The 57,671-nt window shown below is 45.4% G+C and carries 43 protein-coding genes; 27 read left to right on the forward strand and 16 right to left on the reverse strand.

Annotated elements, in window-relative coordinates; translation table 11 throughout:
* Window positions 1-397 precede the first annotated feature (397 nt).
* Both KFE26_RS11020 and KFE26_RS11025 read left to right on the forward strand, forming a co-directional pair.
* Window positions 398-1,282, forward strand: coding sequence for a phospholipase A (locus KFE26_RS11020; RefSeq protein WP_113939007.1), 885 nt, complete (start codon window positions 398-400; stop codon window positions 1,280-1,282).
* A gap of 233 nt (window positions 1,283-1,515) precedes the next feature.
* Window positions 1,516-3,072, forward strand: coding sequence for a S41 family peptidase (locus tag KFE26_RS11025; RefSeq protein WP_212600418.1), 1,557 nt, complete (start codon window positions 1,516-1,518; stop codon window positions 3,070-3,072).
* A gap of 62 nt (window positions 3,073-3,134) precedes the next feature.
* Here KFE26_RS11025 and KFE26_RS11030 read toward each other — a convergent pair whose 3' ends face one another.
* From KFE26_RS11030 to KFE26_RS11050, 5 genes are all read right to left on the reverse strand, one after another.
* On the reverse strand, window positions 3,135-4,871 hold the full coding sequence (locus KFE26_RS11030) for a hypothetical protein (protein WP_212600419.1): 1,737 nt from the start codon (window positions 4,869-4,871) through the stop codon (window positions 3,135-3,137).
* 402 nt (window positions 4,872-5,273) lie between these two features.
* Window positions 5,274-6,059: a monofunctional biosynthetic peptidoglycan transglycosylase gene (mtgA, locus tag KFE26_RS11035; protein WP_212600420.1), complete on the reverse strand. Its 786-nt coding sequence runs from the start codon at window positions 6,057-6,059 to the stop codon at window positions 5,274-5,276.
* A gap of 744 nt (window positions 6,060-6,803) precedes the next feature.
* The gene (locus KFE26_RS11040; protein ID WP_105251580.1) at window positions 6,804-7,586 is read right to left on the reverse strand and encodes a phosphoadenylyl-sulfate reductase; all 783 of its coding nucleotides are present in this window, start codon (window positions 7,584-7,586) and stop codon (window positions 6,804-6,806) included.
* Window positions 7,579-9,276 carry an assimilatory sulfite reductase (NADPH) hemoprotein subunit gene (cysI, locus tag KFE26_RS11045; protein WP_212600421.1) on the reverse strand — a complete coding sequence of 566 codons (1,698 nt, stop codon included), beginning with the start codon at window positions 9,274-9,276 and terminating at the stop codon, window positions 7,579-7,581. The genes KFE26_RS11040 and cysI overlap by 8 nt, the downstream gene beginning before the upstream one ends.
* A gap of 99 nt (window positions 9,277-9,375) precedes the next feature.
* Window positions 9,376-11,175, reverse strand: a complete 1,800-nt coding sequence (locus KFE26_RS11050; protein WP_212600422.1) for an assimilatory sulfite reductase (NADPH) flavoprotein subunit — start codon at window positions 11,173-11,175, stop codon at window positions 9,376-9,378.
* A gap of 419 nt (window positions 11,176-11,594) precedes the next feature.
* Between KFE26_RS11050 and KFE26_RS11055 the strand changes: the two genes are divergently transcribed.
* The 3 genes from KFE26_RS11055 to KFE26_RS11065 all read left to right on the forward strand — a co-directional run bounded on the left by KFE26_RS11055 (window position 11,595) and on the right by KFE26_RS11065 (window position 15,219).
* The gene (locus KFE26_RS11055) at window positions 11,595-13,121 is read left to right on the forward strand and encodes a Re/Si-specific NAD(P)(+) transhydrogenase subunit alpha (RefSeq protein ID WP_105251577.1); all 1,527 of its coding nucleotides are present in this window, start codon (window positions 11,595-11,597) and stop codon (window positions 13,119-13,121) included.
* 11 nt (window positions 13,122-13,132) lie between these two features.
* The gene (pntB, locus tag KFE26_RS11060; RefSeq protein ID WP_105251576.1) at window positions 13,133-14,617 is read left to right on the forward strand and encodes a Re/Si-specific NAD(P)(+) transhydrogenase subunit beta; all 1,485 of its coding nucleotides are present in this window, start codon (window positions 13,133-13,135) and stop codon (window positions 14,615-14,617) included.
* Between the two features lie 221 nt (window positions 14,618-14,838).
* Window positions 14,839-15,219, forward strand: coding sequence for a hypothetical protein (locus KFE26_RS11065; protein WP_212600423.1), 381 nt, complete (start codon window positions 14,839-14,841; stop codon window positions 15,217-15,219).
* A 69-nt stretch (window positions 15,220-15,288) separates the two neighbouring features.
* Here the strand turns inward: KFE26_RS11065 and KFE26_RS11070 are convergent, their stop codons facing one another.
* The 4 genes from KFE26_RS11070 to hldE form a co-directional block, all read right to left on the reverse strand.
* On the reverse strand, window positions 15,289-15,873 hold the full coding sequence (locus KFE26_RS11070) for a hypothetical protein (protein ID WP_105251573.1): 585 nt from the start codon (window positions 15,871-15,873) through the stop codon (window positions 15,289-15,291).
* Window positions 15,874-16,041: 168 nt separating this feature from the next.
* Window positions 16,042-16,521 (reverse strand): TetR family transcriptional regulator, encoded by a 480-nt coding sequence (locus KFE26_RS11075; protein ID WP_006082899.1) that lies wholly within the window; start codon window positions 16,519-16,521, stop codon window positions 16,042-16,044.
* Between the two features lie 151 nt (window positions 16,522-16,672).
* Window positions 16,673-17,500 carry a hypothetical protein gene (locus KFE26_RS11080; protein ID WP_131524278.1) on the reverse strand — a complete coding sequence of 276 codons (828 nt, stop codon included), beginning with the start codon at window positions 17,498-17,500 and terminating at the stop codon, window positions 16,673-16,675.
* Entirely contained in the window at window positions 17,497-18,927 is a 1,431-nt protein-coding gene (gene hldE / locus KFE26_RS11085; protein WP_028761811.1) for a bifunctional D-glycero-beta-D-manno-heptose-7-phosphate kinase/D-glycero-beta-D-manno-heptose 1-phosphate adenylyltransferase HldE, read from the reverse strand. Before hldE ends, KFE26_RS11080 begins: the two co-directional genes overlap by 4 nt.
* A 103-nt stretch (window positions 18,928-19,030) precedes the next feature.
* Between hldE and KFE26_RS11090 the strand changes: the two genes are divergently transcribed.
* The gene (locus tag KFE26_RS11090; RefSeq protein ID WP_212600424.1) at window positions 19,031-19,957 is read left to right on the forward strand and encodes an LpxL/LpxP family Kdo(2)-lipid IV(A) lauroyl/palmitoleoyl acyltransferase; all 927 of its coding nucleotides are present in this window, start codon (window positions 19,031-19,033) and stop codon (window positions 19,955-19,957) included.
* 91 nt (window positions 19,958-20,048) lie between these two features.
* Here KFE26_RS11090 and KFE26_RS11095 read toward each other — a convergent pair whose 3' ends face one another.
* The gene (locus tag KFE26_RS11095; protein ID WP_131524280.1) at window positions 20,049-21,779 is read right to left on the reverse strand and encodes a potassium/proton antiporter; all 1,731 of its coding nucleotides are present in this window, start codon (window positions 21,777-21,779) and stop codon (window positions 20,049-20,051) included.
* A gap of 886 nt (window positions 21,780-22,665) precedes the next feature.
* Here KFE26_RS11095 and KFE26_RS11100 point away from each other — a divergent pair.
* The gene (locus KFE26_RS11100; RefSeq protein ID WP_105251568.1) at window positions 22,666-23,580 is read left to right on the forward strand and encodes a L,D-transpeptidase family protein; all 915 of its coding nucleotides are present in this window, start codon (window positions 22,666-22,668) and stop codon (window positions 23,578-23,580) included.
* A gap of 92 nt (window positions 23,581-23,672) precedes the next feature.
* Here the strand turns inward: KFE26_RS11100 and KFE26_RS11105 are convergent, their stop codons facing one another.
* Window positions 23,673-24,500: a M14 family metallocarboxypeptidase gene (locus tag KFE26_RS11105; RefSeq protein ID WP_105251567.1), complete on the reverse strand. Its 828-nt coding sequence runs from the start codon at window positions 24,498-24,500 to the stop codon at window positions 23,673-23,675.
* Window positions 24,501-24,716: 216 nt separating this feature from the next.
* Here KFE26_RS11105 and KFE26_RS11110 point away from each other — a divergent pair, with 216 nt between their 5' ends.
* Both KFE26_RS11110 and KFE26_RS11115 read left to right on the forward strand, forming a co-directional pair.
* Window positions 24,717-26,135: a pitrilysin family protein gene (locus KFE26_RS11110; protein WP_173242958.1), complete on the forward strand. Its 1,419-nt coding sequence runs from the start codon at window positions 24,717-24,719 to the stop codon at window positions 26,133-26,135.
* A complete protein-coding gene (locus KFE26_RS11115; RefSeq protein ID WP_249195686.1) occupies window positions 26,132-27,697 on the forward strand; it encodes a pitrilysin family protein in 1,566 nt (521 codons plus the stop codon). The genes KFE26_RS11110 and KFE26_RS11115 overlap by 4 nt, the downstream gene beginning before the upstream one ends.
* A 44-nt stretch (window positions 27,698-27,741) precedes the next feature.
* On the opposite strand, the gene KFE26_RS11120 is transcribed toward KFE26_RS11115, so the two are convergent.
* Window positions 27,742-28,539, reverse strand: coding sequence for a polymer-forming cytoskeletal protein (locus tag KFE26_RS11120; RefSeq protein WP_212600476.1), 798 nt, complete (start codon window positions 28,537-28,539; stop codon window positions 27,742-27,744).
* Window positions 28,540-28,820: 281 nt separating this feature from the next.
* On the opposite strand from KFE26_RS11120, the gene zapE reads away from it, so the two are divergent.
* Together zapE and KFE26_RS11130 are read left to right on the forward strand one after the other, a co-directional pair.
* Window positions 28,821-30,101: a cell division protein ZapE gene (zapE, locus tag KFE26_RS11125; protein WP_212600425.1), complete on the forward strand. Its 1,281-nt coding sequence runs from the start codon at window positions 28,821-28,823 to the stop codon at window positions 30,099-30,101.
* Window positions 30,102-30,689: 588 nt separating this feature from the next.
* Window positions 30,690-32,315: a methyl-accepting chemotaxis protein gene (locus tag KFE26_RS11130; protein ID WP_212600426.1), complete on the forward strand. Its 1,626-nt coding sequence runs from the start codon at window positions 30,690-30,692 to the stop codon at window positions 32,313-32,315.
* A gap of 124 nt (window positions 32,316-32,439) precedes the next feature.
* On the opposite strand, the gene KFE26_RS11135 is transcribed toward KFE26_RS11130, so the two are convergent.
* A complete protein-coding gene (locus KFE26_RS11135; RefSeq protein ID WP_173242949.1) occupies window positions 32,440-33,438 on the reverse strand; it encodes a LysR family transcriptional regulator in 999 nt (332 codons plus the stop codon).
* 138 nt (window positions 33,439-33,576) lie between these two features.
* Between KFE26_RS11135 and KFE26_RS11140 the strand changes: the two genes are divergently transcribed.
* Window positions 33,577-34,536: a sodium-dependent bicarbonate transport family permease gene (locus tag KFE26_RS11140; RefSeq protein WP_212600427.1), complete on the forward strand. Its 960-nt coding sequence runs from the start codon at window positions 33,577-33,579 to the stop codon at window positions 34,534-34,536.
* Window positions 34,537-34,613: 77 nt separating this feature from the next.
* Here KFE26_RS11140 and KFE26_RS11145 read toward each other — a convergent pair whose 3' ends face one another.
* Window positions 34,614-35,585 (reverse strand): diguanylate cyclase, encoded by a 972-nt coding sequence (locus KFE26_RS11145; RefSeq protein WP_198571855.1) that lies wholly within the window; start codon window positions 35,583-35,585, stop codon window positions 34,614-34,616.
* 104 nt (window positions 35,586-35,689) lie between these two features.
* Window positions 35,690-38,545, reverse strand: coding sequence for a bifunctional [glutamate--ammonia ligase]-adenylyl-L-tyrosine phosphorylase/[glutamate--ammonia-ligase] adenylyltransferase (glnE, locus tag KFE26_RS11150; protein WP_212600428.1), 2,856 nt, complete (start codon window positions 38,543-38,545; stop codon window positions 35,690-35,692).
* 238 nt (window positions 38,546-38,783) lie between these two features.
* On the opposite strand from glnE, the gene KFE26_RS11155 reads away from it, so the two are divergent.
* From KFE26_RS11155 to KFE26_RS11190, 8 genes are all read left to right on the forward strand, one after another.
* On the forward strand, window positions 38,784-39,755 hold the full coding sequence (locus KFE26_RS11155) for a hypothetical protein (protein WP_105251557.1): 972 nt from the start codon (window positions 38,784-38,786) through the stop codon (window positions 39,753-39,755).
* A gap of 13 nt (window positions 39,756-39,768) precedes the next feature.
* Window positions 39,769-40,668, forward strand: coding sequence for a DUF350 domain-containing protein (locus KFE26_RS11160; RefSeq protein WP_113939026.1), 900 nt, complete (start codon window positions 39,769-39,771; stop codon window positions 40,666-40,668).
* 4 nt (window positions 40,669-40,672) lie between these two features.
* Entirely contained in the window at window positions 40,673-42,397 is a 1,725-nt protein-coding gene (locus KFE26_RS11165; protein WP_212600429.1) for a polyamine aminopropyltransferase, read from the forward strand.
* A 78-nt stretch (window positions 42,398-42,475) separates the two neighbouring features.
* On the forward strand, window positions 42,476-42,889 hold the full coding sequence (locus KFE26_RS11170) for a YjfI family protein (protein WP_105251554.1): 414 nt from the start codon (window positions 42,476-42,478) through the stop codon (window positions 42,887-42,889).
* 11 nt (window positions 42,890-42,900) lie between these two features.
* Window positions 42,901-43,590 (forward strand): PspA/IM30 family protein, encoded by a 690-nt coding sequence (locus tag KFE26_RS11175; RefSeq protein ID WP_028761835.1) that lies wholly within the window; start codon window positions 42,901-42,903, stop codon window positions 43,588-43,590.
* A gap of 164 nt (window positions 43,591-43,754) precedes the next feature.
* On the forward strand, window positions 43,755-44,408 hold the full coding sequence (locus KFE26_RS11180) for a hypothetical protein (RefSeq protein ID WP_212600430.1): 654 nt from the start codon (window positions 43,755-43,757) through the stop codon (window positions 44,406-44,408).
* Window positions 44,409-44,509: 101 nt separating this feature from the next.
* The gene (locus tag KFE26_RS11185; protein WP_028761837.1) at window positions 44,510-44,839 is read left to right on the forward strand and encodes a hypothetical protein; all 330 of its coding nucleotides are present in this window, start codon (window positions 44,510-44,512) and stop codon (window positions 44,837-44,839) included.
* 155 nt (window positions 44,840-44,994) lie between these two features.
* Window positions 44,995-45,819 (forward strand): ion transporter, encoded by an 825-nt coding sequence (locus KFE26_RS11190; protein WP_105253058.1) that lies wholly within the window; start codon window positions 44,995-44,997, stop codon window positions 45,817-45,819.
* An 83-nt stretch (window positions 45,820-45,902) separates the two neighbouring features.
* Here the strand turns inward: KFE26_RS11190 and KFE26_RS11195 are convergent, their stop codons facing one another.
* Complete coding sequence (locus KFE26_RS11195) at window positions 45,903-47,399, reverse strand: inorganic triphosphatase (protein WP_212600431.1); 1,497 nt, start codon at window positions 47,397-47,399, stop codon at window positions 45,903-45,905.
* A 231-nt stretch (window positions 47,400-47,630) separates the two neighbouring features.
* Here KFE26_RS11195 and KFE26_RS11200 point away from each other — a divergent pair, with 231 nt between their 5' ends.
* From KFE26_RS11200 to KFE26_RS11230, 7 genes are all read left to right on the forward strand, one after another.
* On the forward strand, window positions 47,631-48,311 hold the full coding sequence (locus KFE26_RS11200) for a TIGR00153 family protein (RefSeq protein WP_105251552.1): 681 nt from the start codon (window positions 47,631-47,633) through the stop codon (window positions 48,309-48,311).
* 26 nt (window positions 48,312-48,337) lie between these two features.
* Window positions 48,338-49,627, forward strand: coding sequence for an inorganic phosphate transporter (locus tag KFE26_RS11205; RefSeq protein ID WP_212600432.1), 1,290 nt, complete (start codon window positions 48,338-48,340; stop codon window positions 49,625-49,627).
* Window positions 49,628-49,851: 224 nt separating this feature from the next.
* On the forward strand, window positions 49,852-50,403 hold the full coding sequence (locus KFE26_RS11210) for a TIGR04211 family SH3 domain-containing protein (protein ID WP_212600477.1): 552 nt from the start codon (window positions 49,852-49,854) through the stop codon (window positions 50,401-50,403).
* 270 nt (window positions 50,404-50,673) lie between these two features.
* On the forward strand, window positions 50,674-53,868 hold the full coding sequence (putA, locus tag KFE26_RS11215; RefSeq protein ID WP_212600433.1) for a bifunctional proline dehydrogenase/L-glutamate gamma-semialdehyde dehydrogenase PutA: 3,195 nt from the start codon (window positions 50,674-50,676) through the stop codon (window positions 53,866-53,868).
* A 782-nt stretch (window positions 53,869-54,650) separates the two neighbouring features.
* Complete coding sequence (locus KFE26_RS11220) at window positions 54,651-55,118, forward strand: hypothetical protein (RefSeq protein ID WP_212600434.1); 468 nt, start codon at window positions 54,651-54,653, stop codon at window positions 55,116-55,118.
* Window positions 55,111-55,473 (forward strand): DUF1878 family protein, encoded by a 363-nt coding sequence (locus KFE26_RS11225; protein ID WP_212600435.1) that lies wholly within the window; start codon window positions 55,111-55,113, stop codon window positions 55,471-55,473. The genes KFE26_RS11220 and KFE26_RS11225 overlap by 8 nt, the downstream gene beginning before the upstream one ends.
* 116 nt (window positions 55,474-55,589) lie before the next feature.
* Window positions 55,590-57,533 carry an ATP-binding protein gene (locus tag KFE26_RS11230; RefSeq protein ID WP_212600436.1) on the forward strand — a complete coding sequence of 648 codons (1,944 nt, stop codon included), beginning with the start codon at window positions 55,590-55,592 and terminating at the stop codon, window positions 57,531-57,533.
* Window positions 57,534-57,671: the final 138 nt, after the last annotated feature.

Raw genomic sequence — 57,671 nt, forward strand, 5'->3', positions numbered from 1 at the left:
GTGGGCTCGGAGGTGTGTATAAGCGATAGGTTTTTATATCATTTAGATATAAAAGAATAAGTGACCACTCACTTAAAGTGGGGAAAACCTTAGGTTTCAAAATCAAAAATGCCCTAAATCCAAGTTAACCCATTGAAATAAAAATGACTTAATAAGATTAAGCGAATTGCATCAAAATAATTTCTGTCCGCTAAGTGCATGATTTTGGCACTATGTTATTGCCAAAAATTCTACCTAAACATGTCTCTATGGGACTAAAAATGGCTGACTACAAGATTTGTCATTAAGTGACACAGGATTTTTCCATAACCATAAATTCACTTTCTAATGTTAAGCTGGAAATAACTATCTTTGTTGAGTACGACTGACAAATAAATAAACACATCAAGGAGGGCAGATGAAACCACTTTACTCAGGTATTGCATTGGCAGGGCTATTAGCCTGTACGGACATAAATGCCGAAGAATCATTAGTCAAAGGAAGAGTAAAAGATGAACTTGCCACGGCGGATCTACCTTTTGTGATTACGCCACATAAAGTGAATTACCTTTTACCAGTCACCTACAGCCCAGATCCCAACATGGCACCTTTCACCGAAGATGCAATACTCAACCCCTATTCATTAGATGAGTTTGAGGCTAAGTTCCAAATCAGTTTTAAATTTCCTATTTGGTACAATGTGTTTGGTGATAATGGCCATTTATTTTTTGCTTACACCAATCAATCCTATTGGCAGGTTTATAACAAAGACACTTCATCGCCTTTTAGGGAAACCAATCACGAGCCTGAAGTCTTTATGCTGTTTAATAACGATTGGAAAATTGGCAGTGTGACCAATTCCTTTTGGGGATTTGGTGCCGTACATCAATCGAATGGTAAAGCAGGGCCACTTTCCCGCAGTTGGAATCGCCTCTATGCCACTATGATTTTTGATGCAGGCCCACTCGCCTTCTCCACCAAAGTGTGGTGGCGTATTCCTGAAGATGAAAAAACAGATCCATATAAAGCCAGCGGCGACGATAACCCTAATATTGATGACTATATAGGTAAAGCAGAGTTTATTGGCGTTTATGGTATCGATGAACATAGATTCACTTTAACCGTTAAAACCAATCTAGAAGATATCGACAGAGGCTCAGCAGAACTGACTTGGAGTCATCCTATCGTCGGCAACTTACGCTTTTATACTCAATACTTTAATGGTTATGGCGAAAGCCTAATCGATTACAACTATCACAATCAACGTATTGGTATCGGAATTTCACTCAACGATATTCTATAAGAAAGATATACCCACTTGGTCCCGCTGTTTAAGATTGTTTGGGTATATAAAGTGACTAAGTACAAAAATCGACCATAATTTGCTGCTAATCTACCAAACCTGCTGCTAAATTGCTCAGATGGACCTGAGTTTATGGCTCAGCGGGACGATTTACATTGATCCGAATGGCATTTAAGCCGATAGTCGCACACCTTTTTGTGCCCTGAAGCAGCGCCTTAACATCATGGAGGAATATGAGTTTTAGCTACCGCAGCATAGTCATGCTACTCAGTGTCATTATTTTCGCGAGCTTACTTAAGCTCGCGTTTTTCGCTGTGCCAAAAGATAGCGCTGCACCAGTGCTGAATGCACAAGAGGTACGCCAAGATCTCTATGCCTTATTGGATCAAATCGAGCAACACTCAGCGTTTTATGCCTTAACGGCCGACAAAGCCAACCCACAGCTTAAATTTATGGCTAGCCTTATTGTTGAACAGTATCAAGATATTACTCCCAATGATCGCTTTGCTGCTGAAGTCACTAAATTACTCAATACCCTCAAAGATCCAGGCGCTCAAGTGCATAACTTCGATGATCAAAGCGGCGATCTCCCGTTAACGCTAAGGCCAGTCAACGACCAATGGTTAGCCTTGGATAACGATAATAATCCAGTCAACAACGACTTCCCCTTTATCACTCATATCGATGGTTTACCTATGAGCAAATGGGTAGCGACCAGCCAAGCCTACTTACCTGAGCCGGCAAAACAGAGTCAAGAAATGCAGTTACCTTGGCTGAAAAAACTTAACCTACTGCGCGAAGACTTAGGACTCAGCATAAAGCCCTATGTGGTCATTACGCTAATTAATGATGACCTGCAAAGCCAGCAGGTGACTCTCGCCCTGCCAAGCCATAAACCGCAAGTTCAATTAGCAACTATCAGTGAAAAAGACGAGACTCAAGATATTAATGTGCTCGAATTTATTAACCAATTATCTCAATTTGAGCGCACCGAATTTCAAGACATGCCAAATCAATTAGAGACGGTCAACAATACGACGGTCAAACTTAAGATCAGCGATCTCTACGCCTTTGAATTAGATAAAGAACAACAGCAAGAACTGCTCAAAGGCATGACACATCCCTTACTAATCATTGATTTACGTGATGCCAGTGGCTTTAGTCCGAAATTATTGACTATGCTGTCGCGATATCAAGATGCGGATTTAAATAACACTTTAACACCTAACGTGATGGGATTTGCGCACTATCGCCGCTCACCAGAGCTGAGAAATGACTATCTACAGCCGCTCAATTTTATGCCTCTGGATGCGTTAGAGTACAGTCCTCCTAGGCTCAAATCTCTCACCCGTAACTTACCCTCTGTCGATAAAGAGAAATTCAGCCCTTGGTATGTTCGCACTAAGCCTGCGGTGGCTCCTGAAGGGCGAAATCGCTTAGCACTACTCGTGAGTCCCCATTGTCGCCAAGAATGCGAGTGGATTGCCTATCGTACTAAATCTTGGTCTAGGGCAAATTTGATTGGTGAAAAAACCTCAGGCGACTTTGCACGTCAGTATCATTTCAAACTGCCAAACAGTGGATTAAACATAAGATTCAGCAGTTCGTTAACCTATGATGCACAGGGGAGACTCCTGTCCGGTACCGGGACTGAACCGGATATTTTGCTCCCTCAGAACAGTGATATTCAATGGCAAGGGCTCGTTAGTTTAATGCGCTCCGCCAAGCCCAAAGCGCAACTTGTTCTGCCTGCACAGCACACTAAGTTGGCTCAAGCTAAGCTAAATTAAGCCAAAAAAAAGAGCCAGCAATCTGCTGGCTCATTTCAAACAAATATGAGTTTACTAACGCATTACTTCTTTTCAGTCGCTTTAGAATTGGCGACTGAACCTATGACCAAGCCTTGCTTATTCACATCGAAGCTCATTTGAACTCGCATGTTGTAATCTTTAAGCATTTGCATTTCTTCAGGGATCGGCTCACCGCTCATTTCTAACAGTGTAAGCACTGGCGTAAACATCTTGCCGTAATCAGCAGACAAGCTGTACATGCCATTCGCTGACAGTTTCTCGCCTGCTAATTTGTTGGCTAAAGCCAAGCCTTTATCACCGCTATACACCACTAAATGTTGGCCTTTAATCGCCAGCATTGGCTTAACACCTAACTCTGGAGGCAACATCAATATTTGAGATAAATCAGTAGCATCGCCGTTATCGGCTAATTGCACTTCAGCCAGCATAGGGGCGAAAGGTTTGACCATATTGAACAACATGGATGGGTTTTCGGCGCTGAGGCTGACTAAAGCATCTAAGCTTTCTAACTTAGGCTCTTGATCTTGTGTGCTCATTTTAAAATCGAGCAATGAAACGCTCATGCCTTTCACACCGTTAGCCATACCAGTGAACATGCCTAGCATAGCTGGGCTCTGTTGGCTCAACTCAGCCTGCAACTCTGCCAATGGTGCACAGGTCAGTTGCGGCTTTTGCAGATCATCCCAAATAGCCGTTAATGAAGGGGTAATTTCATTGATATCTAAGCCTATTCCCATGGAGAAGATAGTGCTGTCGATATCCGCCAGATGCGATGGAATAAAACCACGCATCTTTTGCATTGCCGCAAGAATAGGTTGATTCTTCGTTTCGACAACAAATGAAGCCGCCATATGGCTTTCTTTTTCAGTCACAGAAAACGCCGTTAAACCAGCAACGGTACGCGGCCAGTTAGCGGCAATCGCAGTCAGTTCGGTACGACATTCTGGTGTTCTGATTTGAGCTAATGGATCTTCACCCTCACTTTCATCAGCAAAAAATTGAGTCAGTTGCTTAGCTAGCATATTGCTATCTGCAGAGGTCAATGCCTTTACAATTTCCACATGGTTAATAAAGCTAATGCTGTCATCTTTAAAACCATGGGTCTTAATAATATCTTCTAATATGCCAGAAGCGGCTAATGACTGCGGCGCCTTCTTAATACCAAATGCCATTTCTAATAACTCAGGCTCGGTAATAGAGGTGCTGAAAGTCATCGTTAATATGCCATCTTTCTGGGCAAATAGCAGTTCTGCTTTCTCTGCTGAGCTTTCATCCGATAGTGCATAAGCGCGATAATCAACATCGCCCACTTTACGCATTTCGTGGGTTACACCACTGTCTTTTTCGGCTTTATCTAATACAGCCCAAAATGCTTCGGCCTGATTAACATCAATCTTTAATACTGGCAAAGCACCTAAAGTATAAATATAAGGTTTAACTTCATCGGGGAAACCGAAGGTTTTTAACAGTAAGGCAGGATCTTTCATCCCATCCATATACTGCTGATAAATGCTAACGAAGAACTTGCCCATAGGGCTATCCTGCACACCGAGTTCATCAAGCGTATTACTTGGATATTGCTGATAATTTCCAGAAATAGACTGTAAATACGCTTTTAACGGGAAGGGTTTTAACTGGCCCGAAAATATCGGCGTATCGGCAGGCACATAGTCGAGCAAAGGATTAGCAGAGGCACTAGAACCCGCGCCATTCTGCATATACCAATAACCACCAGCACCTGCTGCAATAATTGCCGCGGCAATCACAATCTTTTTCATTTAAGAAACTCCATTTAATGACATTCAATTTTATGAAAACAATACCTAAAGAACTCACCTTAGGTATTTAAATATTTATCCGCTCTTACATATCCCTTATGCAGATAATGCAAAATCAGAAAACGCAACGACTCAGCCCTACGCAATACAAACCCAGTTTAAAATGCTTAGGCTAAGCGAAACTAAGGTATAAAATTTTCCCGATAATTTAACATTAAACCGACACAGAAGCGAACAGGATAGGAGTTCGCAGCATTAAAAACGCATTAGAATTAACGTTTATTAAACATAACTCCAATCTTATTTCAATTCGGTAATAAAACATCTCAAAGTCATCGACGATTAAGCAAAGAACTCAATGACAAATTAAGCTCATCTCACTCAAACTAACTCACCAGAGCGTCATCGTGCTTCGTGGACTTTTTTAAGCGTGACATCACCTAGCTGGCGCATTTGCTTACGGATCCAAGCTGAGCGCTGCTGCACATAGGATGACGGTGGAGACACCTTATAGCGCCAAGGATTGGGTAAAATGGCTGCGAGTAATGAAGCCTCGTATTGGGTAAGTTTTGCCGCTGACTTTCCAAAATAATGCTTTGATGCCGCTTCGGCGCCGTAAATACCTGGGCCAAATTCTACAATATTTAAATACACTTCAAGAATACGCGACTTATCCCAAGTCAACTCCATCAATAACGTAAACCAAGCTTCCAATCCCTTACGAAAGAAACTGCGACTCGACCACATAAAAAGGTTTTTCGCCGCCTGCTGACTTAAGGTACTTGCCCCGCGGACTTTGGTGCCTTTTTGATTGTATTTCAGTGCCGAACTTATCGCGGCTAAATCGAATCCAGTATGCTCAACAAAACGTTGATCTTCCGCAGCAATCACAGCCAATTGTAATTCGGGAGAAATTTGCGCTAAATCGCGCCATTGATGCCTGATCTCACCGATAGGTGCTGGTGGAAATAAGGCACGCTCGATACGCCAAGTCCACATTGGAGGATCGACGAATCGTAGTAGGATCACTAATAAAATTGAGCAAATAAATACCCAAACTAATCCCTTAAATAACCAAGACAATAAACGACGAAAACCACGCTTTCGTCTCTGAGGTGCTGGGTCACTCGACTTATTAACACTTGGACGCCTGACATGATCTCGCATCGCATATAAAGGGGCCGTCATTTATACCATCTCATCCACACACTCTCATTTCTTGTTTCTCATCTATCCAGTCAAGCCATCCCATTGCAAGGATTCTTTGGGGCAACCTAGGCTTACAGAAAATATTCTAAAGCTTTACGCGAGTTGCAAGCTGATCATGCTACGAGAGTAAAGGAAACACCAAGGATATCTTACTCGATAATCAAAGATAGGTTGAGAAATAACCATAACAAGAACAAATCACTATTGGAGATTGACTGGGGACCTCGGCAGCTTTGACGACAGCTGACCGAGGTAATGATGGCTGATTAACGAGAGCTAGCAAGTCAATCAAACTGCTTGATACTCGCAGGTGCGAGTCAGGTTTTCAACGCTTTCACTGCATCCAATTAAGCCATATCGATACACAGCAAACCCAGCCCATAAATACCGATATACAACAACTTAACCTCATAAAAGACATGAATCATGTCAATTAACGCAGTAAAACGCTTCAAAACCATCTACGGGAACTTCAAAATATAGCGCAGGCTTAACCAATGTGCATAACTCTGTGAGTAAAAATGTACAACATTTTTAGCATTTAAAAATGAATGCAAACTAACTCTATGAATATCAATCTATCTTAGTTAAATGACGCTTAAATGACATCACTTAGCTTCCTCGACAGTCCAGAGTATTAAATTCAATCCCACTTATCTTAAAATGATAAAAAAACGCCCCAAACTAAGTTGAGGCGTTTAATATTTAAAATCAATAAAATGACTAGATATCGTAGTGCAAACCACACTCACGTTGTAGGCCATTAAAGCGAGTTTCTTCCTCTGTCATGCCTAATTCGAGTGGTTTACTCGAATGGGTATCTCCCACAGAAACATATCCTTGGTCCCAAAGTGGATGGTACGGCAAGTCAAATTGAGTCAGATAGAGGTGCACATCTTTATTCGACCACTCAATAATCGGCAGTAACTTAAAGCGCGTGCCATGAATCGCCAGTATCGGCAACGCCTCACGGGTACTGGCTTGGCTGCGTCTCAGCCCTGCAAACCAAGTGCCTACCTCAAGCTCGGCTAAAGCGCGTTGCATCGGCTCAACTTTGTTTAACCGGTTGTATTGCTCTAGTCCGTTGACCCCTTGCTCCCACAACTGGCCAAAGCGCGCCTCTTGCCATGCCGATGTCATCACTGCTTGGTACACTTTTAAATTCAGTGATAAACGCTCTGTCAGCTCGTCGATAAACTGATAAGTCTCAGAGAATAAATAACCCGTATCCGTGAGAATAACCGGAATATTCGCCTGTGCCTGACTCATCATATGTAGCATTACAGCGGCTTGGATCCCAAAGCTTGAGGACAGCGCATGATTACCGGGCAAATAAGTTAAGCCCCATAGAACTCGCTCTTGTGCGCTTAATCCACCTAAGAACTGATTAATACGTTCAAGCTCTATCGCTTGCTCTGCCTTAGGCGCACTCAATAATGCCTTGAGTTCGGCAGCGCTGACCACAGTCGGCACTTTATCACTGGTTTTTTGCTCAATATCAGCCATGAAAATCCTTAGCGGCATCGATCACCGCCTTCACTACACCCACGCGGACGGTGAAGTTACCAAAGGTTTCGCCTGCATCACGCTCTACGGCGTAGCGGCCAAACAGGGTATCCAATTCGGCGAGAATGTCCGCCTCTTGGATATTTTCTCTGTGCATTTTGTTCAAACGAGTCCCTTCAAAACTTGCACCTAAGTACAAGTTATAACGGCCCGGCGCTTTACCCACAAGGCCAATTTCAGCGGCAAATGGGCGAGCACAACCGTTAGGACAACCCGTCATACGCACGACAATCGCTTGCTCGCTAATGCCGTGTTTTGCCTGTAGCGCATCGATATGATCGATAAACTCAGGGAAATAACGCTCGGCTTCCGCCATCGCTAATGGACATGTCGGCAACGCCACACAGGCAATCGAGTGACCGCGGGTTTGCGTCAACACTTGGCCCAGCAGACCATGTTTACGGGCTAAACCTTCAATCGTGGCTTTATCTTCTGCCGCTACACCTGCGATGATCATGTTTTGATTCGAGGTCATGCGGAAATCGCCCTTGTGGATCTTAGCAATTTCACGCAACCCCGTTTGCAGGGTTTGGCCCGGTAAATCCTTAATACGACCGCTTTCGATAAATAAGGTTAAATGCCACTTACCGTCAACGCCTTCGACCCAACCATAACGATCGCCGCGATCGCCAATCACTACATCACGCTTAGGTTCAAATTTTACTCCTGCACGCAGTTCAACTTCGGCTTTGAACTTTTCATAGCCGTGGTCGACGATAGTGTACTTAAGGCGCGAACGCTTACGATTAGAGCGATTGCCCCAGTCGCGTTGCACTGTCATGACAGCTTCAGCAAACTTCATCACGTCTTCAGTTTTGATAAAACCAAAGTCGTCAGCCAGGCGTGGAAAGGTTTCTACTTCGCCATGGGTCGAGCCCATGCCGCCACCCGCCGTTAAGTTAAAGCCAACTAGCTCGCCATTTTCGGCAACAGCAATAAAGCCTAAATCGTTAGTGTAAACGTCAACATCGTTATCGGGAGGAACTGCAACCGCCATTTTGAACTTACGTGGCAGATAAGTTTTGCCATACACAGGTTCGACGGTTTCATCTTCGGTAGAAAGTAACTTTTCTTCATCTAACCAGATTTCGGCGTAGGCGCGAGTGTGGGGTAATAAATGATCAGACAGTTGTTTCGCCACTGCATAGGCTTGCTCGTGCAGTTTCGATTCCACCGGATTGGGGTTACACATCACGTTACGGTTAACGTCACCACAGGCAGCAATCGAATCCAGCGCTTCGCGATCTAAGTCTTGAATAATGGTCTTCAAGTTACGCTTAGGAATACCGTGGTATTGGAAGGTTTGGCGGGTCGTCAAACGAATGCTGTTCGAGCTAGTTAAAGTCGAGGCAATTTTATCTACGCCTAACCATTGCTGCGGAGAACAAATACCGCCGGGTACACGGGCACGCAACATAAAACTATATAAAGGTTCGAGTTTTTGCTCTTTACGTTCATTACGTAAATCGCGGTCATCCTGCTGATAGAAGCCGTGGAATTTGATCAACTGCTGATCGCCGTCACTGAAACTGCCAGTCACAGAAGAATCTAAACCTTCTTTGATAGTCCCGCGCAGGTAATCGCTGTCAGTCTTTAGGTATTCGTTTAACGCTAACTTTTGCTCACTCATGGCAACTGCCTCTTAAAATTGGGTTCGCTGGCTGCACAGGTCATCACGTGTGCAGCGTTGGCTATTCTTATGCGTTTCTTATCTGCGCAACGGTTGAGATTAATACACGTCTTTTTGGTAACGTTTATCGCTGCGCAGGGTTTCAAAATAGGCTTCGGCAGCTTCGGTATTCAAACCACCGACTTCGACTGCCACCTCAATCAAGGCTTGGTGAACATCTTTCGCCATACGTTCAGCATCACCACAAATATAAAGATGCGCGCCATTTTGCAACCATTGCCACAGGGCTTGGCCTTGTTCTTTAATGCGGTGCTGCACATAAATCTTATGGGCTTGCTCGCGGGAGAACGCTACATCGATACGGCTGAGATCGCCATTTTTCAAATACTGTTGCCACTCTGTTTGATACAAGAAATCCTGCTCAAAGTGTGGATTGCCGAAGAATAACCAGCTATCGCCTTGAATACCTTGGGCTACGCGCTCCTGCATAAAGGCACGGAACGGCGCAACACCGGTACCAGGGCCCACCATGATCACCGGTGTTTCTGGATTTTCGGGTAAACGGAAATGCTTGTTCGACTCAACATAAACCTTAACTTGCGTGCCTTCCTGCGCAGACGCTAAGAAGTGTGAGGCGCCGCCAAAACGTGCTGAGCCGTGGCGATCATCTTCCACTAAGGCCACAGTTAAGTGGACTTCTGTTTCGACTTCGCTTTGACTTGAGGCGATAGAGTAAAGTCTTGGCGTTAATGGACGCAGTAGCTCAAGCAGTGTTGCTGCATTTAAGGTTACTGAGTTATTTGATAACGGATACTGAGTGACTAAATCGGCAAATTGATGCTTAAGGATAAAGTGGCGCACTTGTTCTTTATCTTCGCTCAATGCCAGCAGTTCTGCGCTGCCGCTCAATTCGGCCCATGCTTTGACTAATCCAGGGTATAACTGAGTCAGTTCTTTCTTATCAACCAAAGCTTGCTTAAGGGACAAGGATTCAGTACCAAGGGTCACTAACTCATCGGCGGCTAATGACAAACCCGCTAAGACTTCATCGACTAAGACTTCGTTATTACTAAACCACACACCAAGGGCATCACCCGCTTGATAGGTTAAGCCTGAGTCGCCAAGGTCGATTTCAACATGGCGCACGTCTCGGTCTGATCCACGGCCGGTAATTTTCTGGCTCACAAGCACTTCGGCGCTATAGGGGTTTTGCTTAGTAAATTCACTTTTGCCAATCGCTTTAGCGGTGCCGATGGATACCACACTGGCGGACGAGGTTTCGATCAGCGGCTTAACGGCCTCTAATACATCGGCGTGCCACTGGCCAGCGGCAGCTTCATAATCCACATCACATTCAATTAAAGGTAACAGTGATTTAGCACCGAGTGCCGCTAGGCGGGCATCGAAGTCTTTACCGGTTTGGCAGAAAAATTCATAGCTAGAATCCCCCAGCGCAAGCACAGAGTAATGTAGATTGTCTAACTTAGGGGCACGTTTCGATGCTAAAAACTTGTGTAATTCAATCGCATCATCTGGCGCTTCACCTTCACCATGGGTGCTGACCACCAATAAAAGCACAGCTTCTTGCTTTAATTGGCGAACATTGTATTCGCCCATTGAAGCCAGATTGACCGCATAACCTTGCGCTTGCGCCTTATCGGCGAGCGCTTTGGCGACACCACGGCCATTACCCGTTTGGCTGCCATAGAGGATAGTCACAGTTTGAGCCGTTTGCGCCTGCGCGACGGGCGCTAATTGGCCCGCATTAGCTGTAGCAGCAAGATAGCCACTCACCCAGGCCAATTGCACAGCACTTAACTCAGAAGTGAGTTGTTTTAGCTTCTCGACTTGTCCTTGAGACAATGGCGAAGCCAGCGATGAAAGTTCTTTTAACAACATGAGACGGCCCTATGACAGTGTAATGTCCACAAGCTTATCGCGGTTTAAGAAAAGCAAAAAAGAATAAAATAGGATTTTTAATTCCATTTTGGAATATACAAAGTGCAAAATTTAAGCTACAAAAGTGTGCACTGGTTAAAAGTTTTTGATCCGACCAGTGCAGAAACGGCCTGCTTGAGAAATATGCACTTGTGCCAAGCTAAAGTATTGCCACAATGGTCATGAGCCTGTCGAACAATAATTTCTGTTGCCCACAGAATAGTTTGTTTTAAAAACAAAAAGTGTCCATCCTAGATTGAATGCCCTAACTGACTCGAATCACCCGCCGAATAAACGCTGGTGACGACAGATTTTGCAGTTGAGTACGATGAAGGAAGAACAGCAGGCGGAACGATTATATAAACCATCAGGGAGTAGTCATGCAGATTGGAATACCGAGAGAAAGTCTCGCCGGTGAAACTAGGGTCGCCGCGACCCCAGCCACCGTTGAGCAGCTTAAAAAACTCGGCTTTGAAGTTGTTATTGAGGCCAATGCGGGTCAACTGTCAAGTTTCGATGATGCAGCCTTTGAAGCTGCGGGCGCGAAGGTGACAACAAACGTTTGGCAAGCCGATCTGATCTTTAAGGTCAATGCGCCAAGCGACGCCGAAATTGAACAAATCAAAGACGGGGCGACTATCGTCAGCTTTATTTGGCCCGCACAAAACCCTGAGCTGGTTGCGAAGTTATCTAAACGTAAGATCAACGTGATGGCAATGGACATGGTGCCACGCATCTCCCGCGCCCAGTCACTTGATGCCCTCTCCTCTATGGCAAACATTGGTGGATATCGCGCCGTTGTTGAAGCCGCACATCAATTTGGCCGTTTCTTTACTGGCCAAATTACCGCTGCTGGTAAAGTACCGCCCGCCAAAGTGTTAGTCATTGGTGCTGGTGTAGCTGGCCTTGCCGCCATTGGTACAGCTGGATCGCTTGGCGCCATAGTGCGCGCCTTCGATACCCGCTTAGAAGTGGCCGAGCAAATCGAATCTATGGGCGGCCAATTCCTTAAACTGGATTTTGGTAACGAGGAAGGTGGTTCATCGGACGGTTATGCTAAAACCATGTCGGATGAATTTATTGCCGCCGAAATGGCGCTGTTTGCCGAACAAGCCAAAGAAGTCGATATCATCATCACCACAGCGCTAATCCCTGGTCGTCCAGCGCCTAAGCTCATCACCAAAGCCATGGTCGATAGCATGAAGAGCGGCTCAGTGATCGTCGATTTAGCCGCTGCGACGGGTGGTAACTGCGAATACACGCAATCGGGTGAGCTGTTTGTTACTCCTAACGGCGTAAAAGTGATTGGTTATACCGACCTTCCCGGTCGTCTACCGGCGCAATCCTCACAGCTTTACGGCACTAACTTAGTCAACCTGATGAAGTTAATGTGTAAAGAAAAGGACGGCACAGCCAGCATCAACTTTGATGATGTAGTCATGCGCAATATGACAGTGATTAAAGAAGGTGAAGTGACCTTCCCGCCACCACCGATTTCTGTTTCTGCGGCGCCAGCAAAACCAGCGGCGAAAATCGAGCCGAAAAATACCACTCCGAAGGCACCATCTAAGCTCAAATACGTGCTCGCCGCCTTAGGCGTTGCAGGGTTTGCTGCCGTGGCATCGGTAGCACCACCAGAGTTCCTGTCGCATTTCACAGTATTCTTGCTGTCCTGCGTTGTTGGCTATTACGTGGTATGGAACGTATCCCACTCACTGCATACACCTTTAATGTCAGTCACTAACGCGATTTCGGGCATTATCGTGGTCGGCGCCCTACTGCAAATCGGTCAGGGTTCAACTTTGGTCACTGTACTGGCGTTTATCGCCGTGCTGATCGCCAGTATTAACATCTTCGGTGGCTTCACCGTCACTCAGCGCATGCTGAAGATGTTCCGTAAGGATTAAGGGGGTTTAACGTGTCTCAAGGACTGGTAACAGCAGCTTACATTATTGCCGCCATTCTCTTCATCTTCAGTCTCGCGGGACTGTCGAAGCAAGAGACGGCAAAACACGGCAATTTATTCGGTATCTTAGGTATGGCAATTGCCCTACTGGCTACCATTTTCAACCCCGATACTAACGGAATTGCGTGGATCTTAATCGCTATGGTGATTGGCGGCGCGATTGGTATCCGTTTAGCACTAAAAGTCGAAATGACTGAAATGCCTGAACTGGTTGCTATATTGCACAGCTTTGTGGGTATGGCCGCGGTATTAGTGGGTTTCAACAGCTTTATCGACTTACACCCACAGGAAGTATCACAAGTCGTGGTGGCTGTCGGTGGAGATATCAATACGACCCTCGCCGCAGTACAAGATGCACTAAGTGAAGCGGTGAAGACCGCCAGCAAAGAGCACCTCACTGGCGCTATGCTTAACATTCACTTAGTCGAAGTCTTCCTCGGGATCTTCATCGGTGCGGTGACCTTTACGGGTTCTATCGTTGCCTTTTGTAAGTTACGCGGACTGATTTCATCTAAACCTCTGATGCTGCCACATCGCCACAAGCTAAACCTAGTCGCAGTGCTAGTGTCTTTCGCCCTGTTGGTGTACTTCGTTCAGACAGGTGGCACTATGCCAGCACTGCTGTTGATGACCTTGATTGCCTTCGCCTTTGGCTGGCATTTAGTGGCATCCATTGGCGGCGCGGATATGCCAGTGGTTGTATCTATGCTGAACTCCTACTCAGGTTGGGCTGCGGCAGCGGCAGGCTTTATGTTGTCGAACGACCTCTTGATTGTGGTCGGCGCGTTAGTGGGTTCATCGGGTGCTATTCTGTCTTACATCATGTGTAAGGCCATGAATCGCTCGTTTATTTCAGTTATCGCTGGCGGCTTTGGCACAGATGGTGTGGCCTCGACTGCCGATGAAGAAATGGGTGAATACCGTGAAACCAACGCCGAAGATGTGGCGGATATGCTGAAAAATGCCACTTCAGTCATCATCACTCCGGGTTACGGTATGGCAGTGGCGCAGGCGCAATATCCTGTTGCGGAAATCACTCAAAAACTGCGTGATCGCGGCGTGAAAGTGCGTTTTGGTATCCATCCAGTTGCAGGTCGATTACCAGGCCATATGAACGTACTGCTCGCTGAAGCGAAAGTCCCCTACGATATCGTGCTCGAAATGGACGAAATCAACGAAGACTTTAAAGACACAGATGTCGTGCTCGTTATCGGCGCCAACGACACGGTTAACCCCGCGGCAATGGAAGATCCAGGCAGTCCAATCGCAGGTATGCCAGTGCTGGAAGTGTGGAAAGCGCAAAACGTGATTGGCTTTAAACGTTCGATGAACACAGGTTATGCCGGCGTGCAAAACCCACTGTTCTTCAAAGAAAATACCCAAATGCTGTTTGGGGATGCTAAGGCCAGTGTTGAAGCCATTTTAAAGGCACTTTGAGTTTGATTTAATATCAACAGAGTAGAAATCGCTTAGGCGATAAACACTATTCTAAAGAAATGAAGGGAGCCACTGGCTCCCTTTCTTTTCACATTTTTTTAAGTCTATTAAGTTAGTCTCTGCGCCAATATGATGCGAGGCTTATCTGCCCAAAATGCTGATACGCTTAATGTAAGCTAAAACAGTAAGTTAAATCTAAAGCTGGTTTAAGGAAATTATAAATGTTGCTTGGGCTGTTTATCCTATCTGCCGTATTAATCAAAACCTCATTACTCGGGCTTGGCTGGATATCGATTACCATCGGCCTGAGTGGGTACCTATTTTGTCGATGGTGTAATATCAAGTTAGATATAAAACTGATTGATAAATTTAAACGACTCTTTATCACTGGCGCGGCTCTGCATCTTCTCGTCTATATCGGCTTAATCACTAAGCTTTTCCTTATCGACAGCTTTGAAGACTTACCCACATTCCTGATAAGTCACTTAGTCTTTCACCACGCAATCAGTGCCGTGATTGCTGCTGCATTAACCTTCTTGGCGATTCGCATCTATCTACAACAGCAAAAATTAGCTCAAGCCTATCGACAGGAATTAAGCTAACTCAACAAGGTTTTGATGACAAATGCAGACGAATAAAAGCTGGCTAGATTCATCATTAGCCAAGATACGTTAGTCGACGGCAATATCGTTATCTTTAAGCTCTTTTGACAGGGTTTCATAATTCGTTTTGAGTTTTGGCAAAGTATCTTCTTTGATTTTACTCAATACATTTTGCAACTGATCCTTACCGTAAGAAACGCTATAGTGACGGGTTTCAATATTGCTAATGATCTTCTCAGACTCTAAATACAAACGACGAATATCAGACAAAATATCACTCGGTGTTTCTAGCGCATTGGCAGAATAGCGCATGTTATCCCAGACAAATAATCCCATCTGCGGATGCATTTTCACTAAACTATTACTACTCACAGTCTCAACTGTGTCAGCGTAATGACTCAAGATTTCAACATTGTCACTCACTTCGTCATATAGGGCATGACGCAGATGATAGTTATTCTGCATATTGCTCAGGGCATCAAATTTAATTGCCTGTGACAACCCTTCTTGCGCGGCTAAGTACACGCCAACAACAGTCGCAATGATTATAAAAATCTGACTCACCCAAAAACTGGTTTTGATAAGCTCAGTGTTATCAAGCTTAATGGCGCGTTTAGGCATATCTGCCTCATTAGAGATGGGTGTCATGTCCATATGTTTTATCCTGTCAAATCAAGAGTACAAGGCAATATCACTAACTTAAATCATTATTGAGTGGTCATCCTACACTATTGGGGTATGACTTACCTCAGTACAAATCACGATTTTTACCCACAAAAAAGGAGCCATTAGGCTCCATTTTTATATTCATTGGTCAGTCTATTATGCTGCTTTTGCCACATCAAAATTGGATAGCAACATCACAGCTGTACGGCCTAATAAATGGTTGATCGTGCGATCGCCCGCTAAGCCTAACTCAGCAATCGCTTGCTGACGCGCTGTACTCACCGCTCTAAAGAGGGTAATTTCATTATTCGCACCACCACAAAGACTAAAGAACAGTCTTAATACTGCGCGGTAATGCTCTTCCTGCATTGCCTGCATCCAGGATGTTTCTAATGCCTCTTGGCTAGAAAAATCCAGCGCAGCAACAAATAGATTGCCGATACGACTATCTAAACGAACAAGAAAATCGCTTTTGCGTGGAAAATGGTGACTAATACCTGTGCGACTAATACCCGTTGCTTCAGATAACGTAGTATAAGACATAGTCTCAAAGCCGATAGTCAAAATTTGTCTTAACGCTTCATCCATAATTTGATTTATGGTTTGCTCAGTTTGTACTCGCGAGCGCTTAGCCATAGTAATGTCTCCCCTCTTATTTTTAGGGGGAAAGCTTACCAAAGCCGCTCAGGGATTACTGCTGTTCACTGGGCCGTAACCAGCGTATTTCACTTTTGTTCAGCTAGGGTTCAGTTTAAAACAGGCTTCACCACTGATTTAATTAACACATTCATAACATTGAATTTTGTACCAACCAGTTATGTGCTTTTTCTTCGCCCATGAGTAAAACGAACGTCGGTTGGAGATAGTGTCCAAGATCAGCTTTTCGCCAAAATAGATATTCAGGAAGGGGTTGCAATACACTCGCGCCAAAAGTGCGTTGCATTAAGCTCGAATACTCACCTAATAATCTCGGCTCTAATTGCTCGGCTTTAGGGTAAAAATTCGTTAAAAAGTCCCGATACTCGGCAAATTTAGCCACTTGAGCAACATCGTATCGATGTAACACTTGTATCAACATTGGCGAACTCCAATGCGACAAATATTGCGGGCTTGTTAATGCATCAAGGTTGCGTCTGTGGTATTGCTGCCACGCCAAGGCAAAATCATTTTTCTCCCGTGCGATACGCCAAACCAAATAAATGTCAGCTAGCCATTCATGTTGATATGCACTCAAGTGAGTAGGTAACACAGAGCCTTGCAGAGCAAGGTTCTCCAAATGACCGAGCTCATGCCATAGGGTTAATTGTGGCTGTTCAAGCAAAGGTAATTGGTAGGTCACCATATCGACACTGGCTAACTGTACTTGCGGTGTCCGCTGCTCATTCACTAAGACTAGGCCCGCAATTTTATTGTCATCGACGGGCATGACCATGGCACTTCTGCGGCCTAAATCAAGCCTAAATTGTTCGAGTGTTGCAGGAAGCTGCACCAACACTTGCTCTGGCAATAATGCCAAGCAAGTATCAAGCTCAGGTAAAGGGCAAATCAAAGCCTGCTTATCGGCAATGGGCGTCCAAGTCAGGCTAGATACGAATGCCAGAGCGACTAAGCTCACTGATTCGCCATGATATTTTGTATAATCGCCGTGGTTGAAATACCATCCTCAAAGCCCAGCACTTGCACTTGGCCACCGGCGGCAATCACTTCAGCGCCACCAGCAATATCCTCAAGCTTATAATCACCACCTTTGACCAGCAGATTTGGCAGCAATCGAGTAATGATGCGCTGCGGCGTATCTTCACTAAAAGGCACAACCCAATCGACAGAAGCTAAGCCAGCGAGCACAGCCATACGACGATCAACCTGATTAACTGGACGGCCTTCACCCTTGAGGCGTTTAACCGAGGCATCATCGTTTACCGCGACGATCAAACGATCGCCCAAAGCTTTCGCCTGTTTAAGATAGCTCACGTGGCCCGCATGTAAAATATCAAAGCAACCATTAGTCATCACCACACGTTCACCGCGTAGTTTGGCTTGCTCTAAGGCGTAGGCCAGTTGATCTTCACTCACCACCCCAAAACCCGATTCTCCATGGTGCAAAGCTAAAGCTTCAATAAGCTCAATGCGGCTCACGGTAGAAGTGCCAAGTTTACCGACCACAACGCCTGCGGCGGTGTTCGCAATCGCACAAGCTTGCGGTAAATCGGCGCCCGCGGCTAATGAGGTTGCTAAGGCCGAAATCACAGTATCGCCAGCCCCCGTCACATCATAGACTTCACGGGCAACGGTAGGAATGTGCAACTCAGGCGCATTAGCGGTCACTAAGGTCATACCCTTTTCAGAGCGGGTGACTAAAATGGCATCAAAATGATGTTGCTTGAGTAAACCACGGGCTTTTTCCAGCAGGTCGGCTTCAGAGGTCACAGTGCCAACAACAGCTTCAAACTCGCTCATATTTGGGGTAATGAGTGACGCACCATGATAACGACCAAAGTCACTGCCCTTAGGATCGACTAATACCATCACACCTTTCGAACGCGCTAATGCAATAAAATCTCGCGGCTGATCGATAGCGCCCTTTGCATAGTCAGATAGCACCACGACATCGACAGAATCGAGTAAGGCCTCGGATTGTTTCAATAAACGCACGCTATCGGCCTTGTCGAAGGCTTCTTCGAAATCGAGGCGGATAAGCTGCTGATTTCGTGATAACACCCGCAACTTAGTGATGGTTGGTTTATCAGCAATACTTAACCATTGGGGTTCAACCCCTAAAGTTTGCACACCGAGCGTTAGGGCATGGGCAGTATCATCTTGACCGACAAGCCCGGCAAGTTGGACTTGCCCCCCTAAGGTCGCGATATTGAGCGCCACGTTGGCCGCGCCGCCGGGTCTGTCTTCGACTTGATTAATCTTCACCACAGGTACGGGGGCTTCAGGGGAGATACGTCCCGTAGGGCCAACCCAATAGCGGTCTAACATCACATCGCCGACGACTAACACTCTGGCTTTTTCAAATGCTGGCAGAGAAACCTTCATAGTGCTCTTATCTTTATGCAGAAATTAAACCGTGATTGTACCTAATTTTCAGCAAAAATTGAGTTAGAATGAGCAGTAATTTTCAAAAGTAGTGAGTATTTTTGTGGTCGAGAAAGCCGAGTTTTCATCTTCTTTATATCATCCTAAGCATTGGCCCATGTGGTTTGGCGTATTTTTGATGCGTTTAACTCAGCTTCTACCGCTTCCTTGGCAGATGACGCTGGGTAAGGGATTGGGTCGCTTAGTGATGAAATTCGCAGCTGGCCGCACCCACACAGCGCGCCGTAACTTGACCCTCTGTTTCCCTGAAATGACGGAAGCACAGCGAGAAGATTTACTCACGCGTAACTTTGAAGAAACGGGCAAAGCCATTTTCGATACCATCAATGCATGGTGGTGGCCCGATGAAAAAGTGCAGCAGCACATGAGTATCAAAGGCGAAGAACACGTGCAAGACACCCTCGATGCTGGCCACGGAGTTATCCTCTTTGCCGTGCATTGTTTACCGCTGGAAATGGGCGCACGTATCTTCGGCCAATTCCAACCCGGCGTGGGGGTTTATCGCCCACACAATAATCCTGTGATGGAATACCTGCAGGTCAAAGGCCGTTTACGCTCGAATAAAGGTCTTGTTTCTAAACGCGACTTGCGCCAAATGATACGCTGCCTACGCAATCCCGATGTGATTTGGTACACGGCCGATCAAGACTTTGGCCGATCAAGCGCGGTATTTATCCCATTTTATGCCATGCCAGATGCGGCAACGATTACCGGTGCCACCACGTTAGCTAAACTCGGCAAAGCTAAAGTCCTGCCTTTTTTTGTGGAACGTACTACTGATGATAAAGGCTATCGAATTGAAGTGATGCCACCGCTGGATAATTTCCCCGGCGAAGATGAATTAGCCGACGCGATTCGCGGTAACAAGATTATCGAATCCATCATAGATAAAAACCGCGCCCAATATATGTGGTTACATCGCCGCTTTAAGACCCGTCCCGACCCAACGGACAAATCTTTATATCAGTAACTCATTCAGTTTTTGAATACAAAAATGCCAGCAAATAAGCTGGCATTTTTTATGGTAACTTCCGATAGTAAGGACCATCTAGCACATAGGATTAGAGCGCATTCTCAGTCGGTAAACGAATACCTACGTTAGTGACTTTACCTTCATACAGCCCCGCCACCACCCAATGCAACGACTGCCAGTGGAACTGATCCCCAAGTACAGGATTAGCACCAAGCTGAGATACCACAAGGTCTGCGACTGTCATATCATCAGCGAGATTATCTAAACTCAAACCATAAATAGGCGCGAGATCCGCAAGCTTAACGTCTGTTTCAATAAAGAAATCACCGAAGAATCGTTGTACTTCTTTATTTTCTGGCGCTTGGCTAAAGAGGTTACTCAAGGCTTCTAAACTTTTCTCCTGACCCAGCACACAGAGTATATCGCCCGCCTCGAGACGAGTACTACCCGATGGATGCAACAAAGTGTCATCCCTAAATACCGCCGCAATCCGTGTCCCATCAGGCATAGCCAAGCGCTTTAGCGGCTCACCAATACACCACTTACTTTCACTCAAACGATAGACAAACACTTCCCATTCGCTGCTCGGGTAAATTTCAACTCCCGAGCGCGAAACGGGTAACGGCTTTGGGGGCAGTTCCACCTTAGCTAAACGCGCCGCAGTGGTCAAAGACGCACCTTGAACCAGTAACGAGACTAATACGACGAAGAAAGCTAAGTTGAAGTACAACTGAGCACCCGGTAAGCCCGCCATCATAGGGAATACAGCTAAGATGATAGGCACAGCGCCGCGTAACCCCACCCAAGAAATAAACCAGCGGTCGCGGCTGCTAAAGCTCTTAAAGGGCAATAGACTGATCCACACGGCGACAGGGCGAGCAAATAAAATCATTCCGAATGCCAGAGCAAAACCTGGGATCATGATATCGACTAAATCTGAAGGGGTAAGCAATAACCCTAATACGAGGAACATGCCGATTTGACTGACCCAAGTCATACCATCCAGTACGTTCAAAATCGCATGACGGCCCCGGGTTGGCTTATTGCCGAGGAACAGACCCACTAAGTAAATCGACAGAATACCGCTACCACCCAGTTTGTTGGACGCAGCATAAATAATCAGACCACCGCTTAAAACTAAAATAGAGTACAGACCATCAGCTAACTTGCTTAAATTGACGAGCTTCCACAGCATCCAGCCACCGCCTAAACCTAAACAGATCCCCAGACCAAATTGCTTAATAAAGCTAATAAGCATAAAGCTGAAGGACAACTCACTGTCGACATTGGCAAGAATGGCAATCAAGGTTACGGTTAAGAATACCGCCATGGGATCGTTACTGCCGGACTCAATTTCTAAGGTCGCACCAACCCGCTCATTAAGGCTACGCCCTTTAAGCAGTGAAAATACCGCGGCGGCATCGGTCGAGCCCACAATCGCGCCCACCAGCAAACCTTGCAACCAATGCAAGTCGAACAACCATGCGGCCATCATGCCGGTGATACTGGTCGTAATGGCAACGCCAAAGGTCGCCAACGATAATGCAGGCCATAGCGCCACCCTAAAACTGGCAACGCGGGTGCGCATACCGCCATCGAGTAAAATAATCGCTAAGGCTAAGTTACTGACTAAATAGGAAGTTGAATAATCATCAAACTGGATTCCACCAACGCCATCTTCGCCAGCCAAAATACCCACAGCGAGGAAAATCAATAAAATAGGGATGCCCAAACGGGAAGACATAGGACTAAGTAAAACACTCACTGCTGTAAGCAAGGCGCCAATCAGAAAAAAACTATTGATGGAATCTGCATCCACAAACGCCTCCTTAATACAGGTTGTTTAGTTAAACGATAGACAAATCACCGAGGTTAAAAATGACTCAACTCACAATTTTATGATTTTATATTAGCACAAAAATATCGAATTATTGGAGCGTTAAATATTAAATTTCAATCATCTACATAAAAAATGTCATAAAACCAACTTTCTATTAACCTTTAGATAAAGGCTAACGTAAAACCTAAAGGATAGCAGAACATCACCACACGACTTAATAAGCATTAAAATAAATGAATATCAAATAGTTAAAAATAACAAACTGAACGTAAACTCAAATCATTCAAGCAAAACTCAGCTCACAAACCTGTATAAACTAACGGTATCATAGCCAATTTAGTGCCAGATAAAATAATGTCGTGTAAAAGGTGAATATTTGAACATTATTCTTAAGCTAATTGTTTTAACTCCATTTATTTGCCAATGAGATGATTTAAACTCACTTTATCCAATGAGCAATAGCCTTGTCAGAAAAGGACCACACACTGTTTTCCCAAAACAAATCAATTCAGTTCCAGTAACGCCATACATGCTCGCCATTCAAACAGACACGTTTTAGATTGGTTAACACTGCAAATATTTTTCATCAAGCAGGAAGGTATACACAAGATAATTGAGTACAGCAGGTTTTAACGACAAGACTAAATACTGACAATTGACGCCGCTAAGGAAAACCGTTAAAACAAAAAATTAAGCGATAAATACGCCGTACTGATCATATTTCAGTTGAAATAATGTCCAAAATAAGGAAGGATGCGAGCTTCGCGCGCCAGTGCATTTTGCTCGTCAAATTGCCGCTCTCGTTTTAAGAGAGAAAGCTGCGTTAAACACGCTTTTTTATTAACAGGAATCGTAGTATCCGCTTATGAGTATGCTTCGCACCACAGCTTTATTATTGACTTTGGTTTTCCCTAGTCTGTCCGCTTTAGCAACGGAATATCCTTTACCAGCCGCCCAAAGCAGGCTAATTGGCGAGAACCAGTATTATACGGTTCCAGAGGGTAAACACACTCTCGAAGATATCGCAGCCAAATACCAGCTTGGTCTCAGTAACCTACTCGAAGCTAACCCAGGTGTGGATCCATTTCTGCCAAAACCAGGTAGCCAACTGATCATTCCATTGCAATTGATCCTGCCAAACGCTCCCCGTGAAGGCATAGTGATCAACGTGGCTGAAATGCGGTTGTATTACTATCCAAAAGGCAAAAAGACTGTTGAAGTGTTGCCTATTGGTATTGGCCAAATTGGTAAAGACACACCAGAAAACTGGGTGACCACTGTACAACGTAAGCGTGCGAATCCAACTTGGACACCCACACCGCGCATTCGTAAAGAATATGCTGCTAAAGGTGAAATCCTGCCTGCGGTATGGCCAGCGGGTCCAGATAACCCTATGGGACTGTATGCGCTGTATATCGGCAACTTGTATGCGATTCACGGTACTAACGCAAGTTTCGGTATTGGTTTGCGTGTCAGTCAAGGTTGTGTGCGTTTACGCCATGAAGATATCGAGCATCTATTCAAGACTGTACCAGTGGGAACTCGGGTACAATTTGTGAACCAACCGATTAAAGCAACCGAAGAGCCAGACGGTAAACGCTACTTAGCCGTGCATCAACCATTGTCTCGCACTGTGGCGGAGTTTGAATCAAATGAGCCCGTTGCGATATCACTGCCAAAAGAGATCGCTAAGTTTATCGCGAAAGCTGACACTGATTCTTCTGTGATCAAGAAGCTACTCGATGAACGTACTGGTGTGCCAATGCGAATTAATCAATAATTCACTGGCGAATACCACCTAAAAAAATACCCGCAATCTGCGGGTATTTTTTTGTCATGTCAGGCTATTCACTAACGTAATAGACTAACATATCAATCACATAAAGGTGCACACAGGGCCAAGAAGTGAGTCATAGCAGCACTGTTTGCTAATACGCGTTGATCGAAGTTTTGCAACGCAGGCGTTTCAGTACAAGCACCGACACGAGCACCACTTCGTACTAAACAAGCTTCAAAAGACGTATCAAAATGATTGAAGATCAAACCATCCTTAACAGGACACCCATCAATCTCACCGTCTACCGCAATCGGGAAATAACCACCTAAAGTATCGCGTAGATCGAGACTAAAACGTCCTGGCACTTGGCTTGGCTCAAAAGAATACACATAGGCTTCACGACTCAAGACATCTTCATGGCAAGTTAAAATACCGTCTCGACTCGCAGCAAGCAGTAACTGTGCGTGCTCTAACAATAGCTTACCTTCAACCGATGTATGTTCATTCGCTTTAGGTTTACCGTTCTCAAATACAAAACCACGATTTGGATTTTCGCCGTATTTATTAAATCTATGACCACGACTGAATCCAGTAGGATTGACGAGAGGCAATAAACTCAAGTTCACCCGTTCAAATAGGTCTGCTGAAGCTTCACTCAAAAAATGCAACAAACCCCATGGGCCTGCAGATTCTTCGCCATGAAATCCTGTGCTGATCAATAAAGAAGGTAAGCCTGACTTAGCGGCCGGTGACTGATACAAGCTAACATCGTATTTACCCACTTCACCCAATGTTTTCTCAACCATGCCCAAACGGGTCATTTCCTGCTCAAGCAGCAGATAGAAATTATCAATATCAGTGCTTTCACAGTTAAAAATATCGCTTTTCCACTGAAAGGATTCGAACGGAGATCTGCTTACCATATCTTGTACTTATGCCAGAAAAAGAACTGTGCCATCATAGCAGTTCTTTTCAAAAACTGAATGCTATTCAACTGATTTCGATGAAATCCGAGCAGTCGTCGACAGTGGTGCAATCTGTATCGATACCTGCGAATGTATCAATTGCCTGTCGTTAATGGTATCCAGCTTGAGTAAGACATTTAACAAATTAAAAAATAAGCTCGGCAGGACGCACTTATGAACACTCAAATCACCTTTTTTATCGCCCTTTCGGCCAGTGTTTTCAGTCATACGCTACAGGCCCAATGCCACGCCGAGCAAGATGCACAAGCCTTATATGCGCTCGAAGCGAATATAGAGACCTATACACTACAAAATGGCCTGACTGTGCGATTACTGCCCATAGCAGATAAACAAACAGTCACAGTCGCCAGCCAATTTAATTTAGGCGCCCGCAACGAAGCCCAAGGTCAGAGTGGTTACGCCCATCTGTTTGAGCACATGTTGTTTAAAGGGAGTGAAAATGCCCCCGGCGATACCTATGCTCAGCAGTTCAGTGCTTTAGGTGCACGTTTTAATGCCAGCACGCATTTTGACTACACCAACTACTATGTGACGCTGCCAAACCAAGCATTAGAACTGGGCTTATATCTCGAAGCCGATCGCTTTATCCGCCCTAGCCTTAACGCCACTACGGTTAAAAATCAACAGGAAACCGTACTGCAGGAAATGGCACAAACCATAGATAATCAGCCCTATATCCGCAGCGCGATGGCGTTTTTACTCGAGCAAGTAAAAGGCACTCCCTACGGTCACGGTATTATTGGCAGCCGCGAAGATATCTTGCAAGCCACGCCAGAAAACCTAACGGCCTTTCACCGTGCTTATTATCGTCCCGATGCGATGCAGCTTTCCCTTGTCGGCAAACTAAGCCCACAAACCCGACAATGGATAGAGCAAAATTTTGCGGCTTGGTCTAGGCCAACGATTGCTGAACCTGAATTTTCTGAGTTAACAATCCAACCTAAACAAGTACATGCTGAGTTAGTGGATGAGCGCGGACCTTGGCCCGGATTACTGCTCACTTGGCATACAGTAGGTAAAGATCACCCCGATGCTGCGGCAATTCGGCTGCTAGAAGGTTATTTATTTCAAAACACCGCCAGTGCACTCGCTAAACTCAGTCTGCATAATCCCGAACAAATGCTCAGCTACTCCCTGCCCTTTGAGTTAGAAAATCATGGCATAGCGAATATCGTCCTGGTTCCACGGGCACGGACCTCACTCGATGCCTTAGTGCAAAAAGTATTGGGACTTGTGGCACAAACGCAGCAAGATGCTCTTGATGAAGCAAGTCTTTGCACACTTAAACAAGTGTGGTTAAACAATCAATTACAACAACTGGATGACACACAGGCCTTAGCCATCAAGCTTTCCGCAACGTCGGCTCAAGATAAAGACCATCCCTTTACCGCGCAGTGGCAACGGATCAACGCAGTCACGGCCGACGATATCCAAAGCGTTGCAAAACGGTATTTCAACCAAGATTATGTCCGAGTCGACCTACTGCCACCTTGGTATATTCGCTGGGGTAAAACGCTACTGGAATGGCTGCCTAACGATATGAGTGACAGTTTAGAGGATGCGGTATTATGACGACTCAGACAATGTCAAAGCAGCTACAAGGCTTAATGTTCTGCGCTGTGGCTTTATCACTAAACGCCTGCCAGCAGACGCAAATCATCTTCACGCCGAGCGAACCGCCGAGTTTAGCCCATTTTGAAACGCCAAACTCTTTAGCCCATTCTTTGCCTAGCTCTTTGAACAATCATTTACTCAAAAGCGGCGTCATTATCCCCGTAACGGATGAAATTTTTACCGATGAAGCCCATACCGAATTGGATTTACCCTATCAGTTACATCGCCTTGCCTCACTTCAAATGAATAACAGTGTGAGCAACAGGGTCAGTTTAGCGGCAGTGAGCCCGCAAGTTCCCTTCAATAATCCTGATATTTTACAGATTGCCTTTCAAGAAAAGGCCCGCGCACTTGCCATTAGCCGCGCAGATCCCTGTCTTGAGACTTTCAATATGCGTGTCAGCTTGCACAGCATTAATTTAAGCCTCACTTGCCCCGACGATGTTAACCATATCTACGGCTTACTACTGCAATTTTGGCAGCCAGATGCCTTTGTTGATGCGACAACCACCCCCGTCGATGTCGACAATATTCGCCGTCAACTCAAGCTCAATAAACACTTAAACGCCTTTAGTGGCGCCGAGATAGATAAAGTGTGGCGCGATAAACTGCTCGGCCCAGAACATCCCTACAATAGAGTGATCAATAATAATGCATTGTTCGATTCGCTCAGCCTAAGGCAACTGCAACAAATCCAACAGCAGGCGGTAACACAAGCACAGTGGCATCTTTTTCTACCCAACTCTTTGGCAAATAACGCTAAATTTGACCTTCAAGCTAGCCTTAAACTGTGGCCATTATTGCCTAATTCAGTGTGGAAAGCGGATAAAGCAGAGACAGTAAAGCCTCAGCAAATCAAGAGGATTTACCTTATTGATGCGCCGGGCAGCGTGCAAACCCAAGTCCGCCTAGGTTATGCCATAGATCATGTCCTAAGTGATGCATCAACTCAGCAGCAACTGAACCCACAGGAAGTCGCCTTAAGCTGCCGCAGTTTATCCGCACTCATGGGCCGCAGTTTTTCGGGCAGACTCTACTATGATTTACGGGAAAAACGCGGCCTCACCTATGGCATCTACGGCCAGTGCGCCAATGCACCGCTCTCCAGCAGCATCAAGTTTTATGGCAGTACAGCCATAGAACATACGGGCGCGTTTGTGGTGGGGATAGTAGATCACCTAACACTCGTTAAGACGCAAGGTGTTAGCCAAGGTGAAATCGATGCGCTTAAAACCTATTTGATCGGTGAAGATTTGCTCAGCCAAGACAACAGCATTCAACGTGAAAACCAATATATCCACCAAGTCGCGACAGGATTAACTCAAATTGAAGTTCAGCAGCTAAATGCAGGATTACAGGCTCTAACGCCCGAAAGGCTACAACAGTTAGCAAACGCGGCTTTTAGTGGTAATCCATTGATTATTTTGCGGGGCGATGTTGATCGAATTCTTCCTGACTTAAAAACCAAGCTACCAGAGTGGCTGTTTGAAAGGGTCAAGGTTGGCCTAACTGACAACTAAAGCCAAATAATCCTTCTAAAAGATTCAAATGCGCGATCGACAAATTAGAGCTTATTGGTCGCACTGTCGCTGGCACGCGGTGCGCCATTATCACCCTGCGTCATCTGTTCATGGCCTTGTTCCATTTGTTGTAAATCTTCCATCGCCGAATCCTGCTGCATGATCTGCGGATCAGGATCATCTGCCGGTAACACCGCCATATTGTCGGCATTCGCGCTATTTGGCGTAACAGGTTGATCAGGAGCCATACCATTTACGGCCTTAAGCCCCTCGATTGCCGGAGACACCTCAGTTTTCAACGTGCTGTCACTAAGATTCGGTAACCACTCACGCAATTGCTCGGGTCCAAAACTAAAACCTAACGCTATGACGACAGTTGCCACTGCAACATACAGCCAAGGGCGAATCGCCAGATTATCACCTCTTAGTAAAGTGCTTTCACTGGCATATAAATGCGCATCCGAGCGTTGAGCTATTGGCGCGAGTGCTTGTAGCATGTCCGGCAAGGCATCGAGTTCAGGACCTTTAATGCGCTGACCAATAAACTGCCCACCTTCGTAAATCTCCATCTGATGACTGGCGACTTCACCGTCAACCACACCAGAACTGGTAATAATCAACTTATTACAACAGACTCTTCCGCGAAATACGCCACAAACCCGCAGCTCATGACAACTGACTTCACCAGAGATCTCGCCGCCAAGTTCGATCTTAATTTGTCCTGCTGATCTAATCTTGCCCTGCAATTTACCCGCAATGAATGCCGCGCTCTCGAACTGAATGTCGCCCTCAATCAAGGTTTGTGCACTGATAACCGTAATGCCATTGCCCTTACTCGCCATAGGATTCATTCCATATCATTATTTTTGTGACAAAGATGTTATGGTAAAAGTCCTCGAGAATAAAGCACTGGTTTCGCTTAGTATTTAACCTAAGCCCCAGAGCGGGACTTAAGTCACGCCAGCGACTATGTTACCCTGCGCATCTTGCCATATGGCTCCCGAGTACCTGAATATGAGTAACAGGATGCCTCAAAAAGGTGAGTGTTGATATCGCACTAAAACAAAGCTAAAGAACACACTAGCAGCAAACACCGAAAACAAACCGCCAACGAGACCCCGACATGGCACATTCAAACTCCGCTAGCTCGCAATCGATAACCCCAATCGTAACACCACTTGAAGCGTATCGCGCCAAGGTGTGCATAGATCTCATTGACGATCCCGCGCAGCAACAGGCGGTGTTGGCGCTCGATGTGCTATTTAAGCAGTTGATGCTACAGCCACATTCAGCACAGTTTCCCCTTATCAACAAACAAGCAATCAAAGGTCTGTATCTGTGGGGCGATGTGGGTCGGGGCAAAACGTTTCTGATGGATTTGTTTTTCGATTGCTTGCCGAGTGAAGGTAAGTTAAGACTGCATTTTCACCGATTTATGGCGCGGATTCACCAAGCATTACGCGAACATTCGGGTAAACGAGATCCGTTAACTCTCATAGCTAAAAATCTCGCAAAAGAGTGCAAGGTGCTGTGTTTCGATGAGTTTTTTGTCTCGGACATTGGCGATGCCATGATACTCGCTGGGCTCTTTGAATGCCTATTCAAACAAGGTGTGGTGCTGGTCGCCACCTCAAATATTCCTATTGAGCGCTTATATGAGAACGGCCTAGCTAGACACAGATTTTTACCTTGCATCCAGCTACTGCAAACACACACTCAAATGCTGCATCTCAATGGCAACCAAGACCATAGAATGCACGCCATCAATGCTTCATTAAACAACGAGATTGGCATTGATAGCGCTGAAGTTAACGCCTCGATTTCCCGCAATATAGGCATTACCGGAACACTCGATTTTGAGCAGATTTTTGACAAGCTAGTGAATGGGTTAACGCCAAATACACCCTATATAAGCGCTACTGCCATTAGTGATAGCAGAATGAGTAATGCTAGCCTAACCATCTGCAACCGTGAAATCCCTGTGATCCGCGCCGCTATAGCGCCAACAGGCAACTCAGTCGCTTGGTTCGACTTTTATGCCCTATGTGACGGCCCGAGATCCCAGCTCGATTATATCGAAATAGCCAGTCGATTTAAGATCTTAATGGTGAGCAGCGTTCCCAAATTAGGCGGCGAAGTAAAAAGCTGGATCCGTGCCCGCGGCACAGAAGACGGTATAGGTGATAACCAAGCCGCAGCCACGGGCGAGCGCAAACTCTCCTATGCGGCCAACGACGACCCAGCACGGCGCTTTATTAGCTTGATTGATGAGTTATACGATCAAAATGTCAGCTTATATCTCAGCTGCGACGTGCCACTGAGTGAACTCTATCAAGGTGGCGCACTCAGTTTTGAATTCCGCCGCACCTACAGTCGATTAATAGAAATGAGTCGAAGTGAATGACCGTAAAACATTAGCGATTTATCGCTCTGTTGAGTTAGACCAAAACCCTAATATTGATAAGCAAGAAGTTAGCCATCACGATAAAAATTCGAGGAACAATTAGTGACAAGATAATTCATGCATTCAGAATATAACAAGTCAAATACGCTATTTGCAGATACAAGCCTAGAAAGATGAATAAGTACCTAAATTGAAAATCTGCAATCATAAACAAACTAGTACAGTAAAAACTATTATAATAATTAAAAATCAAATACATAAAATAGAAAATCCATCCTCCATAATCGATTCAATCCACACAACCAAATGACTCATTACGTTCAATTTGCTTCTAGCTGTTGCTAACCTTGAGTTTTAAGGTACGGTGTAACTTAGTTTCAATTGTTCTAATTTACAGCCTATAGGTTTAAATCGTTCAAATTTACAACCTGCAACATAAAAGCTCAAAAATATAATCTATAGTTTATGCAATCAACTAAAGACTCATGATTCTGACTAAGCACCATGACACTTAGTTCGAAATATTCGCTAGACAATATTAAGAACAGCCTTAAACGGAACTCTTTTAAATACAGGGACGATTAACTTATGTGGTTACGACAATTTAAGATTGGCTCACGATTAATTGCTGCGTTTGGATTACTTGCTCTTGTGTTGCTACTTCAAGGAATCATGTCATTACAGACAATGTCATCCATGCGCTCCACTGCTGTAGAAATTGAAGATAATACCCTACCTTCGCTAGTCAGTCTGTCGAGCATCAACCTCAATGTGATGCGCGCTAGGGTGTTTACATTTCGCCTGTTATTAGCAAATTCGACTGCTGAACTTAACAAAGGACTCGATACATTAAGGCAAATCCGCCAGAGTATTAAAACGGATCAAAAAAACTATGAGCCTTTAATTAGCCTGCCAGGTGAGCAGGAGCTCTATCAAGAATTTAGTGGCAGCCTTGATCTGTATTTAAAGCATCAAGATGAGATGATCAGCAAGCTACAGGCGAATGATGCAGCCGAAGCTAAACGGATCATGGATGATGTCATGATAGTGCAAGCCGAAAAAATGACAAAGACGCTCATTAGCATTGGCAGCTTGAATACTGAATATGCAAAGGAACAAGGTCAAATAACTGCACAAGCCTACGACGAGAGTAAATGGCTAAACAGCATTATGATAGTGGGCTCCTTAATCGCTGCATTTGTAGTGGCAATATTTTTAACTCGCAGTATCGTGCAGCCAATGAAGGAAGCTGTAGGCATTTCAGTGGCAGTCGCAAGGGGGGATTTAACGCAGAAAATCAGCACAGAGGGTAAAGATGAAACCAGTCAACTGATGCAATCATTAGCTGAAATGCAGCAAAACCTGCGCGACACTTTATCCCATATAGCAAACTCCTCTAGCCAGCTCGCCTCCGCCGCCGAAGAACTCAATTCAGTCACTGAAGATGCTTCCCGCGGCATACAGCAACAAAATGATGAAATTCAGCAAGCGGCAACTGCGATTACCGAAATGAGTTCGGCAGTAGATGAAGTGGCCAATACGGCGGTGCTCGCTTCAGAAGCCTCTGAAGAAACCGCCCGCAGTACCGAATTAGGTAAAAAACAGGTAGATCAGACAGTCGCAGCCATTATCGACATGAATCAGGATGTGACACAAAGTTCACAGGTTGTTCAAACCTTAGCGATTCAAGCGAGGGATATAGGTAAAGTTCTCGATGTGATCCGCGCCATTGCTGAGCAAACAAATTTACTGGCCTTAAACGCAGCCATTGAAGCGGCGCGAGCGGGCGATACAGGCCGTGGTTTTGCGGTTGTTGCTGATGAAGTTCGTGCCCTAGCCCATCGCACTCAGTCCTCGACCCGTGAAATTGAAGACATGATTAACAAAATCCAGCACGGCACCGAAACGGCTGTGCAATCGATGCAGCACAGCGGCCAAAAGGCTGAACAGGCACTCTCAGTCGCAAGATTGGCAGGGGATGCATTAAACACGATTAATCGCCAAATCAGTACGATGAATAACAGCAACATGGTCATTGCAAGCGCCGCCGAAGAGCAAGCGAAAGTCGCACGTGAGGTCGATAAAAACATTGTGAATATTAGTGATCTTGCCAGCCAAAGTGCTGCGGGGGCACAGCAAACCAGTGCCTCAGCACATGAGCTCTCAAGACTCGCCGTTGAACTGAACAATCTACTGACGCGATTTAAAGTCTAGAGTATCACTTTATAATGGAATCAGAGGGTAATGGCACAAGATGTGTTAAACCGTTACCCTCAATGCATAACGCTATGATCTAGTTTAATAAAGCATTCCATAATACAAGCAAGACTCAAGAGTGCTAGGACCGAGTTTGCGGTGCATGATTAAAGTGCATAGCCAGTTCACTGATATCAGTGGCAACCCATTCTGGCTCGATACACTCGACCAAATGCGCCGCCATAAAGTCCACCAGTTGCATGGCGGCATAGGGCAAACGGCGATCTTTACGGCCAACTAGATACCAGTTACTTTCGAGCGGAAACCCCGTAACAGTTAGAATTGCAGGTTTTTCGCGCCCTTCTTGCAAGGTATGCGCCGAAATCACCGACAAACCTAAGCCCGACGCGACGCTCAAGCGTATCGCCTCATTACTCTCGATTTGCATAGTGTCACCGAGCGTGATGCCTTGGCCGCTGCACCAAGACTCGAACATTAAGCGGGTGGCTGACCCCGGTTCGCGAACGATAAAACGCTCATTTTTAAGCTCGTTAAAATTCACTTGTTCACGACCCACAGCCCAATGCTCCTTTGGTGCAATCAGTTGCAGCGGATTTTTGATGATGCGTGCAGATAACACGTTATCGCCACTTGGAGGATGACTGAACAGGTATAAATCATCTTCTTGACGTTCAAATCTGCCTAATACATGGGCACGGTTACCAATATTTAAGGTCACTTTAACCTGTGGAAACTGCCGATAAAATGCCCCTAAAATCCGTGGTAACACGTATTTTGCGGTAGTGACAATACCGATATTAATGTGACCGACACTGCCACCTTTAGCCTGCTGCATAAAAGCATCGAAATCCTCAAAACGACTCAAGGTATCGCAGGCTGCGCGGTACAACTCATTACCAATCAAGGTCGGTAACATGCGGCCATCACGACTCTCGAGTAATGGCTCGCCCAACACATCGGCCAGTTTTTTAAGCTGTAATGACACTGTGGGTTGAGTTAAATGCAATGCCCTCGCCGCTGCGGAAATATTACCTAACCGCACCACTTGCACATACACCTGCAGTAACCGAAAACTCAAATGCCGCAATTTAAGCTGAGTCGATGACGAACGCTTATCCATAGACAATTACCTATACCTAGGTGGTAAACAATTTATTTTTCAATATAACCAATTAGGTCCAAAATCACCAGCCATCAGGATCACCCGACAAACAAGCGCGTTTTGTACGGCTTAAAAGTCAAACTTAATGAGATACCAATGCCCGATATTGTCATTGCATTTTTCGCCTTAGGCCTGTTAGCTGGCCTAGTGAAATCAGATCTTAAAGTCCCACCCGCGATCTACGAAACCCTATCCATACTGTTAATGCTTACCTTAGGTTTAAAGGGCGGAATGGCACTCCACGGTCACACTCAAAACTTAGTGTTCACTGAGCTGTTAGCGGTTGTTGCCTTAGGTTTGATTATCCCCTTGGCCTTATACCCTGTACTAACCCGGCTGGTTCGCATTGGCCATACCGATGCCATTAGTATTGCCGCCCATTACGGCTCCGTCAGTGCGGGAACCTTTGCGGTGGTGATGGCTATGGTTGAAAAATCTGGGTTGATCTTAAGGCCAGAAACGACCCTATATCTCGTGCTGCTGGAACTACCTGCTATTGTCGTAATGCTCTGGTTACACAGATACTTAAGTGCCAAAAAAGCAATTGAAACATCACCCAAAAATGAAAATCAATCAAGCGTGTTGCACGAAGCCTTAACCAGCCGCGGCGTTGTCTTACTCCTTGGCGGTGTAGTGATAGGTTGGCTTTATGGCCCAACGGGACTTGCGCCGCTTACACCTGTGTTACTAGGCGGATTCAAAACCTTACTGGCATTATTTTTACTGGAAATGGGCTTAGTAACGGCTAAAGTGTGTTTGCCGCTACCACTGAAACAATGGCGCTTATTAGTGTTCGCCGCCGTAACGCCCTTTATATTGGCTTGGTGTGGTATTGGTGTAGGTGTTTGGCTGGACTTACCTTCAGGCAGCATTTTAGTGTTAGCGGCATTAAGTGCCAGCGCATCTTATATCGCAGCTCCAGCGGCCATTCGAGCCGCAATCCCCGAAGCCAATATAGGTCTGGCTATGCTAGCCTCACTCGGGATCACATTTCCAGTTAACGTGCTAATTGGCTTACCCTTATATCAACATTGGGTAACGCTCATTACAGCTTAGTACTTCTTCGCCGAATAAAGTCCAATGAAAAGGGAGACATTATTGTCTCCCTTTTCATTGGCATAAGCGTAAACAATTTAAGATGCATCACTGTGATGTGTGGCTTTATCCTGATACATGGCTTTATCGGCGGAATCTAACAGATCCTCTAAGCTCATATCTGAATCCGGTGTCCAATGGGCGATACCTATGCTGGTCGCCAATCTATGTTGCTTAGGGTGCTGTTGATTATATTGCTCAAGTAACTGCTTAAAACGCTCGATGACCCGATTGACGGTATCTCTATGCACAAAACTTAGCAGCACCACAAACTCATCGCCGCCAAGCCTTGCGATCACATCCGACTCCCTAAAAGCAGTCATTAAGATATGGGCAAAATCATATAACACCTGATCGCCCTTGCGATGACCAAAGCTGTCATTCACTTCCTTAAAAAAGTCGAGATCGAAGAATACTAAGGCCGCCTCAGATTCGGTACGTCGACAACTCGCCAGTGACTGATGGGCCAGTAATTCAAAACCACGTCGATTCGAAATAGCTGTCAAGGGATCTAAGGTATTTTGCGCGATAGAGAGTAATTCAGCCTCTACCATTTGTCCTAAATCCGTTAAGGTTTCAATGTCTTCAGCCGTAAAATCCCGCGGTTCAGTACCGATTAAACACAAAGTACCCACCCGATATTGCTCGTGAATGGTGAGGGGATAGCCGGCGTAAAAGCGAATATGCGGCAGCTCAGTCACCAGAGGATTGTCACTAAAACGGGGATCTTTGAGGGCGTCGTTCACGATGAAAATGCCGTCATGATTGATCGCATGTCCACAAAATGAAATTTCCCGAGGTGTTTCAGTCACCTCCAATCCTTGGCGAGATTTAAACCATTGCCGTTCGGCATCCACTAAGGTCACAACACAGATGGGCAAGGAGAAAATTCTGCGCGTAAGCCGAGTAATACGGTCGAAACGCTCCTCGGCATCGGTATCGAGCACATTAAGTGCCCGTAACGTGGCCAAGCGTTGCAGCTCGTTTTCAGGAATTGTAGGTAATTGCATGGCACTCTCAGCTAACTGCTCTCATTAAACTCTAGCCTAAATGGTGTATTCTTGCGGTGTTAAGGCTGAAATTCGTATCAGCCTTAATCCCCTTAAAGACTGCACTATTCAAGCACAGCACGATAAATGTTTAACACCCGCTCAGCATGGTCTTCTACCTCTGACACTGGTAACTGCCCCACCTTTTGTTGCAGAGTAAGTCGATGATTTTCATCCCGTAGTAAGCAATAGGTCTGAGTTAAATGCTGGGCACTCATCATTGGCAAAAGTTCAAGCTCAGCTAACACACCAAAAATCCGCACATTGTCAGACCAAATCGTTAGCTCTGGATACTCGTGGGCATTAGCCAGCACTAAGTACTGGGCAATAAACTCAATATCGGCAATCCCGCCTGGACTCTGCTTTAAATCAAACATGCCATCACTGACTTTAAGCAAGTGATCGCGCATCTTCTGACGCATCTCACGTACCGCTTTTTGCAGCTCAGCTTTATCACGGGGCTTTTCCAATACTGAAGCGCGAATATGACTGAATTTAACCGCTAAGCTATTGTCACCAAAAACAAAACGCGAGCGAACTAAAGCTTGATGCTCCCACGTCCACGCCTCATTAGCTTGGTATTCGCCAAAACGCTCAATCTCACTGACCATCAAACCCGAGGCGCCTGATGGGCGCAGACGCATATCCACTTCATACAACTCCCCCGAAGTCGTGCGAGTCGAGAATAAATGCAGAATGCGCTGGGCGAGTTTGAGGTAAAAATGACCAACTTCAATCGAGCGATCACCATTGGTCAGGCCGTTTTCTGTTTTATTTTCACACAAGAAAACTAAATCGAGATCGGAGCCGTAACCCAATTCAATCCCGCCGAGCTTGCCATAACCGACAACGGCAAAGCCTGTGTCACTGCCCTCAAGGTGAGCGGGCACTCCATGGCGCACTGAAACCTGTTGCCACGCCTGCATCACCACTTGTTCGATAATAGCTTCGGCTAAAAAAGTTAAGTGATCGCTCACTTGCATCACGGGTAAAACACCCGTGACATCGGCTGCGGCGATTTTAAGTTGTTGTGAAAGCTTAAATTGTCGCAGCGCTTCCATCTGCTGCTCCATATCATCCTCGGGCACGCGCATCATGTACTGACGCAGCTCGCTCGGATAATCGTCGATGGAGGTCGTGTCATAGAGCTGCGACGGATCGATAAGCTCATCGAGCAACATGGGAAATTTAGCCAACTGCGCGGCAATCCAAGGACTGGCGCAACACAAACTCACCAACTGCTGCCGCGCGCCGGGGTTTTCACACAAAAGCTCAAGGTAAGTGGTGCGAGTTAAAATTTGCTCCAGCACCTTAGACACGGGCTCAAAGGCTGACGATGGACTCTGTTGATTAATCAATTCTTCCAATAATCTTGGCATTAATTTATCTAAGGTTTCTCGCCCGCGCGGACCAATCGAACGCTTAGTCACTGTTTCGCGCCAGCTGCTGAGCATAGGGCACAGCTTGTCATCATCAATTTGCTGTTCGGCCAACAACGCGATGCCATCATCAAGGTCTTGCATATTCCACAGCTGCGTTGTCCAATGCTCTGCCTTTTCTTCGCCTTCTTCGCCACCCACAGTGGCTTTAAAATGACGATGGATTTTGCTCATTGCCGCTTCAATATGAGTGCGTAAATCAACCTCATTGGCCATATCGAGTACATGGCACAATCGCGCCCAATCCAGTGGATTATTCGGTAAGGTTTGGGTTTGTTTATCGTCAATGGCTTGCAGCAGATTCTCAACCCGGCGCAGCAGTAAATAACTGTGTTTAAGCTCATCCACCGCCAAATATTCAAACTGCCCTAAGCTGTAGAGCGTATCGATAGCACCGAATAAACTCTGCTGGCGCAACGCAGGCTCACGGCCGCCACGGATCAATTGAAAACTTTGCACCACGAACTCGACCTCACGAATACCGCCTGCACCGAGTTTAATATTGTCGGTCAAATGACGGCGCCGCACTTCTTGCGCGATGAGTTGCTTCATTTTCCGCAGGGATTCAATTGCCGAAAAGTCAATATAACGGCGATACACAAAGGGTCTCAGGAGGCTGTGTAGTTCATCGGAGAAATGGTTCCAAGGCCCGAGCGCACGCGCCTTGACCATGGCATAACGCTCCCAGTCTCGCCCTTGTTCTTGGTAATAATCCTCAAGACCACTAAAACTCACCACCAAGGGGCCACTTTCACCGTAGGGGCGCAAACGCATATCCACGCGGAACACGAAACCATCGACTGTGACTTGATCGAGCAAGTTCACTAGCCTTTGCCCCATGCGGATAAAGAATTGTTGATTATCTAAACTGCGACGACCGCCGACGGTTTCGCCATGCTCAGGAAACGTGAAAATCAAATCGATATCGGAGGAGAAATTAAGCTCGCGGCCGCCTAACTTACCCATACCTAAAATCAGTAGCGGTTGCGGATTCCCTTCTTTGTCCATCGGCGTGCCGTATTGAGCGCACATATCTTTATAGAGCCAATCGCGGGCACAGATTACTAACGCTTCGGCGAGCGCCGACAGATCAAGCAAGGATTCATCTAAACTGGCATAGTCTAAAAAGTCACGCCAAGCTAAACGCACCATTTGATAGTTACGAAACCGTCGCAGGGTGGTTTTAGCCATCTCCTCGGTGGTCGTGCTAGCCAGTTCTTCATGTAAATCAACATCAAAGTTTTTACGATCAATCAGGCTTAAATCGCCCGCAAACAGCATAGCGATCCACTCGGGATGTCGGCATAGTTGAGCCGCCACATAATCACTGAGTCCCAAAACCGTTTTGAGTTCTTGCTGCTGAGCAGGCGTTAATTGCGCAAGTCCTTCGGACCATGCTTCCTCTAATCGCAGCCAATTGCGTTCAGCGGTTTGATTAATAAGAATAGACAATGACTTATTACTGTCTTTTTGCATGGTCATAATAATCCCTAACAAATTTAGCTATCGACATATTATGTCGTAAATGATATAGATTGACGCCACATCATGTTATGTTCGACGAGACTTGCAGCTACCTGATGTAACACACAAATAAAGGTTTACACTTTTATCTGTGGTATTTAAGGGTACTATAACCTGCGCGGCAGGCATATTGGGCAAGCGGATTATTATTGCCTGCAAGTATTTGAGTTTTATTTCATTACCTTTTGGAGAAAACATGGCAGGAATGCTAACCCGTGTTCTCACATCGATACTTTTTTTAGCCGTTTCGCTATCGCTGACGGGTTGTGGCGATGACAGACCGGATAAAATCGCGAAGTATCAACAACTCACACAGCAACGTCTCGCTACGCTCACGACGATGATCGATGACGGCCAGTTGCGTAACGCTAATCTCTTAAAACAATACACGACACTGCTAAAGCAACAGAAACCCGATTTAGCGCCCTTACTCGATGAATTAGCAAAGGATTCTGGTACCCAAGGTCCCATGTATACCTCGCTAAAACGTCGTTTAGATGAATCAAAAGTGGCGAGTAACTTTGCTGATCTCGATCAACAGCTGGCCGAAGCAGAAAATCTTTATCAAGCCGCAGATCCCAGTCTGTTTAACGATATGTTGTCTGATCCCGTCAACGTGGTCGCCGATATGTCCGACGGCAAACTGGCTCGCGTGAATGCGATTAGCCGTGAGGCCGCAACATTAGCCAATGGCGGTGAAGATTTCGGCCCTGGTAGTCAACTGGTCGGCAATCCCTCTTACGGTAACTGGCAAACCGACTCGAGCGGCACTTCGTTTTGGGCTTGGTATGGCATGTATTCGATGTTTTCGAATGTCTTCAATCGCCCAGTTTCCTACGATCGTTGGTCGGGTAACCGAGGTTATAGCTATTACAATGACGTAGGTCGTTATCGCTATACCTCACCCAAACAAGCGGATGCGCAAAATAAGACCTTCGAACAAACGAAAAAACGTTTCGACTCACAAGGCAAGCGCTTTGACAGCCCTTATGCTAAGCCGCGAACTGGTGGCACGGCGTTATCCCGTGAAAGTACCAGCGCACCTAAGGCCAGCACGACAAGTGCGAGCAAGAGTTCGAACAGTAAGTTTCGATCTAACTATGCTAAAGACAGCAGTTTCCGCAATTCCAGCAATCGCACGACCCGCAGTGTGCGCCGGGGCAAGTAACTAAGGATTTCCAATGACATTATTTCAGGATTTCGGTATCACACCAGAGCTAGCCATCATTCTGGCTATCGATCTCACCATAGCCGTGATTTTGCTAACGCTAATGCGTTATTTGCAAGGTTGGAGTGTAAAGGTCAATAGCAGTAAGGAGCTGGCAGAGCGGGATAACTTTGCCTTTGGCATAAGTACCGCTGGCGCAGTTGCCGCCCTAGGCATAGTGCTTACAGGCGCTATCACAGGCGCTGCGGCACACTCTTATCTTACCGAAGCGATTGGCATGAGCTGCTATGGTTTATTCGGTTTAGTACTGATTAAACTCGGCCGTTTTCTCCACGATAAAATAGCGCTAAATGAGTTTGATAAGAACGAGCAAATCATCAAAGGTAATGTGTCCGTCGCTATCGTCGATGCTAGCGTTGCTATTGCTACCGCCATTATCATTCGCTCCGTCTTGCTGTGGGCAGAAGATTTAACGGTCGATACCTTCATTGCCATCTTCAGCGCCTTTGCGATTTCGCAGTTGATGTTAGTGCTACTCACGCGCTGGCGTGAAAACCGTTTCGCAAGCCGCAACCAAGACTCGTCTATGCAGCAAGCCTTAGCCCAAGGTCATACAGCGTTAGCGCTACGCCATGCAGGTTACATGATTGCTATGGCACTGAGCTTTAATGCCGCCAGTCACTTTATTATTTATAATCCAACGGCTTATGTGACGAATGTGATCGGTTGGTTAGTGTTCTCAGTCATTATGCTGATCGCGCTCTCCTTACTGCTGTTCGTCGTGAAGAAACTGGTATTAGCCCGTATCGATTTAGCCGATGAAGTGGAAAGACAACACAATATCGGTATCGCCGCAGTAGAAATGGCGATCAGTATCGCTATCGCACTTATTCTTACGGCACTGATGGCTTAATCGAATGCAAGAAATTAGCTTAACTCCCTCGGCGGCTAAACCTAGCCGCCTAGGTTGGTTCGACGATGTTCTCTTATTGGGCATTATGGCCGTATTAGCAGGTTGCGGCCTGATCTATGAATATCTTTTATCCCACTATGCGGGCCGCATTTTAGGCGCATTAGAAGCCGCCATTTACACCATGATAGGCTTAATGATTGTCTCCATGGGGCTAGGTGCCTTCGCCGCGCGTAAGATCCGTGATGCCTTTACTGGTTTTGTGATTTTAGAACTTACAGTTGCACTCTGTGGCTCACTCGCCATTTTAATCACAGCAGCGGTGATTGGTTTTGGTCAACAACTGCCATTGATCATTGCTAACACCTTAGGTTTACCGCCAGATCAACTGCCCGAAGGTGGCATGATAGGCTCGCTGCAAAAACTCAGCGAATACTTACCCTATGTGTGGGGCGTGATACTGGGCCTGATGATAGGTATGGAAATCCCGCTGATTGCTAGGGTTCGCCAATCACTCTCTGACGAGCATTTGCTGCACAATGCGGGAACAATTTACGGCGCCGATTACATAGGCGCAGGCATAGGTGCCGCCATTTGGGTTGGCTTTATGCTCGCCATCGATATCCAACTCGCCGCCGCCTTAACCGCCAGTTTCAATCTATTGGCAGGTTTTGCGTTTATCTGGCGATTCTGGCCTAAAATCCGCCGCGCTAAACTGCTTTTGAGTGGGCATTTTATCGTGACTGGCGTCTTACTATTATTAGCTATCCACGGCCCACGCTGGGAGCAAGAATTCAATAATTTGCTCTATAAAGACAAAGTGGTTTACGCCAAGGCGACACGTTTCCAACAGCTGACCTTCACCGAGCGGTTGCGCGGTAACGGTCTACCGCCCGTTTATGCTTTATACATCAATGGTCGCTTACAATTTTCTAGCATAGACGAGCACATCTACCATACGTTTCTCGTTCATCCTACGCTCGCGGCCAGTGCCCGTCACAACAAAGTGCTAATCATTGGCGGTGGCGATGGACTCGGTCTCAAACAAGTACTGCGCTGGGAGCCTGAACAAGTCACGCTGCTCGATCTCGATGTGGGCCTAGTGCAATTATTTAAATCGCCCGATACAGATATGCCCGATAGTCTCAGTCGCGCTATGTTGGCGCTCAATGGCAACGCACTGAATGATCCCCGTGTCACAGTGATCAACGACGATGCATTTAATGGTGTCGATAAACTGATTGCCACAGGCGTGAAATACGATGCGATTATCGTAGACTTGCCTGATCCGAGCCATCCCGATCTTAATAAGCTGTATTCGGACTATTTCTACCGTAAATTAAAGGAACTTATGAGCAGTGATGGCGCTCTGACTGTACAGTCAACATCGCCTTACCATGCCCCTAAGGCCTTTATTTCGGTAGCAAAAACCTTGGCATTGGCGGGATTTGACGTCAAGCAGTACCATCATAATGTGCCCAGTTTTGGTGAATGGGGCTGGAGTATTGCAACCTTAGCCGGACTCGATGCACAACACAGATTAGCGAAGTTAACTGAGTTGCCCATCAAAGATGACTGGCTCACTTTAGGTTTAGTGGATGGCGCCTTTGAGTTTCCAGCCAATTTTTATCAAGATGCCGCCAACATAAAACCCAATGAATTGGGTTCATTGCAGCTGTATCACTACCATTTGCAAGATTGGTCCGAGAATCAAGGACTGGATCTTTTTTAATAGGATGAGATAGTACTTGACATATTATGTCTCGGTGCTATCTTTGAACACAGACATAATATGTCAATAAGGACAAATATGAATATCCATACCATTGCCAATCACCTCAACAGTCTTGGCAACAACAGCCAAACTGGCTTTCAATTTGATTGTTATCCAATCGATGGTGAAGTCGAAGTGTTGCAAGTGAATGTGGTCGGCCGTGAAGAAATCCCGGTATTTGTATCGGTAACGGACAACCAAGTGCTTTGCATCAGCTACCTGTGGGGCGAGAACGAAGTAAATCAAGAACGTCGCAGTGAAATGTTTGAAACCATGCTAGAGCTCAACATTCCAATGCCCTTGTCAGCTTTTGCAAAAATTGATGACAAATACGTGGTTTACGGTGCGCTATCACTACAATCTAGCATGCTCGAAATCGAGCAAGAATTAGCAGTTTTATCTGATAACTGTTTAGAAGTTATTGATGAATTGGTCGACTATCTGAAATAAGGAGCCACAAAATGGGCATTCTGAATAAAATTTTAACAGCGTTTCGCGGTGGTGCCACCGAAGTTGGCCAAAGCATCGTTGACGCAAACTCAACCCGTATTTTCGAACAGGAAATCCGTGATGCAGAAAAGCATTTAACCAATGCTAAACGTGAACTGACCGATGTCATGGCAAAAGAAATGCAAGCCAGCCGTGAAATCGACCGTCTGAAACGTTCGATTGCAGAACACGAAGGTTATGCGACTCAAGCATTAGACAAAGGTAATGAAGCCTTAGCTATTGAAATTGCTGAAAAGATTGCTCAGTTAGACCAAGAGTTGTCTGAGCAACAAAGCGCTAACGACAGCTTTAGCGCCCATGCTGCACGCTTGAAAGACTTAGTGAAGAAAACCGAACGCCAACTGTCTGATTATCAACGTCAGTTGAGCATGGTTAAAACCACTGAAAGCGTACAAAAAGCGACGGCAACCATTACTGACTCGTTCGCGTCTAGCAACTCTAAGCTGCTGAACGCTAAAGATTCACTAGAACGTATCAAGGCACGTCAGCAACAATTTGACGACCGTTTAAAAGCGGCTGAAACCTTAGCCGATGAAAACAGTGATAAGTCGTTGCAAGCCAAACTAGCCGAAGCGGGTATTGGTGAGCAAAAGTCAAACGCAAATGCAGTGCTAGATCGAATCAAAGCACGTAAAAGCTAAGCAATGATTGACCGAATGCCGAGTCTCAGTGGGATCATCACCCCTTACTGACCTCGGCATTTTTTTGTTTCATCCTCATTAAATAAAAATGACCACTATTGCCCGTGAATATCCGCAGCCAATCAATATGAGGCCGCACGCGAGCATAGTCAGCAGGAGTCACTATGGGATTTTTCAATAGTATTTTTGGTAAGAAAGCCCCGCCACAGCGCGAGCTCAATCACCCGTCCCAGCTCAATGTCGGCGACATGATCTCAATTGATGATAGTTTTGCCCTGCCACCACAACTCCGTGGTCAACAATTAAGAGTCGAAGCCGTACATACTTACGAGTCTGAACGTAAACAACACTCCGAGTGGTTACTCAAGGGACATGGTAGTGATACTCTCTTTTTGAGCATTGAAGAAGACGACGAAACCTATCTCGCCTTTTCGATTAAGGTTTCCCGCGCCCAAGTGGAGCAATTATTCGATCTCGAGCAATTCAGCACCCTGTTCGAGGAACCGGGTCATGCCGAGTTAACTACGCAAGTATTACCGGCCGACTTAGCTGAACAACTTGAACAATGGCTTGGAAAACAATACCACCAAGTGACTTTTGCCGCTTTTGGCTATTTCCATCGTCAGGATTATCGTGGCCAAAAGCCGCCACAGGATGCTAATGGCGCCACAGGTGAGCCCTTTGAGTACTATTTATTACTTGATGACAATGAAAGCTGCGCCGTCGAAGTGGAAGTCTACGAAGGGGGTGATACCGATGTCGTCTTGACCCTATATCGCCCGCTAACGGATATTCGGGAATACTGGCCGGCGAAATAACACGAAAATAAGATAAAGTGCGTGCTCGCACTTTATCAATAATCCCAATACAATCTCACAGATAAGCGCTAGAAACGGTTGATAGCAATAGGTAATACGCCATGAGTAAAACCAAACACCCTCTGCCCGAGCAATGGTTAAAGAACCAACAAGCCGCTAAGGCGACACAGGTTGCCTTCGATCTCGATGAAAAATTTCAATACTCTATTCGTAAAGCCGCGTTAGATGCAGGCGTTAGCCCTTCTGATCAAATTCGCACTATTTTAGGTCTTAGCGTATCGAAACGGCCAACGCGTCCGCGTCTTACCGTGTCACTCAATGCAGATGACTATGTGCAACTGGCAGAGAAATATGGTTTAAGTGCCGATTCACAGCTAGAAATTAAACGCCGTGTACTCGACGATTTAGTCCACTTTGTTGATGAAACCTAAAGCAACGCTGATCTCAAGTGCCAACCCTTCTTACCATTGGCTGGCGCGATTAATCGATTTATAGCCCTTTTATTTACTCAGTCAATTTACTCACAGCCTAAAGTCTTTTACTTTAGTAGTGATATTCGCCGCACTTAACAGGGATCATGTTTGGCATGACAGATAAAACCCCATGGTCGCTTCGCACCCTTGGCACTCCTTCTCCATTCGAAATGGCGATGATGCTATTGTCCTTGCTGTCGGTGATCATCGTACTTGTCATGACCTTCGGCCGCCTAGATAGCGAAACCTACCGCTTGCTCTTCTTTGTCGATACCAGTATTTGCATGATTTTTATGATCAACTTCTTTGTTGGGTTGATCCGTGCTCGCGATAAACGCTTTTTCATTAAACACCATTGGATTGATTTTATTGCCAGTATTCCGGCGATTGAAGCCCTACGTATGGCACGGCTTTTTCAAATCCTACGGGTAATACGCCTGATCCGCATGAGTCGCTCACTGCTGCTCCCACTGGTAAAACAACGTAAACAAGCCACCTTAGCCAGTTTACTGGTTGCTATGGTGACGATTCTGACATTAGCTTCCGTCATTATGCTCATCGTCGAAAGCGGCACCGAAGGCGCCAATATCCAGACCGCTGAGCAAGCGATTTGGTGGGCATTAGTCACTATCTCTACCGTCGGCTACGGCGATTATTATCCTGTAAGCACAGCAGGCCACATCATAGGTGGCGTGGTCATTGTCAGCGGTGTGAGTTTTTTTGGTGTGATTTCAGGCTATATGGCGTCGGTATTTGTCGCGCCAGATGAATCTGAACGTCAAGAACGCCAAGATGCGCATAAAGCCGAAATCAAATCAGAGCTTGAATTAGCCTTAGCAAGAATGGAAGAGAACCAACAAAAAATAGAACAAAATCAAGCGCAAATGCTGGCTCAAATTGCGGAACTTAAGCAGGCTATCGAAACAAAAAATAGCTGACTTTGTTGCGAAAACGGACTAATGAAAAGGCTCAATCTATATTAGATTGAGCCTTTTCCGTTTATCAGCGATAAAAAGTAATACTACCAGTAGACCTGCTGTTGCATCGCGTTACGGCGTGTCGATTCCATAGCAAACAACAAACTCTGCTGCTTGTCTTCCAGCCACTCAGCTAAATTGATATCTAACTCCCGACTCGCATCCTGTAAGGCGCGATAACAAGCCAAAGTTTTAATCCCAAGCGCGAGATCTTGCCAAGGTGCACGAAATGCGTCCCGTGATTTCGCCTCATATAAACTGCCGTAGGCATGACCCACAAGAATGCTCGCATCCAACACTGTGGCCACTTGTAGATAATTCGCCGCTGTCATGACGCTATTGAGTGGCATGACCTCAATTATCGCCATCCAAGAAGCTTGCTGAGCACGATCGGCATGCTGGCGTAAGCTAGGCTGATGGGTGATGTCCACTTCACCAGCACTCATCTTTAGCAACAGTTCAACAATAGCCAGCTGTAGTTGACCATATTCGATCTGTTGCCATAAGGAGAGTAAGCGTCCCGTCAGATTAATCTCTGCCAGTTGCGCCAGAAGTCGCGCCTTAACTTGGGCATGTTGGCCAAGTTTAGCAAATAAGCCTCTTTGGCTACCAAGCAAGGCGGTCAACGCCTGTGCCTGCTCAATAAAATCGAGCTGCTTTTCAATCAGCATAAATTGGCTAGACAGTGTCACATTCAATAATTCGAACTGATTTAAGGTCATCCGCAGCAAACGAATACAGGCGCGCATCCGCCACCATAGTACCACACAGGCTTCAGGGTCGCTTTCCTCTGCGATCATGCTCTCTAATAATTGCCAGCGCTCAAGGGCGGTTTCAAGCAGGATTTGGCAGTTTGCACTTAAATCCAGTAAAGAAGAATCGTGTGACTCGGCCAGTGGCAGAAATTCCAATGCTTTTAAATCGAGCGGCTTAGCCTTACCCGCCAATCGATAGCCCCGCTGCGCTTTACTGGCCTTACCTAAACGCACGGGCACAACGCTCGCCACTTGCATCGCCAGCTTAAGTAGCGCCTCAGTATCGCCACTGAGGAGTTCAAACTCGAGCTCACACAGGGCTTCTTGCTGGCCATTTGCGGTGATTTCACCTATGTCTAACGCAACTTCGACCACGCTATTATCAATCTGAACATGCCAAGCGCGACGATAAAAATCGGTGTGAAATATACAAGTCAACTGAGCTTGCGTTGCCGCTAAATCGGCATCAGCGGGCCAAATGCAGGTAGGAAATAGACTTAAGTCTGGGCTATCGGATTGGATAGTCACATTGTATTCGGGCCGCGAATGAATGCCGCCCACGACTTGTCCTGCGGTTTTTATGGTCTGCTCTCGGTGCGCATCGTAACCGCGCACCCGCAATCCCATGTCCCACTGACGTAATTGCAAGTCAGGGGTATCGAAGTAACCATTCGCCAAACGACGTTGACCTTGAGGTACGGCATTATCGAGACTATCTAACTTATTTATCAGGGATTCTTGATATATCGGCAGGAAAAACAGTTTTAATTCAATCTCAGCATTCATTGCGTAACCGCTCATTTTGTCATCAAATATTCATCGATGCGTCATCTTTAGTTCATAATGTCACAAATGTGTCATAAAAATCCCGTAGGATTTGGTTTTGCAGTTGGTATATAACCCGTTAGAATAAACCTGTCGTTTTTTCTGAAAAAACACAGTTTCAATACGCGGACGCATAGGTTAACATGCGCCCGCTTTTTCCAATAATGGAACAATCTAAATAGGTAAACGGCAATGCCAGTAAACTCTATTTTGGGCGTGTTTGCAAAATCGCCAATTAAGCCTCTTCAAGAGCACATGGACAAAGTACACGATTGCGCATCGTTACTCGTCCCCTTTTTCGAAGCCACTATCACAGGCAACTGGGACAGTGCAGTTCAATTACGTAAGCAAATTAGTTTAGCCGAGAAGCAAGCAGATTCACTAAAACGTGAAATCCGCCTTACTCTGCCAAGCGGTTTATTTATGCCAGTAGAACGTACAGATTTATTGGAACTTTTAACTCAACAAGACAAGATAGCCAACAAAGCCAAAGATATTTCCGGTCGTGTTATCGGCCGTCAGCTGTTAATCCCTCAGGTCATGCAAGTCCCATTTATTGCTTATCTACAACGCTGTATCGATGCGGTAGCACTAGCAAAACAAGTCATTAATGAACTCGAAGATCTGTTAGAAACAGGTTTCCGTGGCCGTGAAGTCGACTTAGTGGCAAAAATGATCAACGAACTCGATATCATCGAAGAAGATACTGACGATCTACAAATTCAGTTACGCCGTCAGTTATTCGCTATGGAATCTGAATTGAATCCTGTCGATGTGATGTTCCTCTACAAAACGATTGAATGGGTCGGTGGTCTTGCAGATCTTGCCGAACGCGTCGGTTCGCGTCTTGAGCTTATGCTGGCTCGCGTTTAACAAATTAAGGTTATCAAGGTATCAATATGGTTGATGCAGGTATTGAGGTGGCTAACGTCTTAGTCACCAATGGCCCGTGGCTTATTGCCATTGCGGCTGCATTTGGTTTTCTCATGGCATGGGGTATTGGGGCGAATGACGTCGCCAATGCGATGGGAACCTCTGTAGGTTCAAACGCAATTACAATTAAACAAGCGATTATTATCGCAATGATCTTTGAGTTTTCCGGCGCATTTTTAGCTGGGGGCGAAGTTACCAATACAATTCGTAGCGGTATTATTGATTCTAGCTATTTCACTGCGACTCCTGAATTGCTGGTTTACGGCATGATAGGATCATTGTTGGCAGCAGGTATTTGGCTTGTCGTCGCATCGGCCCTTGGCTGGCCGGTATCAACGACTCACTCCATCGTCGGTGCCATTATTGGTTTCGCCGCCGTGGGTGTTGGTGCAGATTCAGTCTCATGGGATAAAGTGGGCGGGATTGTAGGCTCTTGGGTCGTAACCCCCGCTATTTCGGGCTTTATGGCATTCATCCTCTTCCAAAGCACTCAAAAACTCATTTTCAACACTGACGATCCATTGAGTAATGCTAAGCGTTTCGTACCTTTCTATATGGCATTTGCTGGTTTCATCATGTCATTAATGACGATTATGAAAGGCTTATCCCATGTTGGTCTGCATTTCTCAGTTACCGAGTCTTACCTACTCGCAGGTGCTATTGCAGCTGTAGTTGGTATCTTAGGTAAAATCGCCATTTCACGCTTACAAATGAGTGATAAAGCAGATCGTCAAACCCAGTTCAAAAACGTTGAAAAAGTGTTTGCGATCCTGATGGTTCTGACAGCTTGTTGTATGGCTTTTGCCCATGGTTCAAACGATGTAGCAAATGCGATTGGTCCATTAGCGGCGGTTGTTTCTGTCGTCAATAGCGGTGGTGAGATTGCAGCGAAATCACCTCTAGTCTGGTGGATTTTACCTTTGGGTGCCGTAGGTATTGTGATGGGTCTGGCGATTTTTGGTCAGCGCGTTATGCAAACTATCGGAAAAAACATCACTCACTTGACGCCAAGTCGTGGTTTTGCGGCAGAATTAGCCGCGGCAACAACTGTAGTTATTGCTTCTAGCACTGGTTTACCTATTTCTACCACACAAACCTTAGTAGGTGCGGTATTAGGTGTAGGTATGGCCCGTGGTATCGCAGCGATTAACATTGGTGTGGTACGTAATATCGTCGTATCTTGGGTTGTGACCCTACCAGCAGGTGCTGGCCTATCAATCATCTTCTTCTATATGATTAAAGGTATTTTTAATTAAGAAGTCTCGCTAAATGTGTTGCTGACATTAAGCAGTATTAGCGCCTAGGACTAGAAGGTCGTAGGAAAGATTGAATTAAATTGGAATGGTCATAGCATGGATGCCGTAAAGTTGAGGGAAGTCTATGACTTCCCTCTTGCATTACAGGCCTCAAATCCCTAGCATGTGCAGACTATTTCGTTGATGAGAATACAAAAGTGTTTAGACTCCTGACTCTGGTAGGAATGATCTTGCTGTCTTCCAACCTGCTGGCCGAAGGCCAATCCCGCTACATCTCGGATAACGTGTTTCTGTATCTTTTAGGTGGCCCTGGTACTGAGTTTCGAATTGTTGGATCAATTGAAGCGGGTCAACCTGTGACACTGCTCAACGAAACTCAAGGTGATTACTCCAAAATAATCGACCATAAAGGCCGTGAAGGTTGGGTACAAACCAACTTGATCAGTTCGACTCAAAGTTTCCGTGAGCAAGTCCCTGCGTTAACAACTGAACTCGCACAGGCCAAAGCTAAGTTAGCAGAAGTATCAAGTTCAACGGATAATCATGCCGGCGAACTGCTCGAATTAAAGGCTAAACTAAGCGAGTTAGAAACCACCCTAGCTAAAACGACTCAAGAACGTGATCAACTGAAAAATGCGGTAGATCGCACCGCTCAAGACGAGCGTTTTGAACTTTGGCGCCAAGGTGGATTAATCGCAGGCATGGGCTTAATCCTAGGCATTATTTTGGTGTATTTACCTAGACCACAACGTCGCAATAAAAAACGTTGGATGTGAGTCTGACACACAAAAAGTCTTAATTTACCTTCCAAAAGCCAGTGTTTTCAAACACTGGCTTTTTTGTCAATCAAGCGTTACATCTACTTATTAACAAGCTAATCAAACAAGCTAATCAAACAAGCTTCACAATCTTTCACGCTATAGTGTTGTCCGTCACATTTTGGTTGTATAATCTGCGCGCGCAAACCTTCATATTGTATACAAAATATCAAATGCGTTTGGCGCCTCCCAATTTGTTTCAACAATAGCGCCCCAATAACGGCCAAGATGGAAGCGATAACTATGTTCAAAGCGAGTGAAGTGCTGGCAGGCCGCTACGATTCTGCCAATCTCGACGAACTGTTCAAAGCAGTCAGCGACAACTACATTGTCGATGAAGAACAATACTTGTCAGAGCTAATCAAACTAGTTCCCTCAAGTGATGAAGCCATAGAGCGCGTCACTCGTCGTGCCCACGAACTGGTCAATAAGGTTCGTCAATTCGATAAAAAAGGTTTGATGGTCGGCATAGATGCCTTCCTGCAACAGTACAGCTTAGAAACACAGGAAGGCATTATCCTGATGTGTTTAGCCGAAGCTTTACTGCGAATTCCCGATGCGGCCACTGCCGATGCGCTGATTGAAGATAAGCTTTCAGGCGCTAAGTGGGATGAGCACATGAGCAAGAGTGACTCAGTACTGGTTAACGCATCGACCTGGGGCTTAATGCTCACAGGTAAAATCGTTAAACTCGATAAAAAACTCGATGGTACCCCAAGCAACTTGCTGAGCCGCTTAGTGAATCGTCTGGGTGAGCCTGTGATCCGTCAAGCCATGATGGCAGCGATGAAGATCATGGGTAAGCAGTTCGTACTGGGCCGCAACATGAAAGAAGCCCTAAAAAACAGCGAAGACAAACGTAAGTTAGGTTATACCCATTCCTACGACATGCTGGGCGAAGCGGCGTTAACTCGCAAAGATGCCGAGAAATACTATACCGATTACGCCAATGCGATCACTGAGCTCGGTGCTCAAAGCTATAACGAAAATGAATCACCGCGGCCAACAATCTCCATCAAGCTGTCGGCATTGCACCCACGTTACGAAGTGGCCAATGAAGACCGCGTCTTGACTGAACTGTACGACACAGTGATTCGCCTGATTAAGCTGGCACGTGGCTTAAATATCGGTATATCTATCGATGCTGAAGAAGTCGATCGCCTCGAGTTATCACTAAAACTGTTCCAAAAACTGTTTAATGCTGAAGCAACTAAAGGCTGGGGATTACTCGGCATAGTCGTACAAGCCTACTCTAAGCGTGCCCTGCCCGTACTGGTTTGGTTAACGCGTCTAGCGAAAGATCAAGGGGATGAAATCCCAGTGCGTCTGGTAAAAGGTGCCTATTGGGATAGCGAACTTAAGTGGGCGCAACAAGCTGGCGAAGCCGCTTATCCACTCTACACTCGCAAAGCCGGTACTGACGTTTCTTACCTCGCCTGCGCCCGTTACTTGTTATCGGATGCGACCCGCGGTGCTATCTACCCACAATTTGCTAGCCACAATGCGCAAACCGTTGCGGCAATTTCCGATATGGCGGGCGATCGTAACCATGAGTTCCAACGCTTACACGGCATGGGACAAGAGCTGTACGACACGATTTTGGCTGAAGCCGGTGCTAAAGCGGTACGTATTTATGCGCCTATCGGTGCGCATAAAGATCTACTGCCCTATTTAGTCCGTCGTCTGCTGGAAAACGGCGCGAATACTTCGTTCGTCCACAAACTGGTGGATCCTAAAACCCCCATCGAGTCATTAGTGGTACATCCGCTAACAACACTGACGGGTTACAAAACCCTGGCTAACAACAGAATCGTTTTACCTGCCGATATTTTCGGTAGCGATCGCAAAAATTCCAAGGGACTCAATATGAACATCATTTCCGAATCTGAGCCATTTTTCGCGGCACTAGAACAGTTTAAAAATACCCAATGGCAAGCGGGCCCTCTGGTTAACGGTAAAACCTTAACTGGCGAACATAAAACGATTGTTAGCCCATACGACACTACCCAAACCGTAGGTCAAGTCGCCTTCGCCGACAAAGCTGCAATCGAAGCAGCCGTCGTGTCTGCTGAAGCAGCATTTGCCTCTTGGGCACGCACACCAGTGGAAACCCGTGCCTCTGCACTGCAAAAATTGGCCGATTTATTAGAAGAAAACCGCGAAGAATTGATCGCCCTGTGCACCCGTGAAGCGGGCAAGAGCATTCAAGACGGTATCGACGAAGTACGTGAAGCCGTTGATTTCTGTCGTTACTACGCAGTACAAGCCAAGAAGATGATGGCAAAACCTGAACTGCTTCCTGGCCCAACGGGAGAGCTGAACGAACTGTTCCTCCAAGGCCGCGGCGTATTCGTGTGTATCAGCCCATGGAACTTCCCATTGGCCATCTTCCTCGGTCAAGTGTCTGCGGCATTAGCGGCGGGTAATACCGTCATCGCAAAACCCGCGGAGCAAACCTCAATTATTGGTTACCGTGCGGTTCAACTCGCTCATCAAGCAGGTATTCCTGTCGAAGTGCTGCAATTCCTACCAGGTACTGGTGCGACTGTGGGTAGCGCAATTACGGCCGATGAACGTATCGGTGGCGTGTGCTTTACCGGTTCAACTGGCACAGCAAAACTGATTAACCGCACACTCGCCAACCGTGATGGCGCGATTATTCCATTAATCGCCGAAACAGGCGGTCAAAATGCCATGGTAGTGGACTCAACCTCTCAACCTGAGCAAGTGGTTAACGATGTGGTTTCATCGTCATTCACCAGTGCAGGCCAACGCTGCTCGGCGCTGCGTGTACTCTTCCTACAGGAAGACATCGCAGATCGCGTGATCGAAGTCCTGCAAGGCGCGATGGATGAGTTAGTGATTGGCAACCCAAGCTCAGTAAAAACCGACGTAGGCCCAGTTATCGATGCGACCGCCAAAGCCAACTTAGATGCGCACATCGATCATATCAAGCAAGTCGGTAAGCTTATCAAGCAAATGCCGCTGCCTGCTGGCACTGAGAACGGTCACTTCGTGTCGCCAACTGCAGTGGAAATTGACTCAATCAAAGTGCTCGAAAAAGAACACTTTGGCCCAATCCTGCACGTGATCCGTTATAAAGCAGCGGATCTTGGCAAAGTGATCGATGAGATCAACAGCACAGGCTTTGGTTTAACCTTAGGTATCCACAGCCGTAACGAAGGCCATGCCCTTGAAGTCGCGGATAAAGTGAACGTAGGTAACGTGTACATTAACCGCAACCAAATCGGCGCTGTAGTGGGTGTACAGCCTTTCGGTGGTCAAGGCCTGTCAGGCACAGGTCCTAAAGCCGGTGGCCCACACTACTTAACGCGTTTTGTGACTGAAAAGACTCGCACCAACAACATCACCGCCATAGGTGGTAACGCCACGTTACTGTCACTGGGTGATAGCGAAGAATAAGCTTGCTCACATCTTCAGCTTTAAGCTAAGACCATTGTATAAAGTTAAGGCCAGACACTGTCTGGCCTTTTTATTACATTAATCAAAATCAAAGTCGTGGGGCTTCACCCCTTGATTTTTAATAAAGAGTCGACCAAGGAGGATTGCTCGTCCTATCCTCCTTGCCTATTGGTTTCACATCAGCCAAGACGCCCCTAGCGAAGTTACATGCATTAGAGACTAGTTTTGCAGGGTAAGGTGAACTTCTGTAGTCTCTGTGTCGGCAGTTAATCCTTAAAGAGTTATGCATGTCCCATTTTTTAGCTAAAAGATTAAGTACTTACATTACAGTGACACGCCATAAACTCATCCCTGAGGGCTCGACGGCGGCATCCTTGCCGCCAACGGTCACTTCCATGAAAGTACTTAATCTCGTTAATTCCCGAGTATACCTGTCGCTAAATTTAACAATGGATGTCCCAATAAAGCTAGCCTGTGAGGGGATGTGGTGCGAGTATCTGCCGTAATGCGAGGCCAAAATGCTGGCAATCAAGTTCAATAATAAGTCAAACGTAAGCGTAAAAGAATGATAAAGCTAAAACGATATCAAGTGATTACCCTCTAAACTGTATAAAAAATCGCTACCGCAAAAAAGTAAATTCCTATAGCATTATTTATACCCGTTTACATGGATGTGGCAGCGGCCAAGTCCAACAAGCTATTTATGCCCAGCAAACAGCGCAATGCATATATACTAAGACATTACGAGTTCAAGCTGCTCTCAAACAATGGAGACTGATGATTTGGAAATGATTGTGACCATTGCGGGTACGATCCTCACGGCATTAGGTACTGCAGTTACTCTTTGGCAGGCTTTAAAAGTTAAAGCATATCGTGATCAAATTGCTTTTGACCTTAGGAAAATACATTTGTCCGAGATTGGCGAGTTATTAAAGCGTGCTCAGGATGAGGGTCGAAAATTACTATCTCAAGTGCAGCAGCTAAACCGTGGTAAAAGTATGATTAGCATTACTGACGATATACAATCTTACATTGATAAGTCTATTAACCTCCTTAATCTGAGTGGGCCAGACACTGATCTTAGGAACCAGATACTGGCATCTCAAGGAAAGTTAAGAGATTTTCAGAAAACCGAAAATATGGAAGAGAAAAAGCAATACGTGTCTGATATGCACACAATAATTCAAGATTCGATATCAATGTGCAAAGAGAGAATTAGCAATCTTGAATACGGAGAAAGAAATGACTGATATAGAGCGTGAAATAGAGAAGCTTAAATTCCACGTTAGTCTAATCGGAGAAACTATTGATAATAGGAATAATCCAATTGTTGCCTTAGTAATATCCATGGATTGGAATGCAAAAGATTTGGACGCAGCTCATGATATTTTCGAGAAATATGACAAGCTGCTAGAGTCCCAAGAAGATGTGAATTGGCATGGATTTGAGCATGAGCTTAGAGATAAGTTTAGTATCGGTTACCAAACAATTAAAGGCATTATTTTAGCTTTTTACAGGAATCATCAATGGACAGAGGTGTGTAGCCTCTATGCAAAAGCATATGAATGTATGGAGTTTCATGAGATCACCAGAGCAAAAGATTAAAGTCGCAAATAACAATCGCAAGTACGGCGAAGGCTTTTCCATTACGGCTTAGAATCCATTCCAAAGCTGCGACGTTAGCTTGTCTTTAACGACATTATCTATTAAAAGGTGATTTAATGAATTACTCGGTAACATATGAAGAAGGATTTCTAATAAAAGAGATCGGTTCTATTGGTTCAAAAGCTGATGTAGCTATAACAGAGCTGATAGCTAATGCACACGATGCTGGTGCCACTCTTGTGAATATTACAATTCCGAATGAGGTTGATCAGTATATAGTTGTAGAGGATAACGGGATTGGTTTGACTAATCATCAATTTGAAAACCGTTGGCTAAAATTACGTTATGATAGACGAATTCATCAAGGATTATTTGTTGAAAATCCTGATGATGTAGACTTCATTAAGAAAAGAATTGCTTTTGGACGTAATGGTGTCGGTCGCCATGCAGGCCTATGTTTCAATGATAATTACATTGTTGAAACATGGCGAGATGGGCAACTCAATATATACGAGTTAGCTTTATCTTCTGGCTCACAACCAATCAAAGTATCTAATCATTCGCAAGGTAAGCGTTCTTCTCACGGAACAAAAATAAAAATATTAGTGAAGAAAAACTTGATTTCACAAGAAGATCTAACCGATATAATTTCTGTTAGATTTTTATTTGACCCGGAGTTTAAAGTTAAAATAAATGGTAAGGAAATTACCTTATTAGAACATCCTGGGATAATTAGAGCCATTGAAATTAACCCTGTTGGAAATATAAAGTTAAAGTTAACATTAGTTGATTCAACAAGCGCTTCAAGAACAACTGGGCAACATGGTGTTTCTTTTTGGCTTGGTGGACGATTATTAGGAAAGCCATCTTGGTCAATAAATGGAAAGCAAATAATTGATGGAAGAAAATCCTTTGCTAAAAGGTACACATTGATCGCTGAATCGGATAGTTTATTTGATCACATTGAAGCAGATTGGTCTTCTTTCAAATCAGATTTTTCATCAATTGATCTTATAAGTGATGAAATATCACAATTTGTAAAAACTTGTTATTTAGAAATGTCTAAGTCAGAATTAGATGCATCAAAAAGAGAGCTGATTAATATTCACAAAAAAGATATTAGTGAACTTCCACAACTTGCAAGAAAAGAACTATATGATTTTATAGATCAAATATTATTAGAAAACCCAGATATCAAACCTGAATTTTTAGAGCTTGCCTTTAGGGCTGCAATTAACTTAGAAAAATCTCGATCAGGTATTTTGTTATTGCAAAAGTTAAGCTCCTTGCCCAAAGGCGACGTTGATTCATTAAACTCGTTTTTGGATGAGTGGTGTGCTTCAGATGCGATGATGATTCTTTCTGAAATTGATTCAATAATAAAGGTAATCGAAGCAATTCAGCGTTTAAGTAGTGATCACTCAGTTGATGAACTTCATACTCTTCATCCATTAATTGAAAAAGCCAGATGGGTATTTGGCCCTGAGTTTGATACACCTGAATATGCAAGCAATCGAGGCTTGCGTAAAACGATGGAAATTATCTTTAAAAGTAAATATAAAAAAGAACATTTTATAAATTCAGCAAAAAGGCCTGATATTGTGGTAGGTGAAAACTCATCATTGAGTGCCTTAGCACTTGAAATGTTTGATGATGAGATTAAAAAAACTAAACGAGTACTATTAATTGAGTTGAAAAAAGGAGGCTTTGAAATAGGTCGTGTAGAAATGGATCAAGCTAAATATTATGTAGAAGATATTTGGCATGCAGGAGTCGGATCTACCCAGCCATTTATAAAAGCTTTTGTAGTTGGTGATACAATTAATAATATGACGGGGAAGTATCAAGCAGTAGGAACAGATAAAGATAATCAGTATGGCGAGGTGCATGCTATAACTTACAGTGAGCTCGTAAGAACAGCAGAAGCAAGATTATTCTCTTTAAAAGAAAAAATTGAGGGGCGATATGAGTCAATCGCTGATGATAAAATATTATCAGAGTTGTTAAATGAACCAGAGCAACACACCCTTAATTTAGCTCATCTAAAATCGGCAAGCTAATCGAAGAACATAATTTAATCGAATTTAATAAGAAACTTAATAAGCCTTATATGGACGCTCCCGGTGAGTCAAGGCAATAATCTGCTCACCGAAGACTTTTAGGCCTTAGTTTTCTGTTCAACAATCTCACTCTTATCG

The sequence above is a fragment of the Shewanella sp. M16 genome, assembly GCF_018224605.1.
Lineage (GTDB): Bacteria > Pseudomonadota > Gammaproteobacteria > Enterobacterales > Shewanellaceae > Shewanella > Shewanella oncorhynchi.

Coding starts and splice junctions, on each gene's coding strand:
- KFE26_RS11190 (WP_105253058.1), top strand. CDS start 44,995: ATGACAGATAAAACCCCATGGTCGCTTCGCACCCTTGGCACTCCTTCT.
- KFE26_RS11140 (WP_212600427.1), top strand. CDS start 33,577: ATGCCCGATATTGTCATTGCATTTTTCGCCTTAGGCCTGTTAGCTGGC.
- glnE (WP_212600428.1), bottom strand. CDS start 38,545: ATGACCATGCAAAAAGACAGTAATAAGTCATTGTCTATTCTTATTAAT.
- KFE26_RS11130 (WP_212600426.1), top strand. CDS start 30,690: ATGTGGTTACGACAATTTAAGATTGGCTCACGATTAATTGCTGCGTTT.
- KFE26_RS11195 (WP_212600431.1), bottom strand. CDS start 47,399: ATGAATGCTGAGATTGAATTAAAACTGTTTTTCCTGCCGATATATCAA.
- KFE26_RS11165 (WP_212600429.1), top strand. CDS start 40,673: ATGCAAGAAATTAGCTTAACTCCCTCGGCGGCTAAACCTAGCCGCCTA.
- KFE26_RS11175 (WP_028761835.1), top strand. CDS start 42,901: ATGGGCATTCTGAATAAAATTTTAACAGCGTTTCGCGGTGGTGCCACC.
- KFE26_RS11050 (WP_212600422.1), bottom strand. CDS start 11,175: ATGTTGTTAAAAGAACTTTCATCGCTGGCTTCGCCATTGTCTCAAGGA.
- KFE26_RS11145 (WP_198571855.1), bottom strand. CDS start 35,585: ATGCAATTACCTACAATTCCTGAAAACGAGCTGCAACGCTTGGCCACG.
- KFE26_RS11110 (WP_173242958.1), top strand. CDS start 24,717: ATGAACACTCAAATCACCTTTTTTATCGCCCTTTCGGCCAGTGTTTTC.
- KFE26_RS11225 (WP_212600435.1), top strand. CDS start 55,111: ATGACTGATATAGAGCGTGAAATAGAGAAGCTTAAATTCCACGTTAGT.
- putA (WP_212600433.1), top strand. CDS start 50,674: ATGGAAGCGATAACTATGTTCAAAGCGAGTGAAGTGCTGGCAGGCCGC.
- KFE26_RS11020 (WP_113939007.1), top strand. CDS start 398: ATGAAACCACTTTACTCAGGTATTGCATTGGCAGGGCTATTAGCCTGT.
- KFE26_RS11030 (WP_212600419.1), bottom strand. CDS start 4,871: ATGAAAAAGATTGTGATTGCCGCGGCAATTATTGCAGCAGGTGCTGGT.
- zapE (WP_212600425.1), top strand. CDS start 28,821: ATGGCACATTCAAACTCCGCTAGCTCGCAATCGATAACCCCAATCGTA.
- KFE26_RS11075 (WP_006082899.1), bottom strand. CDS start 16,521: ATGGCTAAGCGCTCGCGAGTACAAACTGAGCAAACCATAAATCAAATT.
- KFE26_RS11120 (WP_212600476.1), bottom strand. CDS start 28,539: ATGGCGAGTAAGGGCAATGGCATTACGGTTATCAGTGCACAAACCTTG.
- KFE26_RS11115 (WP_249195686.1), top strand. CDS start 26,132: ATGACGACTCAGACAATGTCAAAGCAGCTACAAGGCTTAATGTTCTGC.
- KFE26_RS11185 (WP_028761837.1), top strand. CDS start 44,510: ATGAGTAAAACCAAACACCCTCTGCCCGAGCAATGGTTAAAGAACCAA.
- KFE26_RS11230 (WP_212600436.1), top strand. CDS start 55,590: ATGAATTACTCGGTAACATATGAAGAAGGATTTCTAATAAAAGAGATC.
- cysI (WP_212600421.1), bottom strand. CDS start 9,276: ATGAGTGAGCAAAAGTTAGCGTTAAACGAATACCTAAAGACTGACAGC.
- KFE26_RS11155 (WP_105251557.1), top strand. CDS start 38,784: ATGGCAGGAATGCTAACCCGTGTTCTCACATCGATACTTTTTTTAGCC.
- KFE26_RS11170 (WP_105251554.1), top strand. CDS start 42,476: ATGAATATCCATACCATTGCCAATCACCTCAACAGTCTTGGCAACAAC.
- KFE26_RS11040 (WP_105251580.1), bottom strand. CDS start 7,586: ATGGCTGATATTGAGCAAAAAACCAGTGATAAAGTGCCGACTGTGGTC.
- KFE26_RS11205 (WP_212600432.1), top strand. CDS start 48,338: ATGGTTGATGCAGGTATTGAGGTGGCTAACGTCTTAGTCACCAATGGC.
- KFE26_RS11025 (WP_212600418.1), top strand. CDS start 1,516: ATGAGTTTTAGCTACCGCAGCATAGTCATGCTACTCAGTGTCATTATT.
- KFE26_RS11105 (WP_105251567.1), bottom strand. CDS start 24,500: ATGGTAAGCAGATCTCCGTTCGAATCCTTTCAGTGGAAAAGCGATATT.
- KFE26_RS11065 (WP_212600423.1), top strand. CDS start 14,839: ATGTTGCTTGGGCTGTTTATCCTATCTGCCGTATTAATCAAAACCTCA.
- hldE (WP_028761811.1), bottom strand. CDS start 18,927: ATGAAGGTTTCTCTGCCAGCATTTGAAAAAGCCAGAGTGTTAGTCGTC.
- KFE26_RS11135 (WP_173242949.1), bottom strand. CDS start 33,438: ATGGATAAGCGTTCGTCATCGACTCAGCTTAAATTGCGGCATTTGAGT.
- KFE26_RS11210 (WP_212600477.1), top strand. CDS start 49,852: ATGATCTTGCTGTCTTCCAACCTGCTGGCCGAAGGCCAATCCCGCTAC.
- KFE26_RS11180 (WP_212600430.1), top strand. CDS start 43,755: ATGGGATTTTTCAATAGTATTTTTGGTAAGAAAGCCCCGCCACAGCGC.
- KFE26_RS11160 (WP_113939026.1), top strand. CDS start 39,769: ATGACATTATTTCAGGATTTCGGTATCACACCAGAGCTAGCCATCATT.
- mtgA (WP_212600420.1), bottom strand. CDS start 6,059: ATGACGGCCCCTTTATATGCGATGCGAGATCATGTCAGGCGTCCAAGT.
- KFE26_RS11100 (WP_105251568.1), top strand. CDS start 22,666: ATGAGTATGCTTCGCACCACAGCTTTATTATTGACTTTGGTTTTCCCT.
- KFE26_RS11055 (WP_105251577.1), top strand. CDS start 11,595: ATGCAGATTGGAATACCGAGAGAAAGTCTCGCCGGTGAAACTAGGGTC.
- KFE26_RS11070 (WP_105251573.1), bottom strand. CDS start 15,873: ATGGACATGACACCCATCTCTAATGAGGCAGATATGCCTAAACGCGCC.
- KFE26_RS11200 (WP_105251552.1), top strand. CDS start 47,631: ATGCCAGTAAACTCTATTTTGGGCGTGTTTGCAAAATCGCCAATTAAG.